Origin of the sequence: Paenibacillus sp. RU5M (assembly GCF_900221055.1) — a bacterium.
GTDB classification, from domain to species: domain Bacteria; phylum Bacillota; class Bacilli; order Paenibacillales; family Paenibacillaceae; genus Paenibacillus; species Paenibacillus marchantiae.
Window position 1 is genome coordinate 288,358 of sequence record NZ_OBQM01000006.1, and the last position, 57,671, is coordinate 346,028.

Consider the following 57,671-nt stretch of genomic DNA (forward strand, 5'->3'; position numbering starts at 1 on the left):
TAGCGAGCCATTCGGTGTAATGCATCACGGTAGTCACGCGCATGGTAGGTTGCTAAGACACTTGGCGGGTATTTCCCCGTTTCAAAGACGGTCGCAAGCTTGATGATTCCTTCGGCAGTGTCACCGACGAGATCGGAATATGCCTGCCAGATCGCAAAATATTGAGTGGTCGTAACAGCTGATTCAGTTATAATCGTGAGCGGCAGTTGTGCTTTGCGAGCTACATCGTGGGCCGCAATCCCTAATTGATGCAAGCCTGTCCAAAACCCTGCCGGGAATTTAATACGCTCAGAGGTGTGGGACTTCATAGATACTCTCCTTCTTGGAGTCATTGTTGCTTAATGATTCATCCACTGTACAGGGACTCTGATTCTTTTGCAATGTCTCTAATATTTCCCGGTCTCTAGAATAAAACAAGAAACCAATGCGGGAACGTCCCGCATTGGTTTCTTGGAAATTAGGTTTAGCGTTATTTCGATTGTTCAAGAAGCCCAACAATAAGCGTCACTGCTTCAGCACGGGTAGCTGTCTGCATCGGAGCAAATCGATTGCCACCTACACCGCCCACCAGACCTGCTTCCACAGCAGAAGCTACATAGGATACTGCCCATGCTGGGACATCCTTTGCATCTTTGAAATCCAGTTTCGCATTGGAATCTGTTTGGATTCCGCCAGCGCGTGCAATCATAGTTACCATCTCCGCCCGGCTCAGCGTCTTGCTAGGGCCGAACGAGCCATTCTCGTAACCATTGACAATGCCAGCGGATGCAGCTGCTGTAATATAAGGCTTCGCCCATGAAGGAATCTTGTTATCATCCGTATAGTGAATACTCTCGCTTACGGCATTCAGATTCAAGGCACGGCCCAGCATCGTAATGAACTCGGCACGTGTGACTTTCTGATTTGGACGGAAGGTCTGATCGCTATAGCCATTGACGAATCCAGCCGCCAGGGCTTTATCAATTGTAGATTTTGCCCAGTGTCCGGCTGTATCTTTCAACGCTGGCGCAGTGCCTCCGTTTCCGTTATTGCCTGATCCAGTATCCGGTTTGTTGCCGGAATCAGTTCCGCTACCACTACCGCTGTTCGAACTGTTACCGGTAGTTGTATCGCCACCGCTTCCTGAAGAGCCATTACCGCTGCCAGACCCATTACCTGAACCTGAACCCGAGCCGGGATTCGATGTTCCCGGATTGGAAGTTCCTGGTCCTGGATTCGATGGTTCTGTCTTCTTCACGATACCGAACCGATCAACAATGAACGGGGCTGCTCCATTTTGATTTTGGTCAATTTCATACGTTATAGCTGTCAATTTGCTGCCGTCAATCGTAATGCCCACAAAATTTTGTACCTGACTGCGCATTGGACGACGGTTGTCATTCGGATCAGGGCCATATTTGGCTGCATGATTCTCCTCTGCCAGTTCAAAAAGATTGTAATAAGCATCACCGAGACTTGTGCTCGGATTTTTGTAATACACTTTTGGACCCGCTGTTGCCGGAATCAGATAGATCGTGCCATCCGGATTCACAGAGTACTCGATTTTCTGTCCGTTTTGCATCTCCGTGATCATTTCTGGCTGACGCGCTTTCCCCTTCTGATCAATCGGTTTTGTGCGCGCATAGATGTGATCATGTCCCTGGAGTACAAAATCAATGCCAAGCTCCGCCATGATCGGTGCAATCTTGGTACGCACACCGTTTGCTCCCATGATGTCGGAATCCGTTGCGTGATTTGACGTCGTGTACGGTCCCTTGTGAATGTTGACGATTATCCACTGGGATCCATTCTTCTTGGCAGCCTGAACATCTTTCTTCAGCCACTCGACTTGCTCTAATGAGAAGTTGTCATACTCATCCGAATCCTCATTGGAGTTCAACACAACAAAATGCGCATTGCTGTAATCATAAGAATAGTAAGCTCCCGTCTCCGTAGCGGAATTTACCGGTGACTGGATGTTGAAATGATCGATAAACGCATAATTTTCGTCCTCGTGGTTCCCTGCGGATGGAACGATGGTTGTATTTAAGAGGCTTTCCTGCGAATGCCCAAGCAGCCAGTTCCACTGCTCCTCTTTCACACCATTATCCACGATATCCCCGTTATGAACGACAAATTGTGCATCCGGTACTGTAGCCAATGCTTTGGCCAATGTCTCAGAGGACAGAATTGCCTCATCCTCTTCCTTCGCTTGTGTATCCGCCAGATCAATGAAAGTGAATTTGCCTTTTTCCGGTGCTGTACGGAAGGTACCTGTCTCGCTCCATACTTGTTGGGAAGCATCCCCTACACGGAAATAATAGGTTGTATTAGCTTTCAGATCTGTCACTTCTGCTTTGTGCATCAGTTCTGTAGGAGCATTCGCAGGTTGTGCAGAGCGCCCTTGAACCGATTTGGCTTGCGTGAAATCAGGTGTTGCAGCTGTTTTCTCCACAACCTGAAGGTCGCTATTCGTTACTTGATCGGAAGTGTACCACGTGAATCCCTTGCTCTTGGTAGGATCTCTATGGAACGTTACCGTTACCTTGTTTACCTGTTCTGGAACAGGAACTGTATCCGATTCCTTGATAATCCCGAAAGTATCCACGACAAATGGTTCTGCATTCTTATTTTGGTCAATCTCATACGTTACGGCGGACAGCTTGTCTCCGTCAATAGTCAATGAAACGAAGTTCTGAACCTGCCCTCTGGCTGCGCTCGTGGTGTCGCCATATTGCCGAGCGTGGTTTTCTTCCGCACGCTCGAACAGGCTGAAGTACGCTTCACCAAGTTCTGGTTTTACGTTTTTGAAGTATACTTTGGCCCCGGCGGTAGCAGGAATCATATAAATGGTTCCATCCGGTTTGACCGCGTATTCGATACTCTGTCCATTGAAGGTCTCCGTTATTTTGGACACATCTTCAGCAGTACCATCGCTCTTGATTGGTTTCGTCCGTGCATAGATATGGTCATGTCCCTGAAGGACTAGATCAATCCCCAGTTCGTTCATGAGTGGAGCGATTTTTTTTCGTTCACCGTTCGCACCAATAATGTCGCTATCCGTGGCGTGATTGGATGTCGTGTACGGACCTTTATGGATGTTCACGATAATCCACTTGGCTCCTGCGGCTTTTGCTTCCGCTACATCCTGCTTCATCCATGCGACTTGCTCATTCGAGAAGTTGGCGTAATCCGATGAATCCTCGTTGGAGTTCAATACGATAAAATGAGCTTTGCTATAATTATACGAATAATATGCGCCTGTTACCGTTGTAGCACCGTCTGGCTGCTTCACATTAAAATGCTCGTAGAACGCATAATTTTTATTCTCATGATTGCCAGCAGACGGTGCAATGGTCGTGTTCATAAGACTGGCTTGCGAATGACCAAGCAACCAATTCCATTCTTGCTCTGAAGTGCCATTCTCCACAACGTCTCCGTTATGGACGACAAATTCAGCATTCGGAACAGTCGCGAGTGCTTTGGACAGAGTAGATCCGGACAGGATCGCCTCATCCTCTTCCTTCGCTTGTGTATCCGTCAGGTCAATAAAGGTAAATGCTCCATCAACCGGAGCCGTTTTAAACGTTCCAACCTCACTCCATATACCCAGATCCTGATCACCAACACGGAAAGAATAAGAAGTGTCAGGGGAAAGGCCTGTCGCTTCCGCCTTATGCACCATTTCTCCCGGGGAGTTGGAAGCGACGGTTGCACGCCCATTGAAAATTTGGGCCTGACTGAAGTCGGCAACGCCTCCTCCTTGTTTCTGCACCACTTGAACAGTGCTCTGTGCAGATGCAAGAGGAGTATACCAAGTGAAGCCTTTGCTACTTGTTGCATCTCCATAGAAGGTAACCGTTATTTTGCTGATATCCAGCGATGGCGCATTAGCCAAGGCTTTAAGCTCCATGTCAAAATACAGGTCCGAGCTGCTGTCGCTCTGTTGATGCACTTCGACCGCAATTTCGTTTGAGCCTTCATGCAAATTGGCTTTCATTGGCTCAGTCAGGTCGATATTCTCATACATTACCGGCAAGTCCTTATTTGAGGTTGCTTGGGTGGAGTACACAATCTCTCCATCCGGCATGCCAAAACGAATGACTTCCACACCATTCACATAGATCACTGCACCGTCATCAATACCGAATGTGCCGAGAATTTGCCCGTAACCGTCAATCTGATCCTTGTTAACGTTAATATTTGTCCGGAAATAGGTTGTGCGGGGTTTATTTTTTTTGTCCAGACCGTAGCTGACTTCCGTTTTGAGTGATCCAAAATAGGAAGTGCTTACGCCATTACCGTTGTCTTTGTAACCAAATGGAGCCTGTCCCGAATTCCAGGACGAATCATCGTATGAAGCACGCCAATCCAATTGCAAATCCTGGCCCTGATCGAAATAATGCCAATTGGCATTACGCTCTAACAGCATCTCAGGCTCAGACAATGATGCGGCTTGGGCTGAATTAACTCCCCCAAATCCCGCAAGCCATCCGAATACCAAAGCAATCGATAACAGGATGGATAACACTTTTTTGTAGAGGTGACTGATCATAATTCTCTCCTTTGTATGTATGATTGGTTGGCTTATGTAAATCCAAACAGGCCTAGCATAACAAGAGAAGATCAGCATTCAGTTAGCGGGAAGTAAAACTTATGTAAACTCTTACATTTATTTGACTTATAATATGGATAAGGTTTTTAGTTAACATAATAATTAATATGGTTTTCACTTCTATTTGGACGAAAATATACCGAAATAAAGAACTATTTTTAAAGGTTTGATGAATTGGCTTTTAGGAAGTAGACTAATGAGGATAGACTATACAAAAGTTAACATGTTCTGGGAAAGGGGATTCATAATGTCATCCAGTGTCATCGACATGCTGCAGCTTGAGTATCAACGTTTTTCAGCGAAAGAAAAGGAAATCGCTGATTATGTGATGCGCAATAAAACATCCATCAATAACATCAATATTAGGGATTTGGCTGCTTATACCAATGCTTCCATGTCAACCATAACTCGATTTTGTAAAAAAGTAGGTTGTTCTACCTTTGTAGATTTTAAAATTCGACTTAACCGTGAAGTGGATCAACCCCGCAATCAAACAGATTTCTTTATCAGAACACAGCAGATCCACAATGATATCATCAACGCTACCGCAGAAATGCTGGATACCGACAGAATCAAACAAGTGGTCCAGTACATAAAAAAAGCTCGCAGAATCTATGTTTATGGTTTGGGAAGTTCAGGTTTATCTGCTCTGGAGTTCAAATACAGACTAATGCGGATGGATATCGTCATTGATGCGGTGACGGATTCACACATGATGATCATGAGTGCTTCTCTTTTGGGCGAAGATGATCTGGTCGTAGGTTTATCCAATTCAGGACGAACCTTAGAAGTCAGTGACGCATTAAACGCAGCCAAAAAAAGAGGAAGCAAAGTTGTTGGAATTACTAATTTTGATCACACACCCCTGTCTGAAGTCTCGGATTTGTGCATTTTCACACCTGATATCGGGCGAACCGGAGATGTGAGCTTCATTAACAGCCAATTAGCCATTATTTACATCCTGGATGTGATTTCTCTTCTATTACTTGAGGATGAACATTTACTCCATGCGCGGCAGCAAACGTTAGAAGCTCTTTATTCTGCTGAATAAATAAACAGCCAACCTATTTCGTTGGCTGTTTTGTTGATTTCTTCTTTTTTATTGGACAGAAGGAGAAGGCTTTTTCAATTTAGCAATTTCAGAGACAAAACGTTCCGTAATTTGTTGAGGACGCGTAATGGCTCCACCAACAACAACACAATAGACTCCAGCTTCCAGACACGTTGCTGCCATCTCCGGTGTCATGATATTCCCTTCCGCAACAACAGGCGTTTGTACGCTAGTTAGAATTTCTTTCAAGGCTGCAAATTGATTATCATACAGCTTAAGCCCTGCTGTCTCTTCTGTGTATCCGACCAATGTAGAGGAAATCAGATCAAAACCAAGTCGTTCTGCATTGATGGCTTCCTCTTTGGTTGAAATATCCCCCATTAATAGAAGTTGAGGATGTTTGGTGCGAATTTCATGTACGAATACATCCAGTGATTTACCGTCCGGCCGTGCACGCAAAGTGGCATCAACCGCAACAATCTCTGCGTGGACCTCGGCAAGTTCATCTACTTCCAAGATCGTTGGTGTAATAAATACGGGATTGGTTCCGTAGTTTCTTTTCACTATACCTATGACGGGCAGATCAACCTGTTCTTTGATCTCTTTCACATCTACAGCAGTATTCGCACGAATACCGATCGCTCCTCCCTCTTTTGCTGCGACTGCCATGCGTCCCATAATCAGCGAACTATGAAGTGGCTCGTGCTCCAAAGCCTGACATGATACAACGAGACCACCTTGTAAACCTAATTTATCTAATTTATCTAAATTCATTGCAATTACTCCGTTTCCATAATTTCTTCGATTTCATTTTTGATCACGGTAACCTGAGGGCCATAAATAACCTGCACTCCGTTACCAACAAGTACTACCCCTTTGGCTCCAGTAGCTGTAAGCGCATCCTTTTGAACCTTCTCGATATCCTTCACAGATACGCGAAGCCGTGTTGCACAGCAATCCAATTCGTTAATATTGTCTGCACCGCCAAGTCCATTCAGGATAGCGATGGAGCGTTCTTCACCTTTCGTTGATGCGGGTGTATTAGACTGCTGACTTTGCGTTTTGGCGTCTGCCTCTGATGTTACTTCTTCCTCACGTCCCGAAGTTTTTAAATTGAGCTTCACAATCAAGATTCGGAAGGTGAAGTAATAAAGGAAGAACCAGACCACTCCGATGATGGGAACGATAATCCAGTTCGTTTTGGCATTACCCTGAAGTACCCCGAATAAGATAAAGTCGATTAATCCACCTGAAAAAGTCTGACCGATTGTAATCTCAAAAATATGTGAAAGCATAAATGCCAATCCATCAAATACGGCGTGAATGACATACAGGATTGGAGCAACAAACAGGAATGAGAATTCCAGAGGCTCCGTAATTCCTGTCAAGAACGAAGTGAGTGCCGCAGACAACCCCCGGTTCAAATATAATTATTTCCAGCGAAGTAAAGCTCAGTCTTTTTGTTCCAATGCAAAAAAAGCCGCCAGTTTGGCGACTTTATCGTGTTCATATTCTTCCCCCGCGAATCCAAAACCTAAACCTGAATCATGCATTATTTCAATATTTTAGTTAAAAGTTTTACCTGCCCATTCATGCCCGAAGGTAGTGAAGACTTTCCATATAGATTCTCCAGTGTATTAGCCACATGAATGTCGATTACATTATTACCTCGCAGCATGTAAGACGTGACGTTCCAATGATAGGGTGGCCATAATCGGATGCCAACCTGCTCCCCATTCACATACAGGCAAGCCGTCTCTCTAATATCTTCCGCTTCCAGCCAAATTTCATTTGCCGAATTCAAGCTGACATCAGACAAATCCAGTTGCTGCGAGTACACTCCTGCTCCCGAATAGAAAGGGTAACCTTCAACATTCCAAACCCCAGTCATTTGTTCAGGTTCAACGGTTAATGTAGTCTGATTTTCTACAGCAAATGAACCAATCAGATAAGCAGGAAAGGAAATGGCTGGCATCGGTTCCAGCAGTGAAACCGTGAGAACTTCAAGCTCATTCTCGCCTTTAACAAGCTGTTTGGTAATGTCCACACCAGCGTAATGAATATCTTGCCACAGTGAAGGGTGGAGTGCTTCCATCCGTACTCCATTAACAAAGATTTCAACATTACGTCTGCGTTGGAGGAAACCAATATGGGATGGAATTTTTTGCTCGATATCGTCAAGAATTAGCTCAATCGTGAAGATCTGCTCATTTCCAGGTTCGTTTAAATGGACTGCATCTTGCTGTGATTTCATAAGCTCGATCCATTCTTCCGTTACGACAAATGTTGTCCGGTACGTGTTGACTTGGCCTGGCATCGTTGCATTCATTCTGGACTGACGGTCATTCAATGTGACCTGCCACTGATCCAATACAAGCACATTGGGTTCGACGGTCTGAAAATGCCAATGATCACCTAGTACCAACACATCGGTGGCATCTTGCACTTTATGATTTATAGGCTCTTGCGGTTTGGGATGTGTCGAATCTTCAGTGTGAAGCGGATCAGGTAAATGATCAAGTCTAACGGATAGAAGACGAAGCTCTCCCGGTACAAATGTTAGAACAGCATCATGACTCAACGGGTTTATACTCCCGTTTTCCAAGTTCCATTCTTCCATTTGTTCATCAATGTGTTCTTTCACAGGGTTCTGATGTAGTTGAATGGTCACGGGCTGCTCCGACCAGTTCATCAGCCATGTATGCACATGATCTTCAATTTTGCGTTCAACGCTAATGAGATCCTCAGCTTGCCCCTCGATCTGTTTCCAGGCAATCGCTGGTGATGATGTCGTTAACTCTCTTAACTGAACACACAAGTTCATAAGTGTGTCGTTATGAGCTGTGTTTTTCATGGAATAGAATAAGCTGTACCCTTTGCCAACCGCTTGTAATTTCCCGTCTTGAGGATTGGAACCATATAGTTCGTTCATATACTTCCGTAATTCCGGAACTTGGCGCTGTCGCTCACTGTCACAAGGAATTGCCCCAACCGCAATAAGCCTTCCACCACAGTTTACAAAGGTAACAAGCTGTTTTGCGATATCTACAGACATGACCGTAATTTCCGGCAAAATCAAAATCGAATATTCGTTTAGTTCTCCGTTAAACTGATATCCCCCAGCATGAGTAATCTTTGCCTCTCTGAGCTGATACTCATCCACATAATCGTAATCAATAGAGCTGCGCAGCATGCGGTCTGACAATAACGAAAACAGTTGATCCGCAGCTGGATGCTGGTTCGATTCACCGGATAAGAACATATGCTCATATACCGTGTGGATAGGTGACAACAGAAGTACTTCAGGTGTACGCTTCGTGAAAGAACCAAGTACACTCAACCGACCAAGATAATCGGCAAAAGCCCGATAATGTGGCCAATGCGGTGCATGCTTGAATTCCGTAGGTGGAAAGTCTGTTTTCCGATACCCTGCAAACGAATAGTAAAATGCATGCGGGATAAACAAATTAACACCCAAAAATGCCATAAAATTGGCATCAAGCCGCCTTTGTCGCATGGCATAGGCATGACCGCTTGCACCAAATGACTCACAAATAACTCTTTTTTTCCCGTCCAACTGTGCGACAGACCCGGCCGTCTTTACGGATACGATACGATGTGGATTCTCCTTTGTACCGATTCCATGTGTCAGGTAGTCCACACCTGCATAATGGAACTGCTGCAATACACGGGTTTGATTACCCTGCGACCGAGCCTGCCCCCAGACGGGTTCTTCCAGCGTATGGCCGATGTACAGCAAGCTGTGTGATTCACACCACGAACGAATAGCTTCATGATAACCTTCCACATACCAACGGGTAATCGTATCATAATAGTCCTGCCTCGCAGACCTGCTGCCATCGGCCATACCATATAACAACGCGCCTAATCTTGGAATCAGATCATATCCGTTCTCCTGCTCATACCGCTCCACCATCCCATGTGTCCAAGCGAATACGATTCCGGGCAGAGTTGCATTCACATCCTGAACCGACGTTCGGATGGCTTCGACTCCAAAAAAACCGTCGTGGATCATGAGCCCAGGTTCATCCGTGAATACACCTTGAATGGTCACTCCGAAATGAGGCTGAAATTGCTGAAACGGCTCATATGCCGACTGAATGAAAGCCTGCACGGCTTCCGGGTTCAACGTGTCCAGATAATACCCTTTTGCAAACGTGATCCCTTCAGCAATTTCACAGGACCAGCAGGCAAGTATAATATAATCCTCGTCGTTATCAGGCTTCCATTCCTGTCCGCATAACTCTGTAATATCCTCAGGTTGATCATAGATCAGCCATTCCCCTTCTTGCTGGATGGCACGATAAGCGAGAATTGCGATGAGTTCATTGTTAGCGTAGGTGGCAAAATCGAGAGATAACATTTCCTGCTGTGCATCGTGTAAATATCTTCGTTCCTCAACCCTCAAGTATCTCATCCGATACTCGGGATATTGCCTCGTTAGCTTACCTCCCAGTGTTCCGCTCGGCCAATTGTCCTCATCATACAGCCAGACCACCATATCACGCTTCTGGCACTCTTTTGTGCAGAAATCCACCGTATCCATGAACTCCTCTGACAGGTATGAGGCCTGCATCCCGTGACGCGCATGTAATACAACGCCGCCAACACCGGCTTCAACCATGGATTGAATTTGGTTTTCTAACTCTGGCTTGCTAAAACTGTGGTTCAGAAACCAAAAGGGCTGTGGACGATACGTCGCCTCAGGATTTTTGAACTGCTGTTGTAATTTATGAATATCCGTGATTTTCAACTCCAATTCATCACCTGATCTCATCATGATTTTGATACAGATGTCTTTCTCAGCAAAGGAATGAAAAATCCACCGACAACCGACCGATTTTGAAAATTTAACTGCTTTCCGGTGATGGTGTCATACCAGTCTGTTACAGGTACACGGCTCGATGTTTCATTCATAAAGTCCCACAGAGGTGAAATCATCTGTTCGAACTGAGGCTGCGTTTCGCTCATGGAGGCACACCATACGAGCCAATCGGACTTGGTGTATGTCTCACGGCTATCCAGCGGTATGCCATATCGATTCTGTTTTAGCTGATAATAAGCCAACTCTTTAGCAGCCACTTCTTTTGAGAAAAGGTTGAAGTCCAACAGACGATCCCACACCAGATTGTATTTCATGCTCCATGACTCATCCGAGCTGTCAAAAGTCAGCTTGTAGTGATCACCTGCTGTCGCCATGGATGACCACTCCTCTGCCATTTTTTCAGCCGCTTCACGATAAACGGCACCATCCGGCAAACCAAGTTCATCACACATATACGCATAGGCGGCAATGCCTAATATCGCTTTAATCGATAAGTTCGCATTGTGCGCTAGATGTCCGGCGAAGTCGTCCGTGCACAGTTGATTGTCAGGGTCCAGACCATGTTGCAACAAATATGAAGCCCAAGTTGTTAGAAGTCCCCAGTGCTCACGGGCAAATTCCGCATGCTTCTCATATTTGCATACCGTTGCTGCCATCAGGAGCATATTGCCACATTCCTCGATGGGCATCTGGTATTCGAGTTTGTTCTCTCCGTAAACCTGGCCGTTAGCTTGGGGGTAAGTCCCCACGTCATGTGGAGCAAAATCAAACGTCCAATCCGTGCTTTCGGCATACTTATAGATTGGACGCATCATACCTTTGACCAATTCGGTGTTATACCTCAGAAACAACGAAATCGAGGGGTAGCTCACATCCACCGTCGCGATACAGCCGTTACTAAAATTCTCTTTGGAGAAAAATAATACTTCTCCTGCTTCATCAGCAACCAATTTATGTGCAGCAATCGCTTGCCGATAGGTCAATGCCAGAATGTCTCTATATTGGTTCCCACCTGCAGCCTGACTCTCCATTAAGAGTTCCCGATTAAAGCGGTCGCATCGTTGTACTACCTCTTCATATTGATCCGCTGCTTTTACCAGCATCTCCTCAAATGTCATACCATTTTTCTTCCAATACGCATTCAGTGGTTTGTGAAAATATTCAATCGCATGAATATCATCATAGGCGAGCATCAGGTAGCGGGATGCTGGCTCTTCATGGATAAGACCCAAATCCATTTCAGTTGCCATAATAGCCATATCGCCAGATATGGACTTTGGCTGGATAGAATCATCTCCTGTCTTAAAAAGACCTGACCGGGCATACTCCTCACGCTTGGATACCGCATGGATGACCGATTGAGATTGATGAGATCGCTGAACCACCAGATACATATAACCCCAGTCTATTCTCGTATCATCTCCGGCACGTTTTAATATAGGTTGTTCCACCGTTCCTATAGACATGGCGTGTAACTGTTCATTAATTACATGAGACTCCCAGGTGACTTGCTGATCAGGAGTATGTACACACCATTCACCTGTCACATCAAAATAGATTTTCACTTGATGGCCTTGACCATCTATCGCTCGAACATGGAACGTAACATACGTCACTGGTCTGGATAACAGTTCAAGATCATCGAGCAATAGCGGTGTGGTAAAATGAACCTCAAGTTCGATGCCTTCTCCTTCAAAGGTGTAACGGGTAGTTACAGGCTCAACGGTTAGATTCGTCTGATTGAGCACATCAGGCTCCTCAATGGTTGAATTTTCGTGAACGCCTACTTTCCCCATAAACCTTCTGATTTTGCCGTCAATGACAATCATGCCAACCATACCTTGAGTTTTATTCGTCCAGTGCCTGGTGTGATCATCATAGAGATGGTCAGCAGCAGACCATACGCTGAAATAAGGGTCTACCGTAATTAAAGGTACGGATGGTGGTCTAAATGTCGTCATTTGTTTCATCTCCTTCAATTCATTTTTCCAACGAAAACGGTACATCCTGATTCAAAAGGGAAAGGCTTCGCTCGCCTTGTTGACCAAGGCGCTGCAAAGCCTATTTGATTTCCGTGATAATCGTTAACCTAACTCTTCAGCATCAGTTCGGCATTTGAACAGTTACGATATCTTTTCCTTTCAGGTTCTCATTGGTGAACTGCATCGCTTGGTCGTATCCGGTCTTCCGAAGCTGTTCCCTGAGGTCGTTGATAATGCTAAGGGCTGCTTCATCCGATTTTGCGAAAATAGCTTCCTTCCAGGCATCTCCCATCCGGTCCATGGAAGGCTTCAACATTTCCCATTCCGGTGATTTGGTGATCACATCGCCCGGGTTATAGGCTGTGATTACATGAATACCGTTTGGACGTAAGATTTTCCGGGCATTTTCCATGGCATCGAGTCTTTCCTGGTCTGCCCAGATGTCGCCGCCTGCTGCCGAATTGATCCGGTCAAGCCCCGTGATCGATTCCAGCCCAATGGAAATGCCCTCGTTTTTGCGGACTTTACCCGATTGATCTGCTGTAAACTTATCGAACCATTCTTGATTCGGTACTGGTTTGCCATCCTTCATATCCCAGTGAACCCCTTGAACTCCGTACCGGGCCAGCATGAAACCTTCGTCAGAAGCCATGTAATCGAGAAACTTGAGCGCTGCATCTACACACTCGCCCTTGCAGCTACTGGTGATAGCCGTTACGTTGTTTCCTTGAATGCCAAGATCAACAGGCCGGCTCGGGTCAACATCTGCCCGCTCCAATGGTCCGATCGGGATGTAATCGCTTCCAGGATGTGAAGTAACATATTCTTTGGAGGCGTCCAAAATGGCCGGATAATGTGCGGCAAGGATAGCAATGCGTCCTTGATTAATTTTTTCTTTGGCAATAGGATCCGTCTGAGTAAAGGCTTCGGGGTCCATCAGCCCTTCCTCAACCAGTTTACGATAGAACAGCGTGTATTCTTCGTATCCTTTGGTGAAAAAGTTATGTTCTACCGTTCCGTCACCTTTGTCTACATAGCCTGCTCCGGAATAGAACATCGTGTTTCCGATGCCTACGGACCATCCGTTACTAAATCCGCCCAGTGGAAACACGGGCTGACCGCTCTCCTTCAGGTTGGCATCTTTGATTTTTTGGAGGAAGTTATAGAAGTCTTCCTTCGTCACTACAGACTGAGGATCCACGCCGACTTTCTCAGCGATGTCTTTGCGAACATAGAAGCCATACAGCCAATCCATGCCGTCTTCGTTCGTTGCGGGCTGATTTTGTAAAAGTAAATATTTCTTGCCGTCATACGCATCTATCGCTTTTTCATACAATGCTGGCGGCACATTCTCTTTCGCAATGGATTTCGCCAGGTTCGGGTAATCCCCCAATTTATCGGATATATCTACCAGCTGCCCTTCTTTAGCAGCCTTGATGATCCCGTCCAGCTCGCCGCCCCATGCAGGTCCGGTGTAGATATCCGGCAAATCCTGTGTGGCGAAAATCTGGTTTACTTTCTCCGTCTCGCTCCCTTTCGTATATTCCCACTCTAATGTGACGCCAGTTTTCTCTTTGATGACTTCCTCGACAGGGGTTATCCCATTATCCGATCCGCCTGAGCCATTCCAATTGTGCAAGATTTTGAGTTTATTTCCGTTCTCTCCTTCTGCGCCTTCCCCGTTTCCTGATGAATTCGTGCAACCGCTCAGCAAACCTCCAACCATGATGGACACGAGCAAGATGGATACGCCTTTCGACCAAATCCTGTTCAAACCAATCGCCTCCTTGATTAAATGATCTCGGTAAAAGCTCTAGCAAATTCAGGTCAGGATGATCTACCCTTTAACCGAACCAATCATAACCCCCTTCACGAAATATCGTTGCAGAAACGGATATATACATAAGATCGGGAAAACCGTAATAACAAGCAATGCCATACGAAGTGATTCAGGTGTTGCTCCTGCTCCACCGACACCACCAACCGTCTGCCCACCCTGCTGAGCTGCACGCTGCATCGAATTGGATAATGCCTCTGCTTCCGTCAGCATTTCTTGCAGTAGGGTCTGCACCGGTATCAAATCTTTGTTCGAGACGTAATAAGCGCCCGAGAACCAGTCATTCCAGTGGGCTACCCCAATAAACAGCGAGATCGTTGCAAGTACCGGCCCGGAAAGAGGCAGAATGATTCGTACGAAGATTTGAAAATCTCCATACCCGTCAATACGCGCCGATTCCTCCAGTTCCTCAGGTATGCCTTGCAGGAATGTCCGAATAATGATGATGTGCATGAAGTTGAACAACAAGGGCAAAACGTACACCCAGAAACTATTAATCAGATGCAGTTTTTGAAGTGTAATGAAGAACGGGATGAATCCCGCACTGAAAATCGTAGGCAAAAAGATGTAAAAGGTGAAAAAGGAGCGACCTGGCAATGTTTTTTTGGAAAGTGCATAGGCCATGAGTGTACACAATACAACGTGGAGAAAAGTACCCAGCACGGTGCGCATAATCGTAATTTGATATGCCTTCCAGATCCTTGCGTTATCGAATACCTGAGCATAGTTATCCAACGTGAATTGGCGGGGAAGAAAATAAATCGCGCCTTGCATCGAATCCTTACCGTCGTTCAGTGAATAAGCCAAGATATATATAAACGGGTAAATCATCGAGAATCCAACCAAAGCAAGAAAAATATAGTTAAGTACCGAGAATAAGGACCATTTTCGTTCCATAAGGTCACCTCCTTAGAACAGGGATACATCACTGACTTTGCGGGCGATGCGATTAACGGTTACAACCAGAATGAGTGCGATAACACTTTGGAATAGTCCTACAGCTGCAGCGTAACTGAGACGTCCTTCTCGAATCCCGGAGTTAATGGCATGCACGTCCAGTACACTGCCAAGACTTGCGGTTGCCGGTCCATTCAGGAGAAGCAGTTGTTCATAACCTGCGCTCATCAGACTGCCCACAGCGAGTATGAATAATATGATAGCTACATTGCGGATACCTGGAAGCGATACATGCCACATCTGTCTGAAGCGTCCCGCACCATCCATTTTGGCAGCTTCGTAAAGCTGCTGATCAATACCCGCAATGGCGGCCATAAAGATGATGGAATTCCAACCGATATTCTTCCAGATGTCTGAACCGACGATCATCTGATAGAACCATGTTGGATTATTCAGGAACTGGATCGACTCCGCTCCAAATGACCCCAATAAGTCATTGACTGGCCCCCCATACGGCGTTAGGAGCCGTTGCATCAGCGTAACCACGACGATCCAGGATACGAAATAAGGCAAGTAAGAAAGGGTCTGAACCGTCTTTTTGAATTTGATCATTCTGACTTCATTTAAGAGGAGTGCAAGAATGATTGGCATCGGAAAGCCAATAAGCAGTTTCATGAGACTGATAATGATCGTGTTACGGATGATGTCACCGGATTGATAGTAATTGAAGAACTGTTGAAAGTACTTAAGGCCTGCCCATGGACTTCCGGTGAATCCGCCAACGAAATTGTAATCCCTAAAAGCAACCTGAATTCCATATAACGGTACATAGGAGAATAGGAAAAACCAGACGATTCCGGGCAGCATAAACAAATAAAAGAGTTTATGCTGCCAGACTCGCTTCATCAATCGATTGTTGCTCACTCGTGTCTTGATCACATTCCAACCTCTCCTTTCTCATGATGGACGGTCAACCATCCCAGCTATAACTGCCCTAACTTCAATCGTAACGTGATGATTTCAAATGGCGTGAAGGATAAAGCCATCTCGGATGCTCCTGCAAATGAAACGGGTGAAATGATATTTTCCATAAGATCAGTCGTCCAGGCTTCTGCTATATGGAATCCAAGATGTAATGCCGTGGTGGCATGTGTTCCCGAAGTTTCATATAGACGGACGATGATGTCGTCTCCATCCTCGGCTTTTTTGACGGATTCCACCATGATGTGCGGATGATCCGGCTGAAGAAATGTTTTCGAATATGGGAGCTTACCGTTCTGCTTACCAGATACAGATGATAAGGAAACTGTACGAAGCGGGATGTTCAGTTCATTACCTCTTCGATAGATCTCAGCCTGAACATGGTTGCCTTGATGCGGATATAACGAATAGGTGAACGTATGCTCCGCACGATCCGCTTCCGGATCAGGATACGAGCTGCTGCGCAGCAAATTCAGACCAAGCACATTATCGATGGCTCTATGACCATATTTACAATCATTAAGCAATGCGACTCCATAATCCGGCTCCGATAAGTCAATCCACTGATGAGCACATATCTCATCCTTGGCGAAGTCCCACATGGTATTCCGATGAGTTGGTCTGGTCAAACTGCCAAATTGGATCTCACAGTGAACCTGATCTGTACGGATATTCACCGGGAATGAAGTACGAAGCATTTTACCATTCTCTCTCCAATCCACGGTCGTCTCGAAATCAATTCGTCTGCTGCCTTCTGTCAGAACCACCGTCTGGATCAGAGTGGATTCTCCATAGTTATATTCGAAGACCAACCCGACTTTTGGTCCTTCACGAAGCTCGCGAATGTCATGAAGCGTTAATGGCATACCTGTATGTGCGGAATAGTCATGACTGAAATCCCAAGCATCTCCTTCGTCGTGATACACACGAAGTGCATTTCCCGGATGACCTTGCGGAATGACTTCCCGCGCTTCAGCCTTGTCCTGTATGGAGATAATGGCTCCATTCCGATCAAACTTCACGATGAATGTGTCGTTCTCCACACAGCGTTCTTCAGCGGAAACGTGAAATTCCGACTCTTGTATTCCCGGAACTAACTGGGCGCATGATGCGATTTCATCTATAGCACCCTGGTCCACATGATCTGATACCATTGTGTATCCCATGGATGGAACCTGAACCTTGCGCCAGTTTCCATTCGTGTGAATCCATTCCTGACGCTCCCAAGGCAATGAATTGAATATTACCACGGAGCAGCTGGATGAGGATTCGATATTTGAAGAGATCTGGTCTGCCATATGGCTGTAGGTTTCGTTGATCATATTTTCTGTCTGATCTAAAAGTTCTTCATATCGTATGAGTGACTCATCGTACACACGCTTGATGGAAGACCCCGGAAGGATATCATGGAACTGATACAAGAGGACTTCCTTCCATATCGTTTCCAGTGACTCGGACGGATAAGACTTGCCTAGCTGTGAAGCCACAAGTACTGAGGCGAACTCCAATTCGCGCAGTGCTTTCTCCATCTTCCGGTTATACCACTTACTTCGCGCCTGACTGGTCAGGGTTCCTTGATGTTTCTCCAGGTAAAGCTCACCGCGCCATGTCTGGAACCGTTCACGTTCTTCATTAAGTCGTTCGAAAAATTTCCAAGAAGGTTCCTGTATAACAGGGGACAAGCCAAGCAGGTTTTTCTCCCGTGTCAGCCGCTCCAAATGCTCTTCGCCAGGCCCTCCGCCTCCGTCTCCTATACCAAAGAGCATTAGCGCATGGTTTGATACATTTTTATCCAGATACCCCTGTTCAGCACTGATGATCGAACGCGGAGCTGCAGGACTGTTGTAAGTATCCTCTGGTGGCATATGTGTTAATACAGCTGAACCATCAATTCCCTCCCATAGAAAGGAATGATGAGGATGTCGGTTATACTCACTCCAGGAGAGCTTCTGGGTCATCATGTAATCCACACCGGATTTCTTTAATAACTGGGGCAAACTTGCCGAGTAGCCGAATACATCAGGCATCCAGAGCGATTTCATTTCCAGACCAAATTCCTGCTGGAAATAACGCTTGCCATACAAAATCTGGCGTACGAGTGATTCACCACCAGGCACATTGGTATCCGATTCTACCCACATGGCGCCTTGCGGTTCCCATCTGCCTTCACGTACACGTTCCTTGATCTGCTCATACATCTTGGGATAATGCTGCTTCATCCAATCGTACAGCTGCGGTTGGCTCGCTCCGAACACATAATCAGGATAACGCTCCATCATGCGAAGCACAGTTGAGAACGTTCTAGCTCCTTTACGGATCGTTTCACGGATCGGCCATAACCAGGCCAAATCTATATGAGCATGACCCACAGCGCTTAGGGTTAAGACCGGATCGCCCCCCTGCAGGGTTAGCTGTTCATGTAGTCGTTTCTTCGCTTGCTCGACACTCTCTTTCGAGAAATCGATCAACTGTACTGAAATATCATAGAGCGTCTGATAGATTCTCTCCTTCCGAGCGGAACCGTCATGGAGCTGCTCTGCGGTCTCCAAGAGCACCTCGGTATCGTAATAGAGTTCCCGAATATCTTCCCTACAGTAGGCGATAAGTGCTTCTTTCAACGTCCCTCCCCGATACTTGCCGAACAGATCGTTATTGCCTGCATCTGCCCACACTTCAACTTCCTGTCCATTTACAGATGTCTCATGGAGCTGCACGACTCGTTTGCCAGGGAGACCTAATGAAAAATCAAATTCGGAGTTAATCGTCGTCAACCCTTGGATAGGTGACCCTTCATGGTCAACCAGACACAGCTCACCGTTGACATCCAGCAAGAGGACCGTGGTTTGGTTACCTGTGACTGCCGGAAGATTACCTGCAAAACGGAACCAGGCACAATCCCATAACTCTCCCCATTGTTCTCCTTGCTTAAGTGTCACTTTCGTGCCGGTCATCCGTTCCTCGTAAGGTACGGGCTCTGGTGTAATCCAAGCCGTCACTTCTAATTCGGCAATCGGCTCATATATGGCTTCCCGAAGTTTGTTTAACATCTGTTTTAACCGTTCTGGCCTTATCGGTTCGTAGGGCATGCTAGTATACTCCTCTCTGTTACATCAATCAGGTTGTATTGTGAATTCAGGAAGTCCAGCGGACATGAACCTCTGCATTGTTCTCGTTGCCATGTTCGTACTGAAGAAGCACTGTCTTTGAATCCGGGTCCCATTCCCATACCACGGGGACCATCTGCTCTTGAATGACATACTGGGCAGATAATGGTCTGGCCTTGCAATACAACCTTGCTGTTGCCTTCATGTTGGAAGGTCCTCTTGCAATGAATCGAAAACCTGTGGCCGACTGAGACAGACCTTCTATTCGGGAAGAAGCAGCAATGACGGATACTTCTCCAGCCGTTGGACGACCCGCTTCAATATCATAGAGCAAGGCTTGCTCTCCCGGATTTAGGGTCACCTGGTTCAGCACTGAGAGCTTTGAATCAAACAAATCCACAATCGGACCTGGAATGACTACTGCCTCTTCGCTGACCGATTCATCGAGAACCGATACGATTAGATAGGGACCTCGTCTAATTTTGAAATAAGGCTTCGATACCCACTGTAGTTCTGGTCCGTGGACAGCTTCCATCGTTTCCTTCACAGATTGGCGCAGCCGATCAGCCCCTGCCTTGGATAAAGTGAAGTCAGCCGGATGTTCATCCAGCCAGCAAACTACCCCTTTTCCTACCTTATTGACACTTTGCCTCTTATCTTTTAGACCTAGCTGTTCAAACAAATGTGCTCGAGGGGAGTTATACGTCTGATCTGACTGCTCTTGCTTGCGGTCATGGTTCCACCATGCACGAATATCGTGATACGGGTCGCTGTCATCGCCTACATAGATTAACGCTCCACCATCCTGTACCCACTGTGCAAGGGCATAATGAATGTCCGGATATTCCGGTTTGATAAATTCATAGCTCAGTATGAGCACACGATAAGTTGCCAAGTAACCCGGATACCGCCTTACATTATCCAGTTGAAGTGGACGGACAGGAATACCATGTTTCAATAACGGCAGTGTCAGACCGTAAAAAGGAGAAAAATCGAGCAGTTCTGTATCGCCATCCTCCTGGAATCCTTCAGGATCTGTCCCATCGTATTTACCGGCATGAGGTGCATTTGGATCTGGCTTCATTCGTTGAAACATTGCTGAGTCAGCAATAAAAACGCCAACTTGTAATGTCTCCTCTGCTGTTTCAATCACATCCTGATTCATGTTACCAAGCGTGTGCATGACCTGAAGCAAAGTTGTGGCATAGTCTGACGGAATTTGCTCCTTGCCAGAGCCATCCTCGGATGGATAAGTGCCTTGAAAGATTCGTCGAGGCCAAGGTGCGACTTCATAATGGGCGACCCCGGGATGCAGCAGTGAGGCAACCACCGTTTTTAAATAGTTCTGGCGGTAATCAGCCCAGGTATAATTCGGGTTATCTTCGATCGGATCATGCAGGAACCACATTCGTCTGTCGGTCCCACGAACCAGTTCCTGCATGACGCCATATTCAAGGTAAGCGGTTTCAAACGTACGTTCCTTACGCAACCCTTCATACACATTGGGGGTTCGGGATGTCCCGGTCCAGATCTGTGCAATATACCCATCGATGGAGGGTAGCTCTAGAAGCTGAGATTGTGGACTGACAATACGCCACTGTGTGTAATTAATCAGACTATGAGTCGGAACATAAAAGCGAAGGACACGACCATAACGTTTTAACGCGTAGTCCTTCATCTCGGCACATAATCGGTCCAGGACACGTGTATATAAATACGCTTTTAATTTGGAAGCTCGAAATTGGGCATCAGGTGAAGCATGTGGCGGAATCCAAGGCTCTTTGTAATACAACTGCCATTCCCGTTTAAAAGCTTCTGAATAGCCTCCGTTTACCCAGAATTCAGGTTCCTCCAGATGGATGGCTTCCACACCGGCGTCAACGGCAATACGTATTCGATCCGCTATGTAATGACCAAAGGAAATGGTAGGCACCATGTATGGAATGACTGGCTCGCTCCCATGAAGAATCATGTTGCCTTCCCGGTCCATTTGAGCTTCATCCCAATGTGTTGCTCCATCGACCTCACCATCCAAATAGCTGTTGTAGGTCCCCCAAGCAACTCCTGTCATCAAATGAACCACATATCCTTTTTCTTTCCACTTCAGAATGCGTTCCTGCATCGACTCATCAATCCCGTAAACCATCACAAAGTCAGTCTGCAGATCATAATCCGGATGGTAAGCAGCAGATTCTTGAAATCCCGTACGCTCTTCCTTTCGATCTCGTGCCATTTTCTTAACCTCCCCAAGTTCGTATTTGATTTGGGTTGCAATGTATGACTATCCATCTTTTTCTAGACTATAATATATGATATGAATATATTCAATATGTTTTTTATACAAACATAAAAAAACCTTCTCCGCTTCTCTACGGAAAAGGTTTTCTTTTCTTGTGAACTTTAAGTTCGAGGAACCGTTCCGGTGGTTTGACGTACGACCAGCTCGGGTTCAATCAGCATTTTGCTATAACTTTTCGCTTCCCCATGACCACGTAATACTTCCAGTAATTTAGCAGCCGCCCGATACCCCATATCCCGCTCAAATTGCTTAACATGGGTAAATATACTGAATTCCTCCACGATTGAGGTGGGATCATCGAAGCTTACTATCGATACATCTTCAGGCACTTGAAGCCCTGCTTGCTTGGCCATTTGATAGATTTGCACACCCAACCTGCCGTTAAGCGAAACATAGGCTGTGACCATTCGATTTTGGATATATCGATACAAAGGGTGGGCCTCCGCTTCCTTAAGTTCAGTTAACGGTTGGAAATCTGTGATCATATGAGCAGGATTAATTAACGCGCCTTTGCCTTTTAAAGCCTCAATATAACCTTCGATCCGCTCCTGAACCGTAACTGTCTGAAGGGGAGAATCGGAGCAAATAGCGATATCCCGGTGTCCGAGCTCCCATAGATGCTCCACAGCTAGCCTTGTGCCCCGTCTGCCATCTGCCGCAATATAATGTGTCTCGACCCCTGGCAAATAACGGTCCATCAGTACAAAAGGAAAACCCGAGAGCTTCATGCCAAGGATCTCCTCGTTGTAGTTCTCTTCATCAACAGGAAAGATTAATAGACCTTCTGCCCCAAGCGCCTTCATTTCCTTGATGACATCCTTCTCTTTATCCACCTTGCCATGTGTAAACATGATCATGCTGCGATATCCTTCGTCACGCAAGGCTTGCTCAATTCCCTCAACGAGCCTGATGGCAAAATAATCATGGATGGAGGGCACAATGATGCCAATCATTCCTGTAGACAGTGTCCCCTCTCTACCTTTCATTGTGTTCGCTTGCGATGAGGTCATAGAAGCACTATCCGCTTCTTCAGCTACAAAACTACCTTTCCCCGGCACACGCGCAATTAACTTTTCATTTGCTAATCCGGTCAAGGCATTGGCAACTGTAATTTTACTGACCTGAAACTGATCCATCAGTTCCTTCTCTGTCGGTATGCGATCACCGGGTTTCATATTTTCTTGAGTTATGACATGTCTGATATAGTCCTGGATTTGTTGATACAGTGGAATTCGATCATTTGTACTCATTTTGATCACATCACCAATTCATTCATAATATTTGAGATATATAATATATCCTTTCACCTGCAAGTGCAATAAACAAGCTGAGCTTATCTGCAGTTGCAAAGATTATCTCCTTGATATCATCGCATTTAATATGCCTGATTTCCAGGAATAATGGGAAGTTTTGTCGAACCCCTTGTAAAATTATATATGAATATATTTAATATGTGTTGGATAGAGATGTGTGGATTGGCTTTTGGCCACAAGAGGAGGGTGGGTATTACGGGCACATACTCTAATTCTTGACTATAACAAGGAGTGAATTCGCCATGGCTCGTAGATTCACGATGCTCTGTTTAGCTCTCATATGCGCTTTTTCATTAACCGCCGGCGCTGCTTCAGCTACGGAAACGGATGTACAGACAGCCAAACCTGATGGGTCCAAACACCGTGAACTACCAAGTTTCAAAAAGCCGAAACATTTGGATGCAGCCGACATCTATGATGCGCCAGGTGATATCAAATTGTTGCTGGGAACATTACAGGGTATCGTTAACAGAGAACAACCCCGAATCTATCTGATTGAGTCCCAGGAAGAAGGAAAATTGACCTGGCTTAAGGACATCAAGGTGCCTTACACGCTTCATCAGGATTATTGGGAAGTGTTCTCTGCTTATCGCAACGAAGTCAAAGGCATGGTTGTATATGATCCCCAAGTACCTGATACGATTAACGTAGCAACCACGCTCGCAGGACTGAAGAATGCTGTGGTTGCCAGTCCCGAGTTAGCAGTCAAATTGTCCAAAGCCCCTTACAAATTGAAGATTGTAGATGACCTGCGGGGTAAATTCAATAGTCGGATAGATGCCTATACCTGGCAATATGAGAATCTGTGGAAGAAAACGAACCACCAGATGTTAATTGGACTTGATCCGGATACGGCGATTCGCATTCCATCCGGCATGCCTGAATCCTTTGTTACGATTGCGGAGGAAAAACAACAGATTCGAGATGCAAGCAACCGTGACACGTATTCCCTGGACCTTTCTTCACTCTTGGGAAAATCTTCAGTATATCTCCGATTTGATGACGCTTTCACTCAGGATGGCTGGGGACCGGCTGTACATGAGATTACGGTCAAGGCGGATGGAAAAGAGATCGCTAACTTTATCGCAGGAACACCGGAAGAAGAACAATTCCTCTATGACAGACAGAATTCCAAGGTTGCTGAAGGAGAAGGCGGCCACCGTTTCGCCGATAATGGCAATTATTTTGTGTATGAATTCACTCCTCCTGCGGGTACTCAGAACCTGACGGCTGAAGTGGACATGTGGAATCAGTATAAAGTATCCGCGGGTAATATCCGCCCTCTCTCGGCTGAGCAACGGGAGCCCTATGCATATTTAAGGGATTATGCAGTCGCTAATAAAGCGATGGTATTCTGGTTGGATTCCAATATACCTGAGCAAAAAGCACTCTTCGAGAAGATCATGTCTGATGTAAAACCCGGAACTCCCTACCTTGGCTGGTTTAGCAATGATGTCGAAGGTGAGTTCAGCTCCGTTGAGATCGCATCTCGATATGGCGTCTATGTTCTTGCAGCCGATTGGTTCAGCAACCTGACTGTTTTCTCGGGGACAAAACCGAATCTCACCCCGGTGAAAAAATCTCCGCGACCTGCGCTGGAGAACAAAATCTATGTAACGTATACCTTTACGGAGGGTGATAATTTTCAGTATAACCAGCATCGCATGCGTGTGATGTGGGATGATCCGGCCAGAGGTAAGGTTCCGATTAACTGGACTTCAAGCCCGCTTCTCTACGAAGGTGCTCCAGCAATATTGAATTATTATGTGAACACTGCAACCCCGAATGACCTGCTGATCGCTGGACCGTCCGGTGCAGGATACTTCTATCCAGAGGCATGGCCCGACTCAAGCTTCCGGCAATTTTTGCAGCAAACTGAAAAATATATGAAAAAGACTGGCATGACCATTCCTTATGTGTTGAACCGTATAGACAGCGAGAATGTACCTCTCACGCCATTTAAAGCCAAGGCTTATGCACAGGATTATCATGCACCCGGCTTATTCATCAGCTATGAAGACAACTATGGTGTGGAAATCGTTGATGATAGCCTGCCCGTATCCACAATTCGTGGGATAAGTACCGTGCAGGATGGATTACAGGTGCTGAATGAAGCGAAAGCGAATTGGGATGGTAAATCGCCATTGTTCGTTTCCCTTGGATTGCTTGCATGGAGTACGACTCCATCCGATGCACTGGCGATCACCGAAGAACTCGGAACAGAATTCAAGGTTGTCCGTGCTGATGACTATTTCTCCCTAATCCGAGAAAGCTACAACTTACCCGCTAGCAAGTAATCACCATACCTACAATGAATTTGCAGACGCATAAAAGCATCGTACCCTGAGTAATTGGGTACGATGCTTTTTTCGAATGAAGCCTCACCGCTGATTTACCGTTTAACAGTGACACCGGAACATAACAGCACCGCATGATCTTTCTCTTGGAAAGATTCATGCAGGCGCTGACCTCTAATAATTACTATCCTATTAACCTATCTTCCACTCAAATGGCTACTTCTTCACTGGTCTATCCGGTTTACCTGGCTTATCCGCTTTGCCGTCTTCCAGCTTAGCAGCTCCTTCCAGCAGAAATACGCCGCTGAGCTGAGCCGTAAGGTCGAGTGGGTTCTGGGCTGCTTTCCCCCAAGCTTGACCGAACAATCCATTGTCCCGGCTACCTTTCAGTAAGGCATCGGCATTGCGATAGACTGCCTTTTTCAGGCTCTTGTTATGCCCGACTTCATACAACTCAACCATGTAGCGGATCAGGATGCCTTTGAACAACGCACCGTCCCCGTCGCCGTCCTCTTTAAATATGCCCGTCTTCTCATCCGTTAAGGTCTTCAAAGAACCAGCTGCGGTTTTCTCGGCATCTTTCAAATACGTCTTCTTTCCTGTTATCCGGTAGAGTTCAACACCCGCTCCGATAAACGTGCCTTGATTGTACGTAAAGATCCATGCTTCATTCACATCCAGTGTGCCATCCTCCTTCAGCACCAAACCATCCGCTACCAGGCCCGTTTTCGGATTAACCAGATGTTGTTTCTCCCAATCATATATTTTTTTGGCCCATTCCAGATCCCGCTCATCGCCAAAACGTTCATACAACCTTGCAGCCAAGATAGCGGCAGGCCCATTGGAGCATGCATTTCGGTTATAACGCTGATCCTTTTTCCAAGCCATACCGCCAAGCTCATCTTCCCACCAGGCGGTCTTGATGTCATCCCACAACTCCATTACGTATCCCTTCATCTCTTCACTGCCTGTTGCATCATACAGACGAAGCCCGGCGAGCGCGAGCCATTCCATATCATCGTAGAATTCATTGTGAAGTGAACCATTTCGTGCAATGATACTGCGAACGAGTTCTTCTGCACGCTCAGTGTAGGCCTTGTCTCTTGTACGTTCGTATCCGTCCACCAATGCATCGACCGCATGGGCCTTCCACCAGTAATTCAATGCCTGTTCACCTTCTGGTGTTGATGGATAAGCATTATTCATCATTTTTGATGCATCGTTCCAGTAGTATTCATGCAGCTTCTCTTGCGACCACTGCGCCTGATCTGCATAGCGATTCTTGCCACCGCTTGTTGCCCCCATGGTGGTGACCAGAATAATGCTGAGTACCAGCGTGAGGCTCACCATTTTCCTTTTGCTCATCAGATCCCTTCCCTTCTCCAATCGACTTATAACTAACAGTTTTACCCGTAAAGCAGTGTCAATCCCTTGCTCCAGCTCTGTTCACGCCTGTCCCTGACGGTGTTCCTTCACCCCCTTCCATATTTCTCAGGCAGAACTGCAGATGATGCTGATAACCAGAACTATTCTTTTACGGCTCCAAGTACGATTCCGTGGATTAGATAACGTTGCAGAAAAGGATATATCATCAGAATGGGAATCATGGATACCAGAATTTTGGCAGAATTCAACGTTGTATTGGAGATTTTATTGAACTGCTGCAGCTGTTCGACCGAAAGATTCTGCATCTGATCACGTGTGAGGCTGAGCTGCTGCAGATAGGTCTGGAGCGGGATTTTGGAGCTGTCGTTAATCAGAATGATGCCGTCAAAGAAATTGTTCCAGTGCCCAACAATAACAAACAGCATGATCGTTGCCAGACTCGGCATGGAAATGGGGATGAAGATTTTGAGCAGAATTTTAAGCGGACTGGCACCGTCAATAAATGCGGCCTCTTCCAGTTCCTTTGGAATTCCCTTGAAGAAGTTCATGAGGAGAATCACATTAAAGACAGGAACTGCCCCCGGCAGAACCAGCGCCCAAATGCTGTTGATCAACCCCAACTTGCTGATGACCATATACCATGGAACGATTCCGCCGCTGAAAAGCATTGTAAACACAATAATCCACATATATGTGTTTCTCGATCTGAATTGTGTGACGCTTCGTGACAACGGATAGGCCATGAGAATGGTCAAAAACATGTTGATTGCTCCCCCCAGCACCACCCGCTCGACCGAGATGAAAAAAGCCTTCCAAAACTTCGTATCATTCAGAATCTGGCCATACGATGAGAAATTCAGCTCCACTGGAAAAAAATAGACCCGACCTGCATTAACAGCTGTACTGCTGCTGACGGACACCATAATGGTATTGACAATCGGCGCCAAGGACATGAACGTAATCAGAATTAACGCAAACATAATCAACAGGCGGGATAGCCTGGAGCCGAGCGATTTGGATTGAATCATGCTAACCCTCCTAGAAAATTCTGTACCCCGCATACCTCGAAGCCAGTCTGTAGGAAATCACGATCAGAACAAAGCTGATCACCGATTTCATCAGTCCAATCGCTGTTGCAAATGAATATTGCATGTTGATCAGACCCATACGGTATACAAAAGTATCGATAATATCGCCCGTTTCATATACCAGCGGATTATACAGGTTAAACACCTGATCAAAACCCGCATTCAGTACATTACCAAGACTCAGCGTACCCAGCAGGATAATCGTTGGGAACATACCCGGCAGCGTGATATTCAGCGTCTGTTTCCAGCGACTTGCGCCGTCCATTGCGGCAGATTCGTACAATGCAGGGTTGATTGCCGTTAATGCAGCCAGATAGACAATCGTCCCGTAGCCAAATTCCTTCCAGGTATCCGTCACAATGAGCAGCGGCCTAAACCAGTCATTACTCGCCAGAAACATAATCCGCTCCAGTCCGAGAAACTCAAGGAAGTTATTCACCATGCCATCGAAAGAAAAGATCATGGTCAGCATGGTGCCCAGAACCACCCAGGACATAAAATGCGGCAAATAGACGATGGTTTGAATTGTACTCTTGAATACTTTCAGACGCACCTCATTTAACAGCAGAGCGAATACGATGGGTACAATCAACCCTAGAGCAATCTTTCCAACTGCGATGACCAATGTATTAATGAAAATCTGCTTCGCGTCCGGCAGTTGAAACATATATGTGAAATTGGAAAGCCCTGCCCACTTTGACCCGAATATTCCTTTGGCGGGAATGAACTTTTGGAATGCCATCACGACCCCGAACATCGGTACAATTGAGAAAATGAACAGCATGATCATGCCAGGCAGCAGCATAAAATGATAGGTCATTTCGTCAAAGGTTTTACGTTTCTTTTTGCTCCGGTAACGCACTTCCCGCTCTTGATTAACGGTTGTTTCCATTTGCGGCATTGTCCTTTCCACCTCCATCATGTGCCTAATTGGACAGGTTTTATCGGCGAAAGCCCGTGCGAAAGTCCACCATCAGGCTTCCGCACCTAAGCTCATGCAATCGTCATCTGTTGCTCATCTCGTTAACTTCTTCTGTAATCTCATCTCCACCCGTACGCTTCCAAGTGTCGACAAACTTATCGAATTCATCTACAGGGGCTTCCCCCATAATGATCTTGAGCATGGTTTCCTCTTCGAGCTTCTGCAGATTCGCCCACTTCAGCTTCATCGTCTCGGTTGTTCCGTAGAAGCCTGCGGGAATCACTTCCAAATTCGGGTTATTCGCCTCACGCTGTCCCTCGATCCGGGAGAGATATTCACCATAGGTGTTTGCATCGATCGCATTACCTTTCTCTTTGAATTCCTGATAGGCCTTGAAAGAAACCATTCGATCTTCCTGAACAGCGGAAGCATCTCCGGCCTCATACGCCTTGATCAGATCATCGTAATACCGCTTCAGCACATCGTCATAATCCACTTGCATCGGAATCTGGGTAGGATCATTGTTCCAGCGGCTTGCATCGGTGAGCAACTCGTCAGCATGCTCTTTCTTGTAATTGATTGCGTCCTCCGTTAAGGAGTACAGGAAATCCGTTGTTAAATTGACTGATTTCATAATCGCTTCAGGATGAGCAAAATCCTTCTTCACAACGACGATACCACCGCCCACCGGATCTTGCCGGATCGTCTTGAACTTGCCATTTTCATCCACTGGTGCAGATACGGCAACCCAGACTGCTTCAGGATCTTGTTTAATGGAATCCTTGTAGTTGGTGTAGCCGATCCACCATGGATTAAACACCATTCCGGCCTGTCCGTTGATGACGAGAGCTTCCTTCTCTTCACTCGACCGGACAGCAAACTGTTTATCAATCAAACCTTCTTTATACATGGCGCTCAGCTCTGTCAGCGCTTGCTTCACTTCCGGTTGAACAGATCCATATTCAACCTGACCGTTCTTCTGAATCCAGTTCATCGGAAAGGCACCGTGCGCAGCAAAGATCGGCGTAAAGTTCATCGCATTGGAATCCATGACCATACCTACCGTCTTGCCTGTTCCCGAAACGTCCTTCTCCACAAACGTTCTCGCAAGATTCCATACATCCTCGACGGATTCCGGGAGCTTCGCGCCTACTTTATCCACCCAATCCTTCCGGACCCACAGCAATTGGTGCTGGTTTCCGATATTCGTCATGGGCAGACCCATGATTTTACCATCCACCTTTACCTGATTCAGCAGCAAATCTCCGTAGGAACCATAAATATTTTTAACACCCTCGGATGCTGTCTTCTCATAAACCTCTGTCATGTCGGCAATGAGATCGTTATCCACCAGTTGATTGAATATTTCGCGGCTGACAAGCATTACATCCGGGAGGTCACCTGTCGTCATCGAGAGTGACAGCTTCTGATCCATATCATCTGTTTCCCAAGCCACCTTGGCTTTGACGTTCACCCGGTCTTCTACATAGCGTGTAGCCAAATTGTTTTCAATGGTATCGCCGGCAGGCAGATTGTTCACATGATTGGTATTTCGGCCAATCGTAAATTCCACGGGTGTCTCATATTTACCATAAGGTTCATAGTCCTGTTGTGAAATTTGCGGTTGTGCACTCTCGTTATTGCCCCCTGTACAACCACTGACTACAGCTATCATCATGCTTCCGATCAGCAGCGTAGCCATCTTACTGCGCTTCTTCATTCTGTCATCCCCTTTATCTGATTTGCTTTTGATAACCAAATTGTATGCGTTTTCACAATTGGCGTATATGCCACATTTTTCGGATATGTAACACTTTTTTTATGACCTCCAATTTACTTTATTTCTCTGTATTAAAAGTTTATAACAGTAACAAATAAGCGGTCGCAACAGCAACCGCTTCAGTACTAGCACTATGTTTTTAATGTAACTATACACTCTATCATGTTGCCGGAAGGACGATTGACACTTCCGTTCCGCTGCCTGGCTCACTATGAATAACGAGCCCGTAATCCCGACCATAATACAGCTTGATTCGGTCATTAACGTTCCGAACACCACATCCGCCGTTCTCTCCTGTTAACAACCCTGCCGTCTGCATAGGCGTCATGCCAACACCGTTATCACAAACGGTTAGTTTAATCCCTTCTCCCACCCGGTTAACTGTAATGTGAATGCGATAATCTATCGCATCTGCCTCCACAAAACCATGCTTGATAGCATTTTCCACAATTGGCTGCAAAATAAAATGAATCACCTCGGTATGTAATACCTCGTCATTGATATGGTAATCCACATCAAATCGGCCATCGTTCATGATGAGCTGCAAATCCAGATACGCTTTAATATGCTGCACCTCAGCTTCAATGGTGGCCATATTCTTCCCCTGGTTTAGTGTTGTTCTATAGAAACGGGCTAATGCAGATACCATATAACTCGTTTCTATATCCGCCTTTTTCTCGGCCCTCCAGCGTATAAATGAAAGGGTATTGTACAGGAAGTGAGGGTTGATCTGACTAATCAACTTGTTATATTCACTTTCCTTCTTGGCAATTTCGGCGTGATACACCTGAGAGATCAGGCTGTTGATCCTTGTCAGCATTTTACCGATACCGTTAGTCAGCTCACCAAATTCATCCCTGGATGAACTCCGGATAATCACATCCAGATTGTTCCGCTCTACCTTGTCCACCTTGTTCTTGATATGGATAATTCTTTGCGTAAAGTTATTAGAGATGACATAAATGAGCAGGAAGGTAATGACCAGGCTGAGGATGATGACAAACAGCGTAATTTGAAAAATACTCATTGCATTGGCGTACGCATTGGTATTCAGCAGATTATAGTGAATGGTCCAGCCGTTGTTGGCGAGTGAGCGGCTAAGACTTAGATCGCCAGACTCCCCAACTTTCGAACCTGCGGCCACAGCAACACGCTTTTGGTTTTCCTGAAATATCACATGCTGCTTCGCGTCCTCAATATGAACAGCTACATGTTCCGACAGATTGTCCAGATCTGCAAAGATGCTATCATGCTGAATGGAGATCACCATAAAATTGCTGTCTTTCGGATTGCTGATCAGTTCCTGAACGAGATAAAGCTTCTCCCCATCCACAATCCAGCGCCTGCCTCGAAATCCGTCATACCAAGCCTTACTCTTGAGATCCCCAATTGGCAAAATATTATTGCGGATCCCCAATAACTCCCCGGATGTATAAAAGGTAATGCCTTCAATATCATCATCCATCAGCCGGATGTTCGAGATCAATGGCTCCAGAATGTCCCGGAAATCCAGGTACATATTATAATAATTATCTTCGTAGTCTTTCGTAAATATTTGCGATAAGTCCCGATTAAGCACCATGAACTCACTTAGCGTATTGTAGCGATTAATCTTATAATCCATAATGTTAGCCACCTGCTCCAGACTCGCTTCAGCTTCGCTCCGCAACTCCTTCATTTGAATACGGTAAGACTGTATGAAGGAGAGCAGTCCAAGCAGAAGGATCGGAATGAGTGCAATCACCAAATGGGATAACAGCAGCTTGTTTCGGAACCTGATATCATTGAATTTGCTCTTGATCCATCCGATCATGAAGCACCCCGCACTCTCTGAACTGTAACGGACTGACGCCAAACCTGTTTCTGAACAGCTTGGCAAAATAAGAATGATTGTCGATGCCAACGGCCCCTGCAATATCATTGATTTTCATATTCGAATGAGCCAGCAGATGGCTTGCACGCCGCAAACGATAATCGGTCAAATATTTCGAGAAGTTCTCCCCGGTCTCTTTTTTAAACAAAATGCTCAAATACCCTGGCGATAGATAAACATCGTGGGCTGCCTCGGATAATGAAATATCTCTCTGATGGTTATCCTTCACATAATCCTTCACCTGTCGAATGACCTTCGATTCCACGGATTCCGGTTCGGGACCTCCGCCATAAGCACGGATCTGCGTGATATCCTCCATCACCTGTAGAAACTCTTCCCTAACCAGTGGCTTGAGCAAATAATTAACCACACCCAGTCGAATGGCACTGCGGGCATATTCAAATTCATCATAACCGCTGCAGATCACAATCTTTATATTCTGCTGCGTTTTCCTGGCTTGTTTGCTAAGCTCTAGTCCGTCCATAAGAGGCATTTTGACGTCGGTGATGAGGATATCAATCGCGTTCTCTACCAGAATTCGCTCTGCGCTCTTTCCGTTCTCGGCTTCCAATACTTGAAAGGGAAAGCCGTAGTGAGAGATCAAATCCTTAATGCCTTCTCTTTGCACGCACTCATCGTCAACAACAAGAACATTAAACATCATGACATCTCCTTTGCAAGTAAAGTGAAGGCAAACTATAAGGGGACTATCTTGGTGTACATAGTATTCAGTCATATCGTAGTATATCATAGATTTAGGAAAGGGCTTTCAAAAAGGTAATCCACCAATTTTCAGGCATCGATGTCCGTGATTTAAGTGCCCAGCGACATAGAAATATCATGTAAAACAACAAAAAAAGCCGCCAAAAAGGCGACTATTTCCGTACACGTGCTATCCCTTAACCGCACCTAATGCAACGCTGCCTATAATTTGTCTGGAGAATATCGCAAAGACAATGATAATAGGCAAGATCGAGATCGCAACACCCAAATACAACAGTCCGTAATCCATTCCATAATATCCTTGTACCAGCGCAACGAGTACCGGAAGCGGATATTTATCCAGGGAGAAAAACAGGACCAGCGGCGTGAGAAAATTATTCCACGAACCGATAAAGGTGAATATACCAAGGGCCGATATGGCCGGGCCCAGAATGGGCAAGACAATCTGATTGAACGTGCGGAACTCCCCTGCACCATCTACACGTGCAGATTCAATAATCTCGTCTGGAATGCTGCTCTCCATAAATTGTTTGATAAAAAACACATTAAATGCATTCGCCGCTGCCGGCAAAATGATCGCTGCATAGCTGTCCAGCAAACCTAACGTACTGAACAGACGATACATCCCGATCAGCGCGAGCTGCCCAGGCACCATCATGGTGGCAAGCAAGAACAGGAATAGCCAGTTGCGACCTTTGAACTTGAACTTGGCGAAGCCATAAGCCGTTAGTGAACCGATATACAAAGATAGCACCGTAGACGTTCCGGCAATGAAAAAGCTGTTGGCAAACCCGCGCCAGATATTGATTTTGGAAGCCATGTTCGTATAATTATCCAGCAAGAAGGGGCCGGGCAGAAACGTAAATGTCGATGCAATCGTCGCATTATTATGTGTGGAATAGATGAGCATGAGATAAAATGGAATGATACAGAGCACGGCAAGGCTAATCAAACACAGATAAATAATGACTTTGCCCAGTGTCAGACGCCTCACAGTATCGTACTGCTGTAGAGTAACTTTTTGTTGTTCGACTGGTTTGACGGTTGGCATTTCATTTCCCCCTCCCTATGCACGGCTCTTGCGCTTCGTCATCATGAAAGATACGACCGATAGCAGGATAATGATGATGAACAGACAGAATGCAATGGCCGCCCCATAACCAAAACGTGTACTTTGGAATGCCACATTATACAGATACATAATACTCGTCATGGCTGCACGATCCGGACCACCCGTTCCATTCGTCAATGTAAACGGCTGATCGAAAATCTGAATACCCCCAATAATGGACGTGATCATCTGGAACAGAATGATTGGGCGCAGCATTGGAACGATGATATGAATGAAAATATGTTTCTTTTTCGCCCCATCCATTTGAGCGGCTTCCTGCAGTGACGGATCAATACCCTGAAGGCCTGCCAGATAGATGACCATGGAGTAACCAAAGTATTGAAAGAACAGAATGGATGAAACAATCAGTCGCATAAACCAGGGATCATTTTTCCAGTTAATTGGATCATCGATAAGTCCAACTTGAACCAGAAAATGATTTAAACCGCCGGATTGCCAATCAAAGATCAGACTCACAAGCAGACCCAATGATGCAGCGGTAACGATGTTGGGAAAGAAATAAACCGCTCTGAAAAAGTCTCTTCCCTTAAGTAACTTGTCGTTGAGGATAAAGGCGAGTACAAGCGAAACAGTAAGTTGTGGGACTACAGAGACACCCCAGATAAAAAGAGTATTAAATAATGTCTTGTAGAACAAAGGATCTTGCAGAACAGCAATATAGTTACCGAGTCCGACGAAATCCGGCGTGGTAATCCCATCAAAGTTGGTGAAGCTGATATAGAGAGAATACAGAATGGGGTATAGCCCAAAAATGGCGAAAAGAATGAAAAACGGAGCAATGAAATAGTATCCGTAATGATCTTTGCGGATTGACTTGGCAAACATGATTTGTACCCCCAGTCATCGGATGATTAAAAGGCATTCGCTTACTTCTAAGCTAATCCACTTCCAGCTCCGGAAATCTCAATTTGACATCACGCTTGATTCGTTTTACGGCTTCTTCTTTGGTCTGAATGTCATTATTGAGATACAACTGGAGAACATTTTTGAAGATGTCATTGTTAATGGTTGAATCATATTTGGTTCGCTCATATACAGGAACCTGCTTGGCTGCTTCCGAGAAAAACTCAAAATGCTTCTGCCCTCCCAAATACGCTGAAGATACAGATCCCGCAAGCTGATCATTCACGACCATGTTGCTTGTGAAATAGTCCTGTTCCTTCGCCAGCCCAGACAGAAAATCATGATCAAAGTTATAAAACTCAATAAACTTCCAGGCCAGATCCTTTTTGTCACTTTTGCTGTACATCGCAATATAAGTTCCACCGGCACTAAAAGCAGATGGCCCCGGCGAGAGACCCCACAATCCTTCGGTATCCGGAGCGTTCGCCTTAAAGGTGTATTGCAACGCCCAGGTTGCTCCCGGATAGAACATCACTTGGCCTTTTTGCATCGAAGCCGCATATCCTGCACTACCATCATCCAACTCTGCAAGCACATGCCGCTGACGGGCTTCACGAACAAGGTCAAGCACCCTCATATAAGAGGGATCGATGACTAACTTCCCATCCTTAACCCAAGGGATACCATCATATGAATTGGATATCGCATTCCAGTTGGCAAGGGCATGAACTTTATTTCCACTCTCCTGCTCAACTCTCTCTCCAATTTCGAATATCTTCTCCCATGTATCAATTTGCGGCGCTACCTTCTCCGGATCGTCCGTACCCAAATATTCTTTGGCCAGATCTCTCCGATAATAAATACCTCCAGGCGTTCCCTGATAACCGATCGCTTTAATATTTCCTTCGCTATCCTTCTCATTAGCCTGCACAAAAGCATATTGCTCTGGAATTAATTCATTGGCGTTATACGGTGCTGCCGATAAATTCTCCAGATAAGGCACATCAATTAGCTCTCTTATATTTGCATTCTCGATCATAAACACATCCGGAGCCTTAGACGTTGTCTGTAGTGCAGACTTAAGCTTGGTGATGTAGAAATTGCCCGGAATATTGACAAAATTCACCTTAATGTTAGGATATTTCCCCTCGAATTTTTCAATAGCATAACCTGCTTCATCCGTAAAACTCCAGACGGTGATTTCCTCCTGCTTGGACTGGTTGGCTCCACTTGGTTGGCAGCCGGACACCATTAACACTGCGCTTACGAGTGCAATCATGGAGATATATTTAAGCTTAAACTTCTTCATGGGCCCCCTCCTTCAAAAAGGAAACGCTTACAATTTATTAGAGTATATGGATTTTGGAGAAGGCTTTCTCCCCAAATATTGTGAATCATCCTTCATATGTTGTGATATTTGTACGATGCTTCTTGCGAAATTCGGACGGGGTACAATCATTATATTTTTTGAACAGACGGTTGTATGAGTTCACATTGTTGAACCCATGACCAATGGCAATATCCAGAATAGATTCGTCGCGAAACAATAACGCCCATTCCGATTTGATTATTCGAAAATGATTCAGATATTCCATCAGTGTGATTCCTTTGATCTCTTTAAACAATTTACATACGTGAAACTTGCTGAATTTAATGTGCTCTGCGACTTGATCCAGTTTGACGGGTTCAGCGTAATGCTCCTCCAGGTATTCACAGACCGATTCAAGAAATTCAAATTTTTTGGAAGGCGTACAAAGGCATCCTGAAGTTAATTCATCTGTAATCGGTGCCTTTGTGCGCAGCATATGAACGATGAGATCATATAATCTGGCAACCATTAACCAGCGATACCCCGCCTGTTGATCTTTCTCTTCATTCGCTAAAGCATCTATATATTTCCCAAGATTTTTCTCATTACAAAGGTTGGACGGGATGACCGTCGTTTTGTTGAAAAGCTCACCCAGGTCATGGGTTTCTTTTTCGGTTGTGAAGCTTCCCGTTAATAACTCCAGCCGAAACAGGATAATAGTTAAATGATCTGTACCTGGCAAGAAACAGTGAATGTCTCCCGGTTTAATAAGCAGCACATCTCCGCGTTCAAGGTCAAATACATGGTTATTGATGCCAATTCTCGCGCTTTTCCCATTGACTACAACCAATTCAACCTCTTCATGCCAGTGTGCGGCAAAATTAAACTGTTCCTCGGTATGAATTACCTTGATTGGAAAACCTTCAGTCATATGACCTGTTTCAAGAAAAGTAGGTACACCCATCAAATCACCCTTTCCACATTTTCCAGTTCAACAATGATCTAGTTATCATTATTATGCATCAAGTATAGCTGTCCCTTCTAATCGAGATAAAAAACGATTGAAAAAACGAAAAAAAAGCTCCCCAACATTTGTTAAGGAGTCTCTATTATGAGTCTATCTTCTTAACAACCATGATCCTGAATAGTACCTGCTGAGAAGGATCAAAACAAAAAAGTCGCCTTATAGGGCGACTTCTTAAAAACTATAAGTATGATGTGAGGACAATAACGGATCGAGTCAGGTTCAACTTTTACCACTCTTCTTGATCCACTCATGCATGCTTTGCAAATTGGACTTGAAATACGTAGTGAAGAACCATTCCTGATAGGCTGATGGTACAGTAATTTCGTCCAAGCTTTGGTTTCTTTGAGCAGCATCGGTCACAAGTTCCAATAGATCCGTTATGTAGTCTTTGACTTCATGTAGTGCGTTCAATGAACATACTTCTCCATGCCCCGGTACGATGATTTCTATATCCAGCTGTTCGACTTTGTTCAAAATATCCAGCCATTGCTGAGGATTAGCATACATGAGAACCGGATGATGTTTAGATAAGACCAGATCCCCCATTATCGCAATTCTGTCTTTCGGAATAAACACCAGGGCATCGCTTTGAGTATGACCTCCGCCAAAAGTAATAAGTTCAACACTGCGCTTACTGCCATGAATAGTCATGTGCTGATCAAACGTTAAGTTCGGTAATGAATATACCAGATCGGGGAGCATCTTCATATATTCACGGTCACTGGCATTATCCCATTGCATTTCCTGTCTTAACTTTTCGTTTGTCTCTCGTTGTATTTGTTCATCGAGTTCGTCTATAGCATCATATATCGCTTCAGGTTTTGCCAACTGCTGCGTTATCCTGTTCCTAACAAAAGTATCCATAATTTCGCGAGTAATCGATGTGGAAATAATCTGTGCAGCAGGGACAAATACTTGATTGCCACATGTGTGGTCACTATGCCAATGCGTGTTGATTACATAAGAAGCCTTTCTACCCGTGAGGTACTCAGCGGCTGCCTGCAAATCCTCTGCAGCCTGTATCGTCGTGAATGTGTCCACAACTAGCGTTTCATCGCCTAAGTCAACTATTGTGGCATTGCCCAATGAACCTGTACCGGGAACTGCAATCGCAGCAAATACACCCTCAGTAACCTCATTCAATCGGAAATGCCTTGAACCTGTGAATGCCCCTATTCCGCGCATTATGGATACCTCTCCTTTCTGAATCAAACGTCATTATATACTAAAACGATCGATTAACCCAGTCTGAATCGACAGCGGTTTTCTCAACCTCTTTTTGGTATAGCCATAGGCTATAGCTAGATATAACTTAATGGAATTACATTATAACTCCGGATATGTGATAACTTTTTGGTAACATATTGTAGAGGAGTTTTACGTCATGGCAAAAAGCAGTGTATTGGGATATCCACGAATTGGTGCGGATCGGGAATGGAAGAAAGCCTTGGAGGCATTCTGGTCAGGTAAGCTCGAAGAAACAGATTTTCAAGCAAAATTGCAGGAGATTCGGTTAGATCACCTGCGCAAGCAGCAAGAAAAAGGTATCGATCTTATTCCTGTCAATGATTTCAGTTACTATGATCACATTCTGGATACTGCCGTTATGTTCGGAATTGTTCCAAAACGGTTTGCATATGACGGTGGCGCTGTACCTTTGTCCGTCTATTACGGAATTGCACGGGGAACGAAAGATGCAGCAGCAAGTGAAATGACAAAATGGTTTAACACGAACTATCACTATATCGTGCCTGAACTGGACGGTGCTTCCCCTGACCTTACGGAAAATAAACCACTTATTGCTTATCGCGAAGCTAAAGAGAAGCTCGGTATTGAAGGAAAACCGGTTCTTGTCGGACCGTTGACCTTCCTGAAGCTGTCCAAAGGATATGATAAATCCGAAACGAACGCTTGGCTGGACCGCCTGCTTCCGCTCTATGTACAAGTGCTTCAAGAGCTTGCAAATGAAGGAGTTCAGTGGGTACAGATTGACGAGCCAATCCTCGTTACCAAAACAAGTGATGCTGACCTAGAGCTGCTGAGTAAAATTTATGAGACGTTTGCATCTGCTGTACCAGGTCTGAACATTATGCTGCAAACCTACTTTGAATCCGTAGAGAACTATAGCAACATTGTTGCCCTACCGGTTCAAGGTATCGGACTTGATTTTGTACATGGAGCTACGGGTAACATTCAGTCCATTCAAGCGTCCGGTTTCCCAGCGGATAAAGTTTTGGGTGCTGGGGTTATTGATGGCCGTGGGATCTGGAAAGCCTCTTTGCCAGGAAAACTGAAGCTGTTGGATGAACTGGCTGAACTCGTGACACCTGAACGTTTAATCGTGCAATCCTCATGCAGTTTGCTTCATGTTCCGGTAACGACAGAGCGTGAAACTAAACTCACATCCGAACTGAAAAATGCTCTGGCGTTTGCAGATGAAAAGTTGGACGAGATCGTTCTGTTGACGAAAGCATTGTCTTCAAGAAACGCTGAAATCATCGCTGAAATTGAAAATTCCGATCGTACGATCCAGGCTCTCCAGCAATCTGAAGAGCGCAATCGTGTTGCTGTTCAAGAAGCCGTGGCTACACTCAGAGTTCAACAGCCGGAACGTTCCCGTCCGTTTGCCGAGCGTCATATCGCGCAGCAGGACAAATGGAAATTGCCACTTTTCCCGACAACGACTATCGGCAGCTTCCCACAATCCGCAGAAGTGCGTAAAGCACGTCAATTGTGGCGTAAGGGTGAGTTGAACAATGAGCAGTATGCTGCCTTCATCCGGGATCAAATTGATATCTGGATCAAAATTCAGGAAGAGATCGAGATTGATGTTCTCGTACATGGTGAGTTTGAGCGTACCGACATGGTAGAGTTCTTTGGCGAAAAACTTGCAGGGTTTGCCTTCACACAATTTGGATGGGTTCAATCATACGGTTCCCGTTGCGTAAAACCACCAATTATTTTCGGAGACGTTGCATTTACCGGAGAAATGACCGTTGAAGAAACCAAATATGCACAGTCCCAGACACAACGTCCTGTAAAAGGTATGCTGACTGGACCGATCACCATCATGAACTGGTCATTTGTACGGGAAGACATTCCGCGCGAGCATATCGCATATCAATTGGCGTATGCACTGAGACAAGAAGTCGAAGCACTGGAGCAGGCAGGTATTGGCATGATCCAGGTCGACGAGCCTGCAGTTCGCGAAGGACTGCCGTTGAAGGAAAACGAGCAAGCCGATTATCTGGCTTGGGCTGTCAAAGCTTTCCGTATCTCTACTTGCACGGTTCAAGACACAACTCAAATTCACACACATATGTGCTATTGCGAATTCCATGACATGATTGATTCCATCGAAGCGATGGATGCCGATGTTATTTCGATCGAGACATCCCGCAGTCACGGTGAACTGATTCACAGCTTTGAGTTGAACACTTATAAACTGGGTATTGGACTTGGCGTATACGATATCCATAGCCCACGTGTTCCAAGTGTGGATGAAATGACAAGCATGATCGAACGCGCCTTGCGTGTGCTGGACCCTAAATTGTTCTGGATTAATCCGGATTGCGGTCTCAAAACTCGTGGACTCGAAGAAACCGTCGCTTCCTTGCGCAACATGGTTGATGCAACCAAGATTGCTCGTGAAAAGCACGTTGCAGCAACGGTTTAAGTTGAATAGATAAATAATTCAAGAATTCGTTTATAAAAGGCGGACATTCCTATGCTATGGAATGTCCGCCTTTTAATATCATTATTTCGCTGTCTGCTCAGCAAAATAATGATCCACTGCATATTTAAATGATTGAATAAAAACTGAAACTGCCTTTTTACTCACTTCTGCATTGGGTTGAATGATATCAAAGCCATGATAGCAGCCTTTGTAGAGTTCAAAATCAACAGGTACACCTGCTTTTCTTAAGTTTTCTACATATTGAATCGTTTCGTCTCGAAACGGTTCTAAATCACCAACAAAAGTGACTGTCGGAGGAAGATTGCTGTAGTCGGTAGCTCGGGCAGCAGCCGCATAGGGAGGTACATCCTTCCCTACCAATTCGCCAAGATACAATTTCCAAGCCCACTGATTATAATCAGAGTTCCAAATGGGGGCATTATTGTCCTTAGCGGATTCAGTAATGATTCTATCATCGATCATGGGATACAGCGGCATTTGAAATGCAATGTTTACTTCTCCATTATCCCTGGCGTAAAGAGTAAGTGCAGCGGTTAGACCACCTCCAGCGCTTTCTCCGCCTACCATGAGTTGATCCTCTCTAATCCCAAGTTCTTTCACATGGCCTTTCATCCATAAAAGGGTATCATAACAATCATCTAACGCTGCTGGATAGGGAGCATCAATCGATAATTGATAATCTGGTGCAACGACTACACAGTTCCCTGCATCAATTAATTTTTTGTAGGTTGCCCCGAATTGCTCCGGGTTTCCCATGGCATATCCCCCTCCATGTATCCAAAGAACACCTGGCGCATTACCTTTGGCATGTAGAGGTTTATAAATTCGAACACGTATCTTGGAGCCATTACTTGTACGTGGTATCCATTCTTCACTACACTGTAAACCATCGATGTCTTTCCCCGCTGTTGAATCCGATCTTTTTTTGATTTTCCTCATCGAGTTAAGCCACTTTTCTTCATGAGAAGATTTCATTAATAAATCAATCAGTTTGCCTTTCAATCTTAATTGTTTATCAATCATTTTAGTTGTAACTCTCATCATGTTCCCCATCCTTTCAGGAGTTTTCTAAAATCCGGTTCGCAAGTAGTTGAACATGTCATCCAAATATTGATCCAACGTCATCTCCCCAGGAGAATTTGTTGTCCCTTGCCCTGGAAGCAGCACGTTGATACTTCCGTCGAATATCGCAAGGACAGCGCCGTATACAGCCCCCGAAAGAAGATGGGAGTATCCTTGGGGATACCGTCCCTGGGATAAATCGGTTAGTGTTTCCTGAGCCGTAGCTTGCAAACGAGAAAGCACGCTGAGAAGATAGGGTTCTAGCGTCGGGTACTGTTTGGAAAGCGATACGAGTTGACGCATTTTAGAAACATACTCTGCGGTTAGTGATCTCTTTATCAATACATATAGAGCATCCAACGGCAGTATGTTTTGTTGTGTAATTTCATTGAATGGCTCGTCATCGTAATGGTCTGTTGTAAGTATTGCCGCCATGGCTACCGCTTCTTCTTTACAAGAGAAATGGTTGGCAAACGTTTTTCTGGAGTACCCAGCCCTTTGAACGAGATCATCGATAATGAATCCATACAATCCCCGCTCAACCGCAAGTTCAAACGCTGCGCTGGCCAGCGCTTTGGTGGTTGCCTCTCTTTTGATATCACGCAAACTTGGTTTATTCATCGCTAAATAATGCCCGCCCTTCTGTTAGGGTAGATTTAGTCTTCATTCCTTCATGATAATACTATTACCCATTGTGTATTATTACACAATGGGTAATCAAATATTTCTTTTCAGTTTTATGTTCCATTTGGCCGCTCTCAGTTCTCATCAATGGCAAGCTCTATGAGCTGGTTAAGAATATCTGCATAAGTCATGCCGCTAGCTTGGAGCATGTTAGGATAGCGGGAATTCGACGTGAAACCAGGTATCGTGTTAACTTCATTAAACACCATTCTTCCGTCAGTGGTCAGGAACATATCTACTCGCACAAACCCTCTGCACCCAAGCGTTTTATAAATAGTCAAGGCACTCTCTTTAACCTTCATTGCAGTGTCCTCATTAATGCGGGCTGGCAAGTGAATCTTCGAACTGATCAAGGAGTACTTTTCCGAGAAGTCAAAAAAGTGCCCCTGTAGTTCAATCTCATCAATCATGCCGATTTTGGGATCAGAATTGCCCAATACAGCACACCCCACTTCAAAACCATTAATATTTTGCTCAATGACAACTTTGCTGTCATGTATGAAGGCGTGTTCAATTCCAGTAATCAACTCTTTCCTATTGTTCACCTTCGATATGCCTAATGATGATCCTGATCTAGCCGGCTTAACAAAGAGTGGGAAGCCCAGTGCTTCTGCTTCTGATAACACTTCTTCCATCCGTTCACTCCTATGTATTGTAAGGGAACACGGCGTATCTATGCCTGCTGCCTGCACCAGTTTATGAGCCAGTTCCTTGTCCATACATAACGCAGAGGATAACATGCCACATCCAACAAACGGTATGCCCGACAGTTCCAATAAGCCTTGCAAGGTTCCATCCTCACCGTATTTGCCGTGAAGCACTGGAAACACAACATCAATCGTTGTTACATGATATTCCGTATGAACTAGCTCAATGAGTCCTTTGACTTCTCTGCTAGGTGAGAAAAAGGATGGGATACAACTCGGATGCAAATGCCACCGATCATTGCGAATATCCTCAACCGTTCCACTATATCTGAGCCAAGAACCTTGCTGTGTAATTCCAATTAACACAAGATTGTATTTTTCGGTATCCAAATTTTCAATCACTGAAGCGGCTGAGCTCAAAGATACGTTATACTCCCCTGAACATCCGCCAAACAATACCGCAATCGACTTCTTCTGCATCGTAAAAGCCTCCTAAAATGTGATATGAATCTAAATCATCCTTATTGCTATAACTTAATTTTTGGAGAAAGTCGTAACAATGAATCCTTCACGATTCGTCCCTGATATGCGATAAGAATCACAGCTCAAGATCGGGATATGGCTAGATGTCCCTTTATCCGCGGAAACATAATATATCTGGATTGTCATGTCCTTTTCTTTAATTGTAAGCTGCTCTCCAGAGAACCGATATTGCTGTACAAAATCGATGTACTCCTCTAAACATAGATTGTTTTCTTCCATGATTTTGGAATGGGGATATCCTACATATCTAAAATGCCAGGGCTCATAAGCAATACGAGTGATCGATTCTTTTTCTTGTTTATATCGAAGGATAAAACCGAATTGTATGGCATGTTGTCTGAAGGACTTGTAAATGCCCGTATCCGGAAAGGAAGGAGCAATAAAATCGATATTCGATTTCAATTTACCCACATCGATAGCCAACCCCGTTTGGTGTTCACTATGGTCAGGCAAGGCTACGTATTTGGAAGTATATTCCGAACCCTGTTCTATCAAACAATCTTGATAGATCTGGACTTGATCTTCTTTTGTTCGATATGCGCTGACGGCGACAATTTCATCCGCCCCCCCACAAGCTTTAAGCAGAGCATGAAATTGTTTGAAACACTGCTTCTCCAGAAGCATCTGCTTATTTAATTTCTTTATTGAAGGCATGGAATCCAATGACTCTAGTTGATGAACTTGTACTTGCCTTCTGATTGGGTTTTGATCATTTATTAACACTAAGTGCCCTTGAAATCGTTCTTCGTTACTCACGCTGATTTCAATATGTTTTTGTACGACTTCCCGTGATTTCATGATGAACTTCCCCACCTTCTTTATAAAATCGTAACACTCTGTCCGTGATGGAACTTGTTATTTCTTGAGAGACACCACCGATATGATTGGCCAGTACCTGAATCGGAATTTCCTGCTCACCTGAATAGCCAATGAAGGTCACCTTTGATCCTTCCGGAAAAAACATGGGAAGCTTGACCATCAATTGATCCATGGAGATTTTCCCTATAATTTCTGCACGAACCCCTTCCACCAACACCTCCGTATTTTGCATTCTCTGCGACCATCCATCGGCATAGCCGATAGGCACTGTTCCGATCCATTGATCTGAGTCTGTTTGATAAGCATTGTTGTAGCCCACATATTCGCCTTTTTTTAATCTTTTCGTTTGCAAGAGTCTACTGTGTAAACTGAATGCTGGCTTTAGTTGGATGTTAGGCACTAATTTTTCCGGATAAAAGCCATAGATTGCAGCTCCTATTCGAGCCATATCCATGCACAATTCCGGAAATCGAAGTGCTGCCACACTTCCCGCACAGTGATAATGATTGATTGGAATCCGTGAAATACTGCTCCACTCTTTCATTTCCAGGAAGCGTTGAATCTGAAGCTGTAGATAACGGTTGTCTGCCTCGCCTGCTGTCGCGAAATGAGTATAGAAACCGTCGACTACTACATCTGGTGCTCTGAGCCACGGAACCATTTCAAGCCACTCTTCTTTTGTGCGTATACCGATTCTCCCAAGTCCAGTATCCATTTTCACATGCACAGATAACTTATGCATGGTGTGAACAGGCTTGTATTTTCTCATCTCCTGAAACCAAGACGCTTGTGTAACGGTAAGCATCAAATTATGTTCCAGAGCCAAAGGTACAAGTTCAGGACGAATCGGAGTCAAAATAAGAATCGGTTGTTTTAAGCCCGCATTCCTTAGGCGGATGGCTTCTTCAATGAAGGCACACGCTAAATAATCCGCGCCTGCCTCTACTGCTTCTTTGCTCGTCTCGATATCTCCATGGCCGTATGCATTTGCTTTAACAACGGCCATTAGTTTGGTCGAACGTGGTAGAAATTTGCGGATCTCTATGATATTTTTGCGAATTTGCGTTAAATCTATTTCAGCCCAAGTATCTCTGTACATCCGAATGATCTCCTCAACCGAATAGATAGCTTGTTTTCACTTCCTATTTTCAGTAGATCCGCATATGCACTTTTCATTGTTTGGCCTCCTAAAGGTGTGAATGTAGTGCGTTGAATTGATTTAAGTGTATATTAAGGCCACTTCAGCTCCTATCGATCAAACTTACACAATACTGACAACGATGTAAGATTACACATCTCCACATCTCATAGTTACAACAAAAAAAGCCTGCGCTAGGGCAGGCTTCTTCCATTATTGAGGATTTTCATTACTCATCCAGCTGTCGACATGCAGTGGTTCACTGTATTCTTCTCGGTCAGTAAATTCTTTCAGATGTTTCTCTGCATCTGCCCGGTTATCGAAGGCACCCATAACGACGGTGAATTTTCCATTTTGGGTCTGCACAACGCTGCTGCCATCGGCAGAATACTGTTCAGCCAACATGGCCAGTGCTTCGCCCTGCTCCATGTCTTCGCTACGGACAAAGAAAAGTTCATGCGATTGCGTTGTCTTCCCGTCTGAAAAAAGCTTCAACTGAATATATCCAGGTTGCTGATACTCTGACACGGAATAATCCACATCATCTTTAAGTTCAACCACAAAGCCAATCGCAGAATCATCCAAAATGATATTTTGATAGACATCTTTTACATTCTTAAGTGCTTTAATATCCTTCTCCAACTTGTCATAATCCAGATGACGTACCCCATTGAAGGTGAAGATCAGACGATTCGGCCCTTCTTTGTGATCCACAGTATACGATGGAGCAGAGGTGATCTGTTCACCATCAATCTGAAAATTAATGTTTAGTGTATCCGATTCTTTGGTCGTTGTAACCGAAACCCCATCTGTGCGCTCCCCGCCACCACCAACTTGCAAAATTTTGACGACAGAACCTATAACAGGTACATCGGATAATGCCTTGGCTACACCTGGAACGTTAGCTGTTATCATCACCGCAGCACAGGCAGCAACCAGGGAGGAACTACGCCAGATCATCATTTTTCTTCGCTTTTGGTTTCGTGCGCGCTGACGGGCTTGCTGAATAACTCCGGAAAGGCCGGATGGGATATTGATCTGTTCATATCGCTCTTTTCCTGTCATGTAAAATCAACCTCTTCCTTGGTCAGATGTTTTTTGAGTTTGTTTAAGATCTTATAGAACCTGGTCTTCACCGTGCTTTCCGGCAGGGACAGTACCTCCGCCATATCCTTGAATCGCTGATCCTGGAAAAATTTCAAAACGATAAATGCCCTATCCTCGGGATGCAGATGATCAAGTGCTTCGTATAAATCCCATTGCTCTTCAAGCCCCATGGAACTCTCCTCGGCTGCAAACGGTATTGTACTTTCTTCCATATACGTGTATTTCTTCTTTCGTCTGATGTGATCCAGAGAACAGTTGATGACGATCCGGGTCATCCAGGTTTCAAAATAATCAGGACTTTTCACTTTTTCATAAGATAGAAAACCTTTATAAGATGCCTCAGATATAATTTCCAAGGCTTCCTGTTCATTTTTCACATAAGAGAACGCGAAGCGATAAAGCTTTTCTTTACATGCCTCCAGACGATCACTGAACTGCTGTTCAGTTAATGCTGTACTTTCCTTACTCAGTTTGTCCACCCCCGTTGCGACTGTATATTTTGATTATTGCCGCATTTTTAATAAAGCTTACTTTGTATGTTGTTACGCATGTTAGACAGCTGAGAGTCGAAAATAGTTTTAAAGAAATGAATTTTTTTTATTTGGGAACAAGAACTTATATCGTCCCAAACGAAAAAAAGCCGCCAATAGGCGACTTCTTTCCTCTTTCTTCATTAGGAAGACCAGCAATTGAAAATCAGACTGAAACAGCTGTTTTCATATTGTTATGGAGGTCTTATCTAACGTCTTCTCTTTTTGAAAATGACTTATACCCGGGCGATCCAGCCCAAGATGATCACGAAGCGTGCTGCCCGTATAATCCGTACGGAAGAGTCCACGTGCTTGAAGAATCGGCACCACATGATCCACAAATTCATTCAAATCTCCCGGCAGAACGGGTGGCATGATGTTAAATCCGTCGCAACCATATTCTTCAAACCATTGTTGCATCAAATCAGCCAGTTGTTCATAGGTCCCCACAAACTGCATGTGCCCTCTTGCCCCTATCAGCCTCCGACCCAGCTCAAGAATGGACAACTTATCTTTTCGTGCCATGTCCATAATCAGCTGTACCCGGCTTTTCATGCCATTGGAAGCTTCCACGGGATCAGGAATGTCAGGCAGTTGGCCTTCGACAGGATATTCCGAAAGGTCAAACTTAAGCATCCCGGATAACATACCAACTGCAGCCGCCGGAGGGATCAACTCCTGCAGTTCTTGATATTTCCTCTGAGCTTCCTCCTCCGTCTTACCCAGAATCGGTGATAAACCAGGCATTATTTTCATGCTGCTTTGTTCGCGTCCATATAGAGCGAGTTTGGATTTGACGTTATTATAGAACTCTTTCGCAGCATTCAGAGACTGTTGGGCCGTGAAAATCACTTCACCATAGTTGGCAGCAAAATCCTGTCCCGGTCCGGATGATCCAGCTTGGATGAGTACAGGGTATCCTTGCGGCGAACGAGGTACATTGATCGTACCTTGGGTGGAATACCACTGCCCTTTATATGAAACTTCCTTTAATTTAGATGGGTCCGCAAATAGTCCAGCCTGCCGATCCACAATTAAGGAGTGATCTTCCCAACTATCCCAGAGCAGAGTGGCTACTTCGACAAATTCCCGCGCCATTTTATATCGAAGCCCATGCTCAGGATGCTCTGTTCGTCCATAGTTATTTGCTTCAACATCCAATTGGGAGGTCACGATGTTCCATCCTGCGCGGCCTTCACTGATATGGTCCAATGTGGCAAATTTTCGAGCTACGTTATACGGCTCGTTATAGGTAGTCGACACCGTGGCGCTCAAACCCAGCTTTTCTGTATCCGTAGCCAATGCCGACAGGAGCGTTAGCGGGTCCAGCATCCCTGCAGCCGATTGATCAGCACCCATTACATAGAGAAGATCAGCCAGAAACATCATATCAAATTTGCCTCGTTCAGCTGTCTGTGCGATGGATCGGTAAAATTTATAATCAAAAATCTGTTCAGCTCCTGAATCCGAGCGGCGCCAGCCGTAGTGATGATGACCTGTATAATAAATGAATGCCCCTAGATGAAGCTGCTCTTGTCTAGTCCCCATATATATCTTCCCTTCTAGTTTCCATTTTTGGATTATCCCTTGAACGTATCTCGCCAGCTTAGCCACCTGTCTTCAAGCAGTCGCACAGCCGAATCCGAGAGCTTGCCTACAACCGCAAAGACTACAATACCGACAAATACAATATCCGTTTGTGAGTAAGCACGAGCATCCTGTATCATGTAACCGACGCCTGCACTGGTTCCCATCATTTCAGCCACAACAAGGACTAGCCACGCCGCGCCCAAAGACAGTCTCACTCCTAGCAGAATATTAGGAAGTGCCGCAGGGATAATGAGCTTGCCAAGGAGCTCCCATCTTGAATACTGGTAAATCCGGGAGACTTCAATCAGCTTCATATCAACGTTTCGTATACCGAGAAATGTATTCACATAAACAGGAAAAAACGCGCCTAGCGAGATCATTAGAATTTTTGAAAACTCTCCTACACCAAACCATAAAATGAATAATGGAATGAGGGAAAGAAGCGGGATCATCCGCAGCATTTGTAATGAGGGGTCAAGTGTGCGCTCCGCTAATTTCCCAAGCCCTGTAGATAGACCAAGCATGAGCCCGGTAGCTGTTCCAAGCAGAAAACCCAAGCCCGCTCGATAGGAGCTGATCCCGAGATGTTCCAGCAACTCGCCGTTCAAGATTAGACGGATGAACTGCTCTGCAATCTTGGAAGGAGCAGGTAGCATGGTCGCTGAAACCAGCTGAAGGGCAGAAGACAATTCCCAGATGAGGAGAATAGCCAACGGAATAATCCACCCGTGAAGACGACCCGGAATTCTGCTCAGCCAATCTCCTGCTCGTTCGGTTTGTTTATCAATCTCCAGCTTGCTCATTTTGCTTCTTCTCCTTTAAAACCGTCATGCCACCGTAGCGCTCTCGCCTCCAGAAGCTTAATGATAGAATCTGACAGTTTGCCGACGACAGCAAAAACAATGATTCCCACGAACACTACAGTGGTGAGTGAGAACGATCTAGCATCATTGATCAGATATCCCAAGCCTGCACTAGAACCCATCAATTCGGCAACGACCAGACCCAGCCAGGCGACACTGACGGATAAACGTATCCCCAGAAAGATATTCGGCAGAGATGCTGGAAGAATTAACTTCGTGATCATCTGCCATTTGCTGAATTGCAGCACCTTTCCTACATCAAATAACTTGCTGTCAACGGATCGGATACCCAGAAAAGTATTAACATACAGTGGAAAGAAAGAGCCTTTGGCTATCAGCAGCAATTTTGAAGTTTCACCGAAACCGAACCACAAAATGAACAAGGGGGCAATGGCCAAGTGCGGCAGCGTCCGCAGCATTTGAAAAGAAGGGTCCAACAGTCGCTCTGTCTTGTAAGAAAATCCGACCCACAAGCCCATGCTTAGACCAAGACCGCCTCCAATCAGAAAACCAAGCAGAGCTCTCCACGTCGATATGCCCAAATGCCTCACAAGTTCACCCGTCTCCGTCATGCTGACAAGCTCTTTCCATATGCTGCTTGGCGTTGGAAGCAGAACGGGGTTCAAATATCCCATAGCCCCGGCTACCTCCCACACGATTAACAAAGACACCGGAACGATAAGCCCTAGTACCATATTGCTAGCTCTTAAGTAAAATTTTCGCCTCTTAACGGAATTCTTCTTTTGAATTAAAGGCGGGATAACCGCCTTTTCCGCACGCATTTGCATGACGTGAACGCCTCTCTTCTATTGGGGTCATTATGTTTATTTCAGTGGATCCTTGAGAGCTGCGTCGATATATTGATTGTCCGTTATAGTTTTGATCACAACCTGATTCCGAATGTTCTTCACTTTATATTGGAAATCCGCTGTTTGCTGCATTTCATCTACGATATCTTCATTAACTGGCGTGTTAATCATCCGGGAACGTTCGAATGTCCCACTAATAACACTGGCAGGAACATTACGTTCAGCTGCATATCTGTCGATCGCTTCGGTTTCATGCTCGCTTTCCCACTTCAATGCTTTATTAACTACCTTCAAGTACAGAGTAACAAGCTCTGGATGCTCCTCTGCAAAATCAGATCCCGCGATCGTAAACGAAGGAGACAATACGCCAAGCTGCTCTCCGTCAGACAACACTTTTCCTTTTCCCGTTAAGGTATTAAGTGTAATGTAAGGGTCCCATGTCGCCCAGGCATCCACACTGCCGGTTTCAAACGCAGACTGTGTCTCGTCGGGCTGTAGCTGAATGATTTCAAAATCTTTATCTGTTAAACCGGACTTCTCCAAGCCACGGTATAGAAAGTTATATGCATTGCTTCCTTTTGTCACGGCAATCTTCTTGCCTTTCAGGTCACTAAGTGACTGGGCGGTACTACCGGCAGGTACAATAATTGCAACGTTATTTTTTCCGTCTAGAACTTGCGATACGATTTTGAAAGGAATATTCGCTGCTTGTGCTGCGATAATTGGCATGTTCCCCAGGCTGGCGATATCCAGCTTATTGGAAGCAATAGCCTCTGTCATGGGCGGTCCGCTCTGAAACTCAATCCACTCCACTTTGGCCCCTGTTTTTTCAAATTCTTGTTCAAACCATTTTTCTTCACGTGCTTTACCGAATAAGCCCCCACTTCCCTGAATCCCAATTTTGACGGTTACATTTTGGCTCTTGCCTGAACCACTTGCGTTTTCATTTGAACTTTTGGTTGCACAAGCCATAGTCAATAAAGACAACGCGAGCACCATAACAAGAACTAGATGAGATTTTTTCATATAAACCACTCTCCCTTTAATATGCTGTACATTCTTCTTATCCTGTGGACAATGCTATATACCGCCGCCTACATCATATAAAGGCTCATCCACTTTTTCGAACTCATTTAATACCAGTCTCCGCATCTCCTGAAATGCACTGCTTGATCTTTTTCGAGGAAAAGGTAAATCAATCGAGAGAATACTCCGAATATGACCTGGACGCGGATTCATAATGACGACTCGTTCCCCTAGGAAGACGGCTTCATCGAGATCGTGGGTTACAAACAACATTGTTGTTCCATTGCGTTGCCAAATATCAAGCAGTACTTCCTGCAAATGAGACCGAGTAAATGCGTCGAGCGCTCCAAAAGGCTCATCCAGCAACAATACATCCGGGTTACGCAGCAAAGCTCTGGCAATGGCGACGCGCTGTGCCATACCTCCTGACAATTCACGAGGGTATGATTTTTCAAACCCTTTTAAACGGACCAGTTCAATTAGTTCCTCCACCTTTCGGCGGACATTCGGATCTCTAAGAGAGAGATTGGCTGCAATGTTTTTCTCCACCGTTAACCATGGAAATAGCCGTGGCTCCTGAAAAATGAATCCTTTCTCTATGCTGGGGCCTGCAATCGGTTTGCCGTTGAGCAACACGGTTCCCGTATACTGTGTATCTAAGCCAGCCACAATTTTAAGCAAAGTACTTTTTCCACATCCGCTCGGACCAATGATAGTTACTAATTCACCTTTTCGAACTTTGAGCTGAATGTTGTTTAACGCAATGATTTCGCCTACAGGGGCGACAAACGTTTTGTTCAGGTCACTGATCATAAGCATATCCCCAGACATTAAAGACACCCTTTCACATTTAATCAATAATACTTACATGTTTACTTGGTTTTGAGGCAAAAAAAAGAGATTTACCCCTTTCCACTGCAAATAAAGCGGGGCAGTGTAAATCTCTACGATTGCAAATCAACAAAGTGAATTTCGGTTCGTTTTGTTATACGATATATTACCAATACCATTTCTTACCTGTCAAACATTTTTTTATTTATGTAACTTAAATCGTTATTTCCTTCAAATAGACCAGCGGTTGATACCACTGTTTCTGGTTCCATAAAAAGTCGAACAATTTTTTGGGGGTCAATATCTACTTGTATTTCATAACCGGGAGCGAGCTGCAAGGTCAGACCTTGAATCAGACTTACAAAATAAAATGCAAGTTGTCGAGTATCTCCTTGTATGATGCCGCCCGCCTCCTGTCCTTGGCGAAAAATCTCTGCCAAAGGTTCCAGATTGTCCGTAAATCTCTGGGTTGCAGCTTGTTTTATTTCAGTGCTGACGGCATGATTTGTTCGTATACTTTGGAGCATGATGGTGAAGGCCCAGTTACTCTCGTTTGATAACCACCCTTTGCTAATCTCGAATAGTTTTTCACGAGGATCTATATCCATGTCTGCTATTTGTGCAATAGTCCTCCCATACATCGTTTGTCCTCGACGCAGAACCTCACTGAAAATTTCGTCCTTCGAAGTAAAGTAGGTATAGATATTGCCTACGCTAAGTTTTGCTTCCTTGGCAATATCTTTAATATTGGTTGAATCAATCCCACGTTTCGCCATGGTTTGTAAGGCTGAATTTAAGATATGCTCAATGCGTTCCTTTCTCATTTGTTGGTCCTTCAGAATGTTTCTGGGTGACATTTGAATCCTCCTCCGTTTTATTACCAATGATTGATCTATGATTATTAATTCTACGCCCAGTTACCGTTACGAAACACAGGTTCCAAGCCACCATTTGCAAGTTCTCCGTCAATGTCCATATTAGCCGATCCAATCATAAAATCGACATGAATGAGGCTTGAGTTGACACCGTTTGCCGCCTTTTCCACTTCAGTCATTTCGTTCCCTCCCTCAAGACAGAATGGATAAGCATTACCGATCGCGAGATGGTTGGATGCATTTTCGTCAAAGAGAGAATTGTAAAAAACAAGCCCTGATTCTGAAATCGGGGAATGATGCGGCACCAACGCAATCTCGCCCAGATAGGCCGCACCTTCGTCGATGCTAATTAATCTTTTTAGCACCTCAAGCCCTTGCGTTGCTTGAATATTAATAATTTTCCCGTTTTCAAACGTCAAGGAGAAATCATCAATTAGATATCCTTCATAACTTAGGGGCTTAGTACTGCGAACCGTGCCGTTCACCCCTTGCTTTAACGGAACAGTCCATACTTCTTCTGACGGAATGTTTGCCAAAAATGAAACACCCTTTTCGTTGATGTTATCCGCATCACTTACCCAGATATGTTTAGGCGACAGTTCTATCCGCAGATCCGTACCAGGTCCATGGTACCGAAGTGCTCGATACTTTTTACGATTAAGCTGATCCGTCTTGTTTTTAAGCAGCTCAAGATGTGTCTTCCATGCCTCAACGGGGGTTTCCGAATTAATCCGCGTAACGTTAAAGATAGCTTCCCACATCGTATCGATCAAATGCTCTTCGGCAACATGAGGAAACACCTTGGCAGCCCAAGCCGTTGATGGAACCGTAACTATAGACCAACTGACCTTGTTGGACATGCCGTAGCTGCGAAATTTGGCTAATGCCTTACCTTTGGATGCATTCAAATTCATGATCCGCTGTGGATCTATTCCATGTAGAAGATCGGGATTGGGTGCAGTGATCGTCAGGAAAGCAGCATTATTTTCGGCAAAAGTCTCCCAACCGGCTGCACGGAACACCGGATATTCATGGAACACCGAATCAGGAGCAAGTTCATATTTTAAACGCGTAATCTCATCGTCGTTCCACTCGATATAGACATCATGAGCGCCGGCCTCATAAGCATGTTTCACAACAAGTCGAACAAACGGAGCAGCCGATATTGGCGCGGTTATGACAAGCGTTTGTCCCCTCTGAACATGAACACCCACGTTGACCACGAGTGCTGCGTAACGCTCTAATTTTTCACGGAAGTCCAATAGCATTCTCCTCCTCCTGACTAAAATTAATATCGCTGGTTTAATTATTACTCTTCATAATATCATTCGTTAATATTCCAGCCTATGATTTACTACCCTGCCAATATAAATCCTTCGAACCAAATAGAAAATCAGAAGTTTCTGTCCGAAGGGACAATTATTGCTCCGCCCATTTAATCCAACAATTAGGCGTATACATAAGTATACAGAGCATGATTAACATATGTTGAAATAAAATTGATTCTCGGGGTGACGTCGTGGCCAAAGGCAAAAGAAATAACCTGATGAACGAGGAGCTAACTTCCTTGGAATTAGCTAAAATCGGACTAACGTTAAACGTGATCGGGGATATACTTGGTTATTTCTCGATCCTCAAAGCGGAGGAAGAAGCAGCGAATCTGGCTGCCGATACGAATAAAATGGGTAATACCACAGCTGTAAAATGAGCATTCAACTTCCTCTGATTTCATCCCCTTTAAGAATAAAAAAATGGAAATGCGATTATGCGCAAAGAAACCGAAATTGTACGAATTTCCGTTTCTTTGCGTATTTACTTTAACCCATCATATCTTGTAATTGGAACTCTATGAAAATTTTGCTATACTATTTTATGCTAGATTACGATTCAGATGAGATGCAATTCTACTATATTTGATGAGTTGGAGGAATGCAAAAAACATGTTACATACACGAATAGGAAAGACTGCTGCTGCCACTATTCTTGCCATATCCTTACTCGGAACCACTGCAAACCTTAATGATGCCTATGCTGCACCGGCCATTTCGGTCTTGCTAGATGATGTTCCTCTGAAATTCGATGCAACCCCTCTGATTGATAAAGGTGTTACCTATGTCCCTTTCCGGACGGTTGGCGAAGCCCTGGGAATTAGCATTACATGGAACAGTAAGGCGCAAACCGTAAAAGCGATTGGAAAGGTAAAAGGTCAAGCGACAGAAGTCCTGCTTCAAGTGGGAAGCACCACAGCAACCGTCAATGGAGAAAAAGTTAAGCTCGCAGCGCCACCCGTTCAGCGGGAAGGTCGTGTGCTTATTCCACTCAGTTCGTTCAGTAGTCAGTTCGGTGTTAATGTAGGCTGGAACCAGTCAACTCGTACCGTCTCTCTTGTTTCACCTCAACGTGAAATGCATTTGAGAGCCTTCTATGCGCTGCAATCCTATAAGGAAATCGATTTGGTACCATCCATGAACTCCGTCGCTTTTGGCTGGAGTCGCATCGATCGTGAAGGTCAATTTACGCTTCAGGGTGATGAGTATCAAATTCCTGCTGCTGCAGGTGACGTTACACCTAAATCCATCGTTGCTGATGCAGCGAAACAGAGTATTAAACCGTATCTTATGGTTTATTCTTTGGATGGAAACGGGGAACTGACCAAGGTGTTGAGTGACAGCAGCATGCGCCAGAAGTCCATTGAGGGCATAACTGCTGCCATAGCTGAGAATGGTTTTGGAGGGGTTGTTCTTGATTTTGAAGGACTAGGTTTTAAGCTAGACGCAGTAGAGCAGCAGAAGCTGCTGAACAATTATGTCAAACAATTGAAGGATTCCTTGCCTAAAGACATCGCTTTATCTTTGGCTGTACCTCCATTAAATAGCGCATATAAAGGCTATGATTACAAAACGCTCGCTTCGTTGGCAGACGACATCATCATTATGGCTTACCAATATAATCCGGTCGGCACCAAATCGCAGGTTCCTGAGCCGAACAGTCTTGTGGATCAGGCCATCCAGCTTGCGTTAGATGCTGGCGTTTCCAAACAAAAGCTTTTGCTCGGTATCAGCTTAAATAGTGAAACCTCATCTTCCATAGATGATAAACTGGGTCTTGCCAAGCGGTATGATCTAAAAGGGGCAGCCTTCTGGCGCCTTGGCTTATTCCGTACCTACAATAATCAGATGGAACGCGCTGTCAATGCCTCTGTTATAAAAGAGTAAAGGAATTTCGATATTCTTGACTCCATTGGCTTTCCACACACCAAAAAAAACGAACCGAAATCTCTGGATGCTGACAAGAGATTTCGGTTCGTTTGTTATACAAGGATATTATCTATGCGTTCAATGAGGAATGTTCGTTTCTGTGGGTTGCACTGAGTGCCAGATCTTTCTGATAAGCAAGCACTCGATCCCAATCCCCGTGAAAAATCGGTATCCGATAGTACCCAACTCTTTCATAAAGGGCCGCCGCCTCAGGCTGCTTGGGGCCAGTCTGCAGCTTCAGATTGGTGTAGCCGAATTCGAGCGCAAGACGTTCTGCTTCGGCCAGAATGGCCTGGGCCACACCTTTACGACGGAAATCCGAACGTGTATACATACGCTTGACCTCCACAGATGTATCATCAAGGGGCCTGATGGCTCCGCAGCCTACCGGATATCCATCCAAACGCGCGACAATAAAGGCTGCTCGCGGTGTCTCCACATCGGATGGCTGAAATCCCGCTGTCCCATCGCCGGCATATAACAATCCCAGTTCTTCGCTTAGCTCCTTGATTAAAAGTTCCGAATCCTCGCTTCGAATATCTTCGGCGGCAGCAAGTACGATCGACGACATTGCGTAAAACCCCTTTCCCTCATTGGATTTATTGGATTTTGTGATTTATATAAATTATCACGAACAGGTCCTAAGCGTCAATTCCCCATCGATTGAATATTTCAATAAGCAACTGACGAATAGATTCAGAGCAAAAAAGTCGCCAGATTGGCGACTCTCCCGACACTTTTATGGTTACAATTGGACGGATGACTTCATTCCAAGCCTCTATCTTACCCTTCAACCACATCGGCTCGCAAATCCGTTGCAACCTCGATCATTTGCGGAACGACAGCTTCGTTGACAATGGCAACATACAGATCTCCCATATACAGACGAAATGGAATCTGCAGGCTCTC

43 protein-coding genes and 1 pseudogene (2 of these 44 only partly in view) are annotated in these 57,671 nt (G+C 45.1%); 5 read left to right on the top strand and 39 right to left on the bottom strand.

Annotated elements, in window-relative coordinates; translation table 11 throughout:
• Both CRO25_RS19285 and CRO25_RS19290 read right to left on the bottom strand, forming a co-directional pair.
• Nucleotides 1-308: the 5' end (the start) of an AraC family transcriptional regulator gene (locus CRO25_RS19285; protein ID WP_079696094.1), read on the bottom strand. The gene continues 739 nt to the left of window position 1, outside the view; the window shows 308 of its 1,047 coding nt (coding positions 1-308); its start codon is at nucleotides 306-308; its stop codon lies beyond the left edge, outside the window.
• A 161-nt stretch (nucleotides 309-469) separates the two neighbouring features.
• A complete protein-coding gene (locus CRO25_RS19290) occupies nucleotides 470-4,534 on the bottom strand; it encodes an S-layer homology domain-containing protein (protein WP_079696095.1) in 4,065 nt (1,354 codons plus the stop codon).
• Nucleotides 4,535-4,862: 328 nt separating this feature from the next.
• Between CRO25_RS19290 and CRO25_RS19295 the strand changes: the two genes are divergently transcribed.
• Nucleotides 4,863-5,645, top strand: a complete 783-nt coding sequence (locus CRO25_RS19295; protein WP_179132214.1) for a MurR/RpiR family transcriptional regulator — start codon at nucleotides 4,863-4,865, stop codon at nucleotides 5,643-5,645.
• 48 nt (nucleotides 5,646-5,693) lie between these two features.
• Here CRO25_RS19295 and CRO25_RS19300 read toward each other — a convergent pair whose 3' ends face one another.
• The 10 genes and pseudogenes from CRO25_RS19300 to CRO25_RS19345 all read right to left on the bottom strand — a co-directional run bounded on the left by CRO25_RS19300 (nucleotide 5,694) and on the right by CRO25_RS19345 (nucleotide 22,841).
• A complete protein-coding gene (locus tag CRO25_RS19300) occupies nucleotides 5,694-6,419 on the bottom strand; it encodes an N-acetylmannosamine-6-phosphate 2-epimerase (protein WP_079696097.1) in 726 nt (241 codons plus the stop codon).
• 5 nt (nucleotides 6,420-6,424) lie between these two features.
• Nucleotides 6,425-7,057 (bottom strand): annotated as a pseudogene (locus tag CRO25_RS19305) (glucose PTS transporter subunit EIIB); the annotation flags it as partial.
• A 140-nt stretch (nucleotides 7,058-7,197) separates the two neighbouring features.
• Nucleotides 7,198-10,446: a glycosyl hydrolase gene (locus CRO25_RS19310; protein WP_097115798.1), complete on the bottom strand. Its 3,249-nt coding sequence runs from the start codon at nucleotides 10,444-10,446 to the stop codon at nucleotides 7,198-7,200.
• Nucleotides 10,443-12,461: a glutaminase family protein gene (locus CRO25_RS19315; RefSeq protein WP_079696168.1), complete on the bottom strand. Its 2,019-nt coding sequence runs from the start codon at nucleotides 12,459-12,461 to the stop codon at nucleotides 10,443-10,445. The genes CRO25_RS19310 and CRO25_RS19315 overlap by 4 nt, the downstream gene beginning before the upstream one ends.
• 133 nt (nucleotides 12,462-12,594) lie before the next feature.
• Nucleotides 12,595-14,247, bottom strand: coding sequence for an extracellular solute-binding protein (locus tag CRO25_RS19320; protein ID WP_079696098.1), 1,653 nt, complete (start codon nucleotides 14,245-14,247; stop codon nucleotides 12,595-12,597).
• A 63-nt stretch (nucleotides 14,248-14,310) separates the two neighbouring features.
• Entirely contained in the window at nucleotides 14,311-15,207 is an 897-nt protein-coding gene (locus tag CRO25_RS19325) for a carbohydrate ABC transporter permease (protein ID WP_063565068.1), read from the bottom strand.
• A gap of 12 nt (nucleotides 15,208-15,219) precedes the next feature.
• Entirely contained in the window at nucleotides 15,220-16,146 is a 927-nt protein-coding gene (locus CRO25_RS19330) for a sugar ABC transporter permease (RefSeq protein ID WP_079696099.1), read from the bottom strand.
• Between the two features lie 44 nt (nucleotides 16,147-16,190).
• Nucleotides 16,191-19,274: a glycoside hydrolase family 38 C-terminal domain-containing protein gene (locus tag CRO25_RS19335; protein ID WP_079696100.1), complete on the bottom strand. Its 3,084-nt coding sequence runs from the start codon at nucleotides 19,272-19,274 to the stop codon at nucleotides 16,191-16,193.
• A gap of 46 nt (nucleotides 19,275-19,320) precedes the next feature.
• Entirely contained in the window at nucleotides 19,321-21,525 is a 2,205-nt protein-coding gene (locus CRO25_RS19340) for a hypothetical protein (RefSeq protein ID WP_079696101.1), read from the bottom strand.
• 167 nt (nucleotides 21,526-21,692) lie between these two features.
• Nucleotides 21,693-22,841 carry a GntR family transcriptional regulator gene (locus tag CRO25_RS19345; RefSeq protein ID WP_079696102.1) on the bottom strand — a complete coding sequence of 383 codons (1,149 nt, stop codon included), beginning with the start codon at nucleotides 22,839-22,841 and terminating at the stop codon, nucleotides 21,693-21,695.
• 305 nt (nucleotides 22,842-23,146) lie between these two features.
• Here CRO25_RS19345 and CRO25_RS19350 point away from each other — a divergent pair, with 305 nt between their 5' ends.
• Nucleotides 23,147-25,201: a GxGYxYP domain-containing protein gene (locus CRO25_RS19350; protein WP_079696103.1), complete on the top strand. Its 2,055-nt coding sequence runs from the start codon at nucleotides 23,147-23,149 to the stop codon at nucleotides 25,199-25,201.
• A 216-nt stretch (nucleotides 25,202-25,417) separates the two neighbouring features.
• Here the strand turns inward: CRO25_RS19350 and CRO25_RS19355 are convergent, their stop codons facing one another.
• The 11 genes from CRO25_RS19355 to CRO25_RS19405 form a co-directional block, all read right to left on the bottom strand.
• Nucleotides 25,418-26,566 carry a glycoside hydrolase family 76 protein gene (locus CRO25_RS19355; protein ID WP_079696104.1) on the bottom strand — a complete coding sequence of 383 codons (1,149 nt, stop codon included), beginning with the start codon at nucleotides 26,564-26,566 and terminating at the stop codon, nucleotides 25,418-25,420.
• A 161-nt stretch (nucleotides 26,567-26,727) separates the two neighbouring features.
• A complete protein-coding gene (locus CRO25_RS19360) occupies nucleotides 26,728-27,615 on the bottom strand; it encodes a carbohydrate ABC transporter permease (protein ID WP_063565073.1) in 888 nt (295 codons plus the stop codon).
• Nucleotides 27,616-27,625: 10 nt separating this feature from the next.
• A complete protein-coding gene (locus CRO25_RS19365) occupies nucleotides 27,626-28,495 on the bottom strand; it encodes a sugar ABC transporter permease (protein ID WP_063565231.1) in 870 nt (289 codons plus the stop codon).
• A 184-nt stretch (nucleotides 28,496-28,679) separates the two neighbouring features.
• A complete protein-coding gene (locus tag CRO25_RS19370; protein WP_079696105.1) occupies nucleotides 28,680-30,317 on the bottom strand; it encodes an extracellular solute-binding protein in 1,638 nt (545 codons plus the stop codon).
• Between the two features lie 220 nt (nucleotides 30,318-30,537).
• Nucleotides 30,538-32,190, bottom strand: a complete 1,653-nt coding sequence (locus CRO25_RS19375) for a sensor histidine kinase (RefSeq protein WP_079696106.1) — start codon at nucleotides 32,188-32,190, stop codon at nucleotides 30,538-30,540.
• Complete coding sequence (locus CRO25_RS19380; protein WP_064638482.1) at nucleotides 32,159-32,911, bottom strand: response regulator; 753 nt, start codon at nucleotides 32,909-32,911, stop codon at nucleotides 32,159-32,161. Before CRO25_RS19380 ends, CRO25_RS19375 begins: the two co-directional genes overlap by 32 nt.
• Before the next feature lie 231 nt (nucleotides 32,912-33,142).
• Nucleotides 33,143-34,024 (bottom strand): carbohydrate ABC transporter permease, encoded by an 882-nt coding sequence (locus tag CRO25_RS19385; protein ID WP_064638483.1) that lies wholly within the window; start codon nucleotides 34,022-34,024, stop codon nucleotides 33,143-33,145.
• Nucleotides 34,025-34,039: 15 nt separating this feature from the next.
• Nucleotides 34,040-34,930 carry a carbohydrate ABC transporter permease gene (locus CRO25_RS19390; protein ID WP_079696108.1) on the bottom strand — a complete coding sequence of 297 codons (891 nt, stop codon included), beginning with the start codon at nucleotides 34,928-34,930 and terminating at the stop codon, nucleotides 34,040-34,042.
• A gap of 52 nt (nucleotides 34,931-34,982) precedes the next feature.
• Nucleotides 34,983-36,257, bottom strand: coding sequence for an ABC transporter substrate-binding protein (locus CRO25_RS19395; protein ID WP_079696109.1), 1,275 nt, complete (start codon nucleotides 36,255-36,257; stop codon nucleotides 34,983-34,985).
• An 85-nt stretch (nucleotides 36,258-36,342) separates the two neighbouring features.
• A complete protein-coding gene (locus CRO25_RS19400; RefSeq protein ID WP_063565080.1) occupies nucleotides 36,343-37,221 on the bottom strand; it encodes an AraC family transcriptional regulator in 879 nt (292 codons plus the stop codon).
• A gap of 282 nt (nucleotides 37,222-37,503) precedes the next feature.
• On the bottom strand, nucleotides 37,504-38,469 hold the full coding sequence (locus tag CRO25_RS19405) for an MBL fold metallo-hydrolase (RefSeq protein ID WP_079696110.1): 966 nt from the start codon (nucleotides 38,467-38,469) through the stop codon (nucleotides 37,504-37,506).
• Nucleotides 38,470-38,668: 199 nt separating this feature from the next.
• On the opposite strand from CRO25_RS19405, the gene metE reads away from it, so the two are divergent.
• Complete coding sequence (metE, locus tag CRO25_RS19410; protein WP_079696111.1) at nucleotides 38,669-40,960, top strand: 5-methyltetrahydropteroyltriglutamate--homocysteine S-methyltransferase; 2,292 nt, start codon at nucleotides 38,669-38,671, stop codon at nucleotides 40,958-40,960.
• A gap of 81 nt (nucleotides 40,961-41,041) precedes the next feature.
• On the opposite strand, the gene CRO25_RS19415 is transcribed toward metE, so the two are convergent.
• The 14 genes from CRO25_RS19415 to CRO25_RS19480 form a co-directional block, all read right to left on the bottom strand.
• Nucleotides 41,042-42,004 carry an alpha/beta hydrolase gene (locus CRO25_RS19415; protein ID WP_256863695.1) on the bottom strand — a complete coding sequence of 321 codons (963 nt, stop codon included), beginning with the start codon at nucleotides 42,002-42,004 and terminating at the stop codon, nucleotides 41,042-41,044.
• Nucleotides 42,005-42,049: 45 nt separating this feature from the next.
• Nucleotides 42,050-42,664 carry a TetR/AcrR family transcriptional regulator gene (locus tag CRO25_RS19420; RefSeq protein WP_079696113.1) on the bottom strand — a complete coding sequence of 205 codons (615 nt, stop codon included), beginning with the start codon at nucleotides 42,662-42,664 and terminating at the stop codon, nucleotides 42,050-42,052.
• A 137-nt stretch (nucleotides 42,665-42,801) separates the two neighbouring features.
• The gene (gene vanG / locus CRO25_RS19425) at nucleotides 42,802-43,854 is read right to left on the bottom strand and encodes a D-alanine--D-serine ligase VanG (RefSeq protein ID WP_079696114.1); all 1,053 of its coding nucleotides are present in this window, start codon (nucleotides 43,852-43,854) and stop codon (nucleotides 42,802-42,804) included.
• Nucleotides 43,855-43,908: 54 nt separating this feature from the next.
• Entirely contained in the window at nucleotides 43,909-44,715 is an 807-nt protein-coding gene (locus CRO25_RS19430; protein WP_079696115.1) for a D-alanyl-D-alanine carboxypeptidase family protein, read from the bottom strand.
• Nucleotides 44,681-45,835 carry an alanine racemase gene (alr, locus tag CRO25_RS19435; protein WP_079696116.1) on the bottom strand — a complete coding sequence of 385 codons (1,155 nt, stop codon included), beginning with the start codon at nucleotides 45,833-45,835 and terminating at the stop codon, nucleotides 44,681-44,683. Before alr ends, CRO25_RS19430 begins: the two co-directional genes overlap by 35 nt.
• 252 nt (nucleotides 45,836-46,087) lie before the next feature.
• Nucleotides 46,088-46,939, bottom strand: coding sequence for a hypothetical protein (locus CRO25_RS19440; RefSeq protein ID WP_079696117.1), 852 nt, complete (start codon nucleotides 46,937-46,939; stop codon nucleotides 46,088-46,090).
• Nucleotides 46,936-47,460, bottom strand: a complete 525-nt coding sequence (locus tag CRO25_RS19445) for a sigma-70 family RNA polymerase sigma factor (RefSeq protein ID WP_079696118.1) — start codon at nucleotides 47,458-47,460, stop codon at nucleotides 46,936-46,938. The genes CRO25_RS19440 and CRO25_RS19445 overlap by 4 nt, the downstream gene beginning before the upstream one ends.
• A gap of 237 nt (nucleotides 47,461-47,697) precedes the next feature.
• Nucleotides 47,698-49,059 (bottom strand): LLM class flavin-dependent oxidoreductase, encoded by a 1,362-nt coding sequence (locus CRO25_RS19450; RefSeq protein WP_079696119.1) that lies wholly within the window; start codon nucleotides 49,057-49,059, stop codon nucleotides 47,698-47,700.
• A gap of 32 nt (nucleotides 49,060-49,091) precedes the next feature.
• On the bottom strand, nucleotides 49,092-49,904 hold the full coding sequence (locus CRO25_RS19455) for an ABC transporter permease (protein WP_079696120.1): 813 nt from the start codon (nucleotides 49,902-49,904) through the stop codon (nucleotides 49,092-49,094).
• Nucleotides 49,901-50,746: an ABC transporter permease gene (locus CRO25_RS19460; RefSeq protein WP_079696171.1), complete on the bottom strand. Its 846-nt coding sequence runs from the start codon at nucleotides 50,744-50,746 to the stop codon at nucleotides 49,901-49,903. The genes CRO25_RS19455 and CRO25_RS19460 overlap by 4 nt, the downstream gene beginning before the upstream one ends.
• Nucleotides 50,747-50,788: 42 nt before the next feature.
• Nucleotides 50,789-51,799, bottom strand: a complete 1,011-nt coding sequence (locus CRO25_RS19465; RefSeq protein ID WP_064638503.1) for an aliphatic sulfonate ABC transporter substrate-binding protein — start codon at nucleotides 51,797-51,799, stop codon at nucleotides 50,789-50,791.
• 54 nt (nucleotides 51,800-51,853) lie between these two features.
• Entirely contained in the window at nucleotides 51,854-52,630 is a 777-nt protein-coding gene (locus tag CRO25_RS19470; protein ID WP_079696121.1) for an ABC transporter ATP-binding protein, read from the bottom strand.
• Nucleotides 52,631-52,812: 182 nt separating this feature from the next.
• Complete coding sequence (locus CRO25_RS19475; RefSeq protein ID WP_063565092.1) at nucleotides 52,813-53,487, bottom strand: TetR/AcrR family transcriptional regulator; 675 nt, start codon at nucleotides 53,485-53,487, stop codon at nucleotides 52,813-52,815.
• A gap of 50 nt (nucleotides 53,488-53,537) precedes the next feature.
• Entirely contained in the window at nucleotides 53,538-54,767 is a 1,230-nt protein-coding gene (locus CRO25_RS19480) for an aminopeptidase (protein WP_372828993.1), read from the bottom strand.
• 305 nt (nucleotides 54,768-55,072) lie between these two features.
• Between CRO25_RS19480 and CRO25_RS33450 the strand changes: the two genes are divergently transcribed.
• Nucleotides 55,073-55,213, top strand: coding sequence for a hypothetical protein (locus CRO25_RS33450; RefSeq protein WP_157258453.1), 141 nt, complete (start codon nucleotides 55,073-55,075; stop codon nucleotides 55,211-55,213).
• Nucleotides 55,214-55,445: 232 nt separating this feature from the next.
• A complete protein-coding gene (locus CRO25_RS19490; protein ID WP_079696123.1) occupies nucleotides 55,446-56,720 on the top strand; it encodes a stalk domain-containing protein in 1,275 nt (424 codons plus the stop codon).
• Nucleotides 56,721-56,832: 112 nt separating this feature from the next.
• On the opposite strand, the gene CRO25_RS19495 is transcribed toward CRO25_RS19490, so the two are convergent.
• Nucleotides 56,833-57,333: a GNAT family N-acetyltransferase gene (locus tag CRO25_RS19495; RefSeq protein ID WP_079696124.1), complete on the bottom strand. Its 501-nt coding sequence runs from the start codon at nucleotides 57,331-57,333 to the stop codon at nucleotides 56,833-56,835.
• Between the two features lie 212 nt (nucleotides 57,334-57,545).
• On the bottom strand, nucleotides 57,546-57,671 hold the 3' portion of the coding sequence (locus CRO25_RS19500) for a hypothetical protein (RefSeq protein WP_079696125.1). Its footprint extends 183 nt past the window's final position; the window shows 126 of its 309 coding nt (coding positions 184-309); its start codon lies beyond the right edge, outside the window — the gene reads right to left on this strand; it ends in the stop codon at nucleotides 57,546-57,548.

Excerpts from the sequence above, each read along its gene's own strand:
- CRO25_RS19290 (WP_079696095.1), bottom strand. The coding sequence starts at position 4,534 with ATGATCAGTCACCTCTACAAAAAAGTGTTATCCATCCTGTTATCGATT.
- CRO25_RS19295 (WP_179132214.1), top strand. The coding sequence starts at position 4,863 with ATGCTGCAGCTTGAGTATCAACGTTTTTCAGCGAAAGAAAAGGAAATC.
- CRO25_RS19300 (WP_079696097.1), bottom strand. The coding sequence starts at position 6,419 with ATGAATTTAGATAAATTAGATAAATTAGGTTTACAAGGTGGTCTCGTT.
- CRO25_RS19310 (WP_097115798.1), bottom strand. The coding sequence starts at position 10,446 with ATGATGAGATCAGGTGATGAATTGGAGTTGAAAATCACGGATATTCAT.
- CRO25_RS19315 (WP_079696168.1), bottom strand. The coding sequence starts at position 12,461 with ATGAAACAAATGACGACATTTAGACCACCATCCGTACCTTTAATTACG.
- CRO25_RS19325 (WP_063565068.1), bottom strand. The coding sequence starts at position 15,207 with ATGGAACGAAAATGGTCCTTATTCTCGGTACTTAACTATATTTTTCTT.
- CRO25_RS19335 (WP_079696100.1), bottom strand. The coding sequence starts at position 19,274 with ATGCCCTACGAACCGATAAGGCCAGAACGGTTAAAACAGATGTTAAAC.
- CRO25_RS19340 (WP_079696101.1), bottom strand. The coding sequence starts at position 21,525 with ATGGCACGAGATCGAAAGGAAGAGCGTACGGGATTTCAAGAATCTGCT.
- CRO25_RS19345 (WP_079696102.1), bottom strand. The coding sequence starts at position 22,841 with ATGAGTACAAATGATCGAATTCCACTGTATCAACAAATCCAGGACTAT.
- CRO25_RS19350 (WP_079696103.1), top strand. The coding sequence starts at position 23,147 with ATGGCTCGTAGATTCACGATGCTCTGTTTAGCTCTCATATGCGCTTTT.
- CRO25_RS19355 (WP_079696104.1), bottom strand. The coding sequence starts at position 26,566 with ATGAGCAAAAGGAAAATGGTGAGCCTCACGCTGGTACTCAGCATTATT.
- CRO25_RS19360 (WP_063565073.1), bottom strand. The coding sequence starts at position 27,615 with ATGATTCAATCCAAATCGCTCGGCTCCAGGCTATCCCGCCTGTTGATT.
- CRO25_RS19365 (WP_063565231.1), bottom strand. The coding sequence starts at position 28,495 with ATGACCTATCATTTTATGCTGCTGCCTGGCATGATCATGCTGTTCATT.
- CRO25_RS19370 (WP_079696105.1), bottom strand. The coding sequence starts at position 30,317 with ATGAAGAAGCGCAGTAAGATGGCTACGCTGCTGATCGGAAGCATGATG.
- CRO25_RS19375 (WP_079696106.1), bottom strand. The coding sequence starts at position 32,190 with ATGATCGGATGGATCAAGAGCAAATTCAATGATATCAGGTTCCGAAAC.
- CRO25_RS19380 (WP_064638482.1), bottom strand. The coding sequence starts at position 32,911 with ATGTTTAATGTTCTTGTTGTTGACGATGAGTGCGTGCAAAGAGAAGGC.
- CRO25_RS19385 (WP_064638483.1), bottom strand. The coding sequence starts at position 34,024 with ATGCCAACCGTCAAACCAGTCGAACAACAAAAAGTTACTCTACAGCAG.
- CRO25_RS19390 (WP_079696108.1), bottom strand. The coding sequence starts at position 34,930 with ATGTTTGCCAAGTCAATCCGCAAAGATCATTACGGATACTATTTCATT.
- CRO25_RS19395 (WP_079696109.1), bottom strand. The coding sequence starts at position 36,257 with ATGAAGAAGTTTAAGCTTAAATATATCTCCATGATTGCACTCGTAAGC.
- CRO25_RS19400 (WP_063565080.1), bottom strand. The coding sequence starts at position 37,221 with ATGGGTGTACCTACTTTTCTTGAAACAGGTCATATGACTGAAGGTTTT.
- CRO25_RS19405 (WP_079696110.1), bottom strand. The coding sequence starts at position 38,469 with ATGCGCGGAATAGGGGCATTCACAGGTTCAAGGCATTTCCGATTGAAT.
- metE (WP_079696111.1), top strand. The coding sequence starts at position 38,669 with ATGGCAAAAAGCAGTGTATTGGGATATCCACGAATTGGTGCGGATCGG.
- CRO25_RS19415 (WP_256863695.1), bottom strand. The coding sequence starts at position 42,004 with ATGATTGATAAACAATTAAGATTGAAAGGCAAACTGATTGATTTATTA.
- CRO25_RS19420 (WP_079696113.1), bottom strand. The coding sequence starts at position 42,664 with ATGAATAAACCAAGTTTGCGTGATATCAAAAGAGAGGCAACCACCAAA.
- vanG (WP_079696114.1), bottom strand. The coding sequence starts at position 43,854 with ATGCAGAAGAAGTCGATTGCGGTATTGTTTGGCGGATGTTCAGGGGAG.
- CRO25_RS19430 (WP_079696115.1), bottom strand. The coding sequence starts at position 44,715 with ATGAAATCACGGGAAGTCGTACAAAAACATATTGAAATCAGCGTGAGT.
- alr (WP_079696116.1), bottom strand. The coding sequence starts at position 45,835 with ATGTACAGAGATACTTGGGCTGAAATAGATTTAACGCAAATTCGCAAA.
- CRO25_RS19440 (WP_079696117.1), bottom strand. The coding sequence starts at position 46,939 with ATGACAGGAAAAGAGCGATATGAACAGATCAATATCCCATCCGGCCTT.
- CRO25_RS19450 (WP_079696119.1), bottom strand. The coding sequence starts at position 49,059 with ATGGGGACTAGACAAGAGCAGCTTCATCTAGGGGCATTCATTTATTAT.
- CRO25_RS19455 (WP_079696120.1), bottom strand. The coding sequence starts at position 49,904 with ATGAGCAAGCTGGAGATTGATAAACAAACCGAACGAGCAGGAGATTGG.
- CRO25_RS19460 (WP_079696171.1), bottom strand. The coding sequence starts at position 50,746 with ATGCGTGCGGAAAAGGCGGTTATCCCGCCTTTAATTCAAAAGAAGAAT.
- CRO25_RS19465 (WP_064638503.1), bottom strand. The coding sequence starts at position 51,799 with ATGAAAAAATCTCATCTAGTTCTTGTTATGGTGCTCGCGTTGTCTTTA.
- CRO25_RS19470 (WP_079696121.1), bottom strand. The coding sequence starts at position 52,630 with ATGTCTGGGGATATGCTTATGATCAGTGACCTGAACAAAACGTTTGTC.
- CRO25_RS19475 (WP_063565092.1), bottom strand. The coding sequence starts at position 53,487 with ATGTCACCCAGAAACATTCTGAAGGACCAACAAATGAGAAAGGAACGC.
- CRO25_RS19490 (WP_079696123.1), top strand. The coding sequence starts at position 55,446 with ATGTTACATACACGAATAGGAAAGACTGCTGCTGCCACTATTCTTGCC.
- CRO25_RS19495 (WP_079696124.1), bottom strand. The coding sequence starts at position 57,333 with ATGTCGTCGATCGTACTTGCTGCCGCCGAAGATATTCGAAGCGAGGAT.